38 protein-coding genes (2 of these 38 only partly in view) are annotated in these 57,671 nt (G+C 36.0%); 10 read left to right on the forward strand and 28 right to left on the reverse strand.

Annotated elements, in window-relative coordinates; all coding sequences use genetic code 11:
- A protein-coding gene (locus tag ABZP37_RS14625) for a DUF1080 domain-containing protein (protein WP_366183835.1) crosses the window boundary here: on the reverse strand, positions 1-125 show its 5' end (the start). 724 nt of this gene lie to the left of the window's left edge; the window shows 125 of its 849 coding nt (coding positions 1-125); it begins with the start codon at positions 123-125; the stop codon falls past the left edge of the window.
- 229 nt (positions 126-354) lie between these two features.
- A complete protein-coding gene (locus tag ABZP37_RS14630) occupies positions 355-1,380 on the reverse strand; it encodes an AraC family transcriptional regulator (protein WP_366183836.1) in 1,026 nt (341 codons plus the stop codon).
- 302 nt (positions 1,381-1,682) lie between these two features.
- Between ABZP37_RS14630 and ABZP37_RS14635 the strand changes: the two genes are divergently transcribed.
- A complete protein-coding gene (locus ABZP37_RS14635) occupies positions 1,683-2,918 on the forward strand; it encodes a family 16 glycoside hydrolase (protein WP_366183837.1) in 1,236 nt (411 codons plus the stop codon).
- 216 nt (positions 2,919-3,134) lie between these two features.
- Here the strand turns inward: ABZP37_RS14635 and ABZP37_RS14640 are convergent, their stop codons facing one another.
- From ABZP37_RS14640 to ABZP37_RS14675, 8 genes are all read right to left on the reverse strand, one after another.
- Positions 3,135-3,401 (reverse strand): helix-turn-helix transcriptional regulator, encoded by a 267-nt coding sequence (locus tag ABZP37_RS14640; protein WP_366183838.1) that lies wholly within the window; start codon positions 3,399-3,401, stop codon positions 3,135-3,137.
- 56 nt (positions 3,402-3,457) lie between these two features.
- Positions 3,458-4,105, reverse strand: coding sequence for an IS30 family transposase (locus tag ABZP37_RS14645; protein ID WP_366183839.1), 648 nt, complete (start codon positions 4,103-4,105; stop codon positions 3,458-3,460).
- Positions 4,065-4,745, reverse strand: a complete 681-nt coding sequence (locus tag ABZP37_RS14650) for a sulfatase-like hydrolase/transferase (protein ID WP_366183840.1) — start codon at positions 4,743-4,745, stop codon at positions 4,065-4,067. Before ABZP37_RS14650 ends, ABZP37_RS14645 begins: the two co-directional genes overlap by 41 nt.
- On the reverse strand, positions 4,706-5,275 hold the full coding sequence (locus ABZP37_RS14655; RefSeq protein WP_366183841.1) for a sulfatase-like hydrolase/transferase: 570 nt from the start codon (positions 5,273-5,275) through the stop codon (positions 4,706-4,708). Before ABZP37_RS14655 ends, ABZP37_RS14650 begins: the two co-directional genes overlap by 40 nt.
- 100 nt (positions 5,276-5,375) lie before the next feature.
- A complete protein-coding gene (locus ABZP37_RS14660; RefSeq protein WP_366183842.1) occupies positions 5,376-6,893 on the reverse strand; it encodes an alpha-L-fucosidase in 1,518 nt (505 codons plus the stop codon).
- A 183-nt stretch (positions 6,894-7,076) separates the two neighbouring features.
- The gene (locus ABZP37_RS14665; RefSeq protein ID WP_366183843.1) at positions 7,077-8,456 is read right to left on the reverse strand and encodes a sulfatase; all 1,380 of its coding nucleotides are present in this window, start codon (positions 8,454-8,456) and stop codon (positions 7,077-7,079) included.
- A gap of 165 nt (positions 8,457-8,621) precedes the next feature.
- The gene (locus ABZP37_RS14670; RefSeq protein WP_366183844.1) at positions 8,622-9,932 is read right to left on the reverse strand and encodes a trehalase family glycosidase; all 1,311 of its coding nucleotides are present in this window, start codon (positions 9,930-9,932) and stop codon (positions 8,622-8,624) included.
- Between the two features lie 127 nt (positions 9,933-10,059).
- Positions 10,060-14,157 (reverse strand): two-component regulator propeller domain-containing protein, encoded by a 4,098-nt coding sequence (locus tag ABZP37_RS14675; RefSeq protein WP_366183845.1) that lies wholly within the window; start codon positions 14,155-14,157, stop codon positions 10,060-10,062.
- Between the two features lie 578 nt (positions 14,158-14,735).
- On the opposite strand from ABZP37_RS14675, the gene ABZP37_RS14680 reads away from it, so the two are divergent.
- The 6 genes from ABZP37_RS14680 (at position 14,736) to bglX (ending at position 26,415) form a co-directional block, all read left to right on the forward strand.
- Entirely contained in the window at positions 14,736-17,345 is a 2,610-nt protein-coding gene (locus ABZP37_RS14680) for a hypothetical protein (RefSeq protein WP_366183846.1), read from the forward strand.
- A 336-nt stretch (positions 17,346-17,681) separates the two neighbouring features.
- A complete protein-coding gene (locus ABZP37_RS14685; protein WP_366183847.1) occupies positions 17,682-19,709 on the forward strand; it encodes a glycoside hydrolase family 2 TIM barrel-domain containing protein in 2,028 nt (675 codons plus the stop codon).
- Between the two features lie 315 nt (positions 19,710-20,024).
- Positions 20,025-21,428, forward strand: coding sequence for a hypothetical protein (locus ABZP37_RS14690; protein ID WP_366183848.1), 1,404 nt, complete (start codon positions 20,025-20,027; stop codon positions 21,426-21,428).
- Positions 21,429-21,658: 230 nt separating this feature from the next.
- Positions 21,659-22,501: an AbiJ-NTD4 domain-containing protein gene (locus ABZP37_RS14695; protein ID WP_366183849.1), complete on the forward strand. Its 843-nt coding sequence runs from the start codon at positions 21,659-21,661 to the stop codon at positions 22,499-22,501.
- Between the two features lie 755 nt (positions 22,502-23,256).
- Positions 23,257-23,616 carry a hypothetical protein gene (locus tag ABZP37_RS14700; RefSeq protein WP_366183850.1) on the forward strand — a complete coding sequence of 120 codons (360 nt, stop codon included), beginning with the start codon at positions 23,257-23,259 and terminating at the stop codon, positions 23,614-23,616.
- Positions 23,617-24,165: 549 nt separating this feature from the next.
- Positions 24,166-26,415 carry a beta-glucosidase BglX gene (gene bglX, locus ABZP37_RS14705; RefSeq protein WP_366183851.1) on the forward strand — a complete coding sequence of 750 codons (2,250 nt, stop codon included), beginning with the start codon at positions 24,166-24,168 and terminating at the stop codon, positions 26,413-26,415.
- 105 nt (positions 26,416-26,520) lie between these two features.
- Here bglX and ABZP37_RS14710 read toward each other — a convergent pair whose 3' ends face one another.
- From ABZP37_RS14710 to ABZP37_RS14765, 12 genes are all read right to left on the reverse strand, one after another.
- Entirely contained in the window at positions 26,521-26,844 is a 324-nt protein-coding gene (locus ABZP37_RS14710) for a type II toxin-antitoxin system PemK/MazF family toxin (protein WP_366183852.1), read from the reverse strand.
- Positions 26,835-27,080 (reverse strand): AbrB/MazE/SpoVT family DNA-binding domain-containing protein, encoded by a 246-nt coding sequence (locus ABZP37_RS14715; RefSeq protein ID WP_366183853.1) that lies wholly within the window; start codon positions 27,078-27,080, stop codon positions 26,835-26,837. Before ABZP37_RS14715 ends, ABZP37_RS14710 begins: the two co-directional genes overlap by 10 nt.
- A gap of 402 nt (positions 27,081-27,482) precedes the next feature.
- Positions 27,483-30,812 carry a DUF5107 domain-containing protein gene (locus ABZP37_RS14720; protein WP_366183854.1) on the reverse strand — a complete coding sequence of 1,110 codons (3,330 nt, stop codon included), beginning with the start codon at positions 30,810-30,812 and terminating at the stop codon, positions 27,483-27,485.
- A gap of 305 nt (positions 30,813-31,117) precedes the next feature.
- Positions 31,118-32,518, reverse strand: coding sequence for a sulfatase (locus tag ABZP37_RS14725; RefSeq protein ID WP_366183855.1), 1,401 nt, complete (start codon positions 32,516-32,518; stop codon positions 31,118-31,120).
- 37 nt (positions 32,519-32,555) lie between these two features.
- Entirely contained in the window at positions 32,556-35,078 is a 2,523-nt protein-coding gene (locus tag ABZP37_RS14730; protein WP_366183856.1) for a glycoside hydrolase family 2 TIM barrel-domain containing protein, read from the reverse strand.
- 95 nt (positions 35,079-35,173) lie between these two features.
- Positions 35,174-36,973: an arylsulfatase gene (locus ABZP37_RS14735; protein ID WP_366183857.1), complete on the reverse strand. Its 1,800-nt coding sequence runs from the start codon at positions 36,971-36,973 to the stop codon at positions 35,174-35,176.
- Positions 36,974-37,420: 447 nt separating this feature from the next.
- On the reverse strand, positions 37,421-38,425 hold the full coding sequence (locus ABZP37_RS14740; protein WP_366183858.1) for a ThuA domain-containing protein: 1,005 nt from the start codon (positions 38,423-38,425) through the stop codon (positions 37,421-37,423).
- A gap of 358 nt (positions 38,426-38,783) precedes the next feature.
- On the reverse strand, positions 38,784-39,590 hold the full coding sequence (locus tag ABZP37_RS14745) for an alpha/beta hydrolase-fold protein (protein WP_366183859.1): 807 nt from the start codon (positions 39,588-39,590) through the stop codon (positions 38,784-38,786).
- Between the two features lie 3 nt (positions 39,591-39,593).
- Entirely contained in the window at positions 39,594-42,086 is a 2,493-nt protein-coding gene (locus ABZP37_RS14750; RefSeq protein ID WP_366183860.1) for a glycoside hydrolase family 2 TIM barrel-domain containing protein, read from the reverse strand.
- A 36-nt stretch (positions 42,087-42,122) separates the two neighbouring features.
- The gene (locus ABZP37_RS14755; protein WP_366183861.1) at positions 42,123-43,241 is read right to left on the reverse strand and encodes a Zn-dependent alcohol dehydrogenase; all 1,119 of its coding nucleotides are present in this window, start codon (positions 43,239-43,241) and stop codon (positions 42,123-42,125) included.
- 876 nt (positions 43,242-44,117) lie between these two features.
- Positions 44,118-45,698: an NADP-dependent glyceraldehyde-3-phosphate dehydrogenase gene (locus tag ABZP37_RS14760; protein WP_366183862.1), complete on the reverse strand. Its 1,581-nt coding sequence runs from the start codon at positions 45,696-45,698 to the stop codon at positions 44,118-44,120.
- Between the two features lie 74 nt (positions 45,699-45,772).
- Positions 45,773-46,078, reverse strand: a complete 306-nt coding sequence (locus tag ABZP37_RS14765) for a rhodanese-like domain-containing protein (RefSeq protein WP_366183863.1) — start codon at positions 46,076-46,078, stop codon at positions 45,773-45,775.
- Between the two features lie 285 nt (positions 46,079-46,363).
- Between ABZP37_RS14765 and ABZP37_RS14770 the strand changes: the two genes are divergently transcribed.
- Both ABZP37_RS14770 and ABZP37_RS14775 read left to right on the forward strand, forming a co-directional pair.
- Entirely contained in the window at positions 46,364-46,990 is a 627-nt protein-coding gene (locus ABZP37_RS14770) for a Crp/Fnr family transcriptional regulator (RefSeq protein WP_366183864.1), read from the forward strand.
- Between the two features lie 80 nt (positions 46,991-47,070).
- A complete protein-coding gene (locus ABZP37_RS14775) occupies positions 47,071-47,856 on the forward strand; it encodes a sulfite exporter TauE/SafE family protein (RefSeq protein WP_366183865.1) in 786 nt (261 codons plus the stop codon).
- Positions 47,857-48,524: 668 nt separating this feature from the next.
- Here ABZP37_RS14775 and ABZP37_RS14780 read toward each other — a convergent pair.
- The 6 genes from ABZP37_RS14780 to ABZP37_RS14805 all read right to left on the reverse strand — a co-directional run bounded on the left by ABZP37_RS14780 (position 48,525) and on the right by ABZP37_RS14805 (position 57,475).
- Entirely contained in the window at positions 48,525-48,710 is a 186-nt protein-coding gene (locus ABZP37_RS14780; protein ID WP_366183866.1) for a DUF2892 domain-containing protein, read from the reverse strand.
- A 217-nt stretch (positions 48,711-48,927) separates the two neighbouring features.
- On the reverse strand, positions 48,928-52,125 hold the full coding sequence (locus tag ABZP37_RS14785) for an efflux RND transporter permease subunit (protein ID WP_366183867.1): 3,198 nt from the start codon (positions 52,123-52,125) through the stop codon (positions 48,928-48,930).
- Positions 52,126-52,205: 80 nt separating this feature from the next.
- On the reverse strand, positions 52,206-53,288 hold the full coding sequence (locus ABZP37_RS14790; RefSeq protein WP_366183868.1) for an efflux RND transporter periplasmic adaptor subunit: 1,083 nt from the start codon (positions 53,286-53,288) through the stop codon (positions 52,206-52,208).
- A gap of 21 nt (positions 53,289-53,309) precedes the next feature.
- Positions 53,310-54,626, reverse strand: a complete 1,317-nt coding sequence (locus tag ABZP37_RS14795; RefSeq protein ID WP_366187547.1) for a TolC family protein — start codon at positions 54,624-54,626, stop codon at positions 53,310-53,312.
- Between the two features lie 363 nt (positions 54,627-54,989).
- Entirely contained in the window at positions 54,990-56,081 is a 1,092-nt protein-coding gene (gene cydB / locus ABZP37_RS14800) for a cytochrome d ubiquinol oxidase subunit II (protein ID WP_366187548.1), read from the reverse strand.
- 62 nt (positions 56,082-56,143) lie between these two features.
- A complete protein-coding gene (locus ABZP37_RS14805) occupies positions 56,144-57,475 on the reverse strand; it encodes a cytochrome ubiquinol oxidase subunit I (protein ID WP_366183869.1) in 1,332 nt (443 codons plus the stop codon).
- A 179-nt stretch (positions 57,476-57,654) separates the two neighbouring features.
- Here ABZP37_RS14805 and ABZP37_RS14810 point away from each other — a divergent pair, with 179 nt between their 5' ends.
- Positions 57,655-57,671: the 5' end (the start) of an MBL fold metallo-hydrolase gene (locus ABZP37_RS14810; protein ID WP_366183870.1), read on the forward strand. 1,405 nt of this gene lie beyond the right edge of the window; only the first 17 of its 1,422 coding nucleotides appear in the window; it begins with the start codon at positions 57,655-57,657; the stop codon falls past the right edge of the window.

Here is a 57,671-nt window from a genome sequence, read left to right on the forward strand (position 1 = left end):
TCCAAAGCCTTTTGTATCTTTTTGTCTGTCACAAAATCTTTATCTGGACCGTTGTGTTTTTTATCTTGCGCTTGTACACAGTAAGAACCTAAAACAGCTAGTGCTATCACTGAAAATCTATTCATATTTGTATTGGTTTAACTTATTTATTTTTAAATGTTTTTGGTTTAAAAACGATATTCTAATCTTTCAAGAAAGACGCAACAGTTGACGGATTATTTTTTTCGAAAATACATTGGGACAAATTGTACCTATATATTGATTAGATTTAATTGCCAATTGTCTAGCTCGTAAAATTACATCAATAAATCACTTTAACTGTATGTTATGCTTCAGTGAAAGATAATGCACAAATTAATTGTGTTGACTAAAAAGATATTTTACTTGATACTCTTTGGGAGTACATTTTTCATATTTTTTAAATATGGTCGAAAAATACTGACTACTAGAAAAACCACATTTATAGGCAATTTCACTTATATTAAAATCGTGCTCCTCTTTCATCATTTTCTTGGCCATTTCTAAACGTCGAATAAATAAATATTTCATTGGTGTCAAATTGGTCAACTGTTTGCAGTGATGCGTTAAACGAGTTACGCCCACACCCGCAGACTTCGACATACTTTTAATAGTCCAATCGTTTACCAAATCTAGATCGAGTTCTTTCAAAAAATAGGCAACACTTCTAGAACTATCCGTTAAAGCTTCATTTAAAACAACGTCATCTGTATCTAATAATTCCAACATTAGAACCAACAAATAATTGATCAGAACTCTTAATTTAGAAGCATTGCTCCCATTTTCATAGCTGTCAATGGTGTTTTGGATATTTTTAAAGCAATCGCGAATCTTATTATCTGTCTTCCAAGTCGTTTTTGCATTTTGCCTCAAAATCGTCGTCAATCTAGACAAGTCTTTTTCAGTAAGCGAAATCCAGTCTGGCCACACCCACTCCTCATGAGGCCTTCTTACTCCCAAATCAATAATAATCCAGAAAAACTTCCCCATGCCAATGTTGGGGTTTCCAACCCTGTGTTCTTCCCACGGTCGTATTATTGCCAAATGGTTTGGAGTTAACACCATTTCTTTCTCTTCTTTCGAAAAAGGCATAGAGCCTGACGCTAAGAATTGAAATTCAATACCTTCATTTCTATGCCAATCTAAACCCCAGTCCTGAGGTGAGTCTGCATCCCAATATCCGATACTATTCAAACCTAAAGTATCCTCACATAATCTTTTCCCAGGATAGGTAAACCTTCCCAAAGAATTAGATTCTATTTTTTTTCTAATTATAGCATCAGTAAGTGACGAGCAGGTATCTGCATGGTAAATCAAATCCGCTTCCTTATAAGGCTGTATTTTTTCTAAACTAATTTCCATTGAAACAAATTAAACAAAAATGAACTGCAATTTAATTCTTTTTTAATTATAAAAAAAACAAATCAATAAGCCTAAACAGTGAGATTTACCTGTTAAAAAATGATTAGACAACTAATTCTATTCATTTTAAAAAATACTTTTAATTGATACGAAATATTTCAGCGAAACAAAACAAACAAATTTAAAAAATATCTTTATTACTTTTGTAGGTACCCCATTTGTTTCCCACAAACAAATAACGTTTAAACATTAAAATAGTCATCATCCCAAATTGTTGCATGACACAAAAAAATTAACTTCAAATGAAAAACAAACCATTAATCTATTTCATTTTATTTGTTGTACTGCTTAACACAAACGGTTATGCACAACAAAAAAACACAGAAATAATCGAGCTAAACCCCCTTTCAATAGAACTAAACGACCTAAGTTTATTTGAAAAAGGCAGTAAGGACTGGGGACTTGCTGAAAACATTTCTATAGACCGAAAAACCAATAAAATTGTTTTGTCAAAAAAAGGGAAAGGTATTTTAATACATACTAACGATTCCAAAAAGCATGAAAACTTAGTCACCAAACTGCAACACGGTAATATTGCAGTAGAATTTGATGTGATGCTAAGCAAAGGCACTGAGTCTAGCATTTATTTACAAGGAAAATATAAAGTCCTATTAACTGACAGCTGGACCAAAAACAGCTCCCCTATCACCAACATTGGGAGTATCGATTCTGGAAATAACGCTGCAGACAAAAAATATCTAGCAACTGAAAACGTGGCAAAAGCACCCGGTTTGTGGCAACATGTAAAAATTGTTTTCCAAGCTCCTGTGATCAATGCATCTGGCGAAAAAATAAAAAATGCTCGCTTTGAAGAAATCACTATAAATAATAGAACCGTAATTCAAAACGTAGAAGTTTTGGAACCGTCTGCTGGAGCAATTTCGAAAAAAGAAACTGCTTTGGGGCCAATAGTGCTACAAGGAACAGAAAAGGCAATTGCTTTTAAAAACATTAGCTATAAACTAAACACGTTTTTGAGTCTACAACCTGAAAACATTGTGATGGAAATTAAAAAATCTCCAAAGACTATAGAGAACAATAATTCGCTACTGAAAATAAAACCGATCAGTAAAAAAAAGGTAGAAACGATTTCGCCTTTAACTGATTTGAAGCAAAATGCTGCAAATTTAGTACAGTATAGTGGTACGCTTGATATACCTGAAACTGGAGAGTACTTATTTACTATGTTTGTAAGCGGAGGTGGATTTATGGCAATTGGAGATCAAGAAATCTTTAATTTCGCTTTAGGATTTAGCGGTCATGAAAATACGGTCCCTGCTCCAAAATTGGTAAAAGTGACTTTGAAAAAAGGAAAAACTCCTTTTACAATTGCTTACAATAAAAAATCGCCTAGAGACCGAGAATTTCAGCTATTTGCCGAGGGAGAACATATGCAACGCTATTCTATGGTCAGTCATAAAATGACTGAAAAAGAACAGGAAATATACGATATGAGATTCACCGTTTTATTGGTTTAACTTCTTTATTATTAATTATTTTTGGTTTAAGAACGATAATCTAATCTTTCACAAAAGACACAGCAATTGAAGGACTATTTTTTTTCGAAAATACATTGGGACAAATTGTACCTATATATATTGATTACATATAATTGCCAAATGTGTAGCTCGTAAAATTACATCAATAAATCACTTTAACGGTATGTTGTGCTTCAGTGAAAGATAATGCACAAATTAATTGTGTTGACTAAAAACATATTTAACTTGATACTCTTTGGGAGTACATTTTTCATATTTTTTAAATATGGTCGAAAAATACTGACTACTAGAAAAACCACATTTATAGGCAATTTCACTTATATTAAATTCGTGCACCTCTTCCATCATTTTCTTGGCCATTTCTAAACGTCGAATAAATAAATATTTCATAGGTGTCAAATTGGTCAACTGTTTGCAGTGATGCGTTAAACGAGTTACGCCTACACACGCAGACTTCGACATACTTTTAATGGTCCAATCATTTATCAAATGGTGGATTCAATTAATAAACGCTCTTCTCAAGCTACCTTTTTTAATTGTTCGTTATATACTTCTTTTGGCGTTTTAAAATCATGTCTTTTTCTTGGTCTATTATTTAATTTTTGAACAACATCGTCTACATCCTGTTGTGTAATCCAGTCAAAATCAGTTCCTTTTTTAAAATATTGTCTAACTAATCCATTTAAGTTTTCATTAGCACCTCGCTCCCAGCTATGGTATGGGGTTGCAAAATAATAATCTATTTCTAACTCAGATGAAATCTCCCGATGGTTAGCAAACTCTTTTCCATTATCTGTAGTAATTGTGTGTAAGATTGATTTAGAATCTTTAAGCAAATCAATTGCCTTGTTCTGAATTACTGAAGCTTCCTTAGATGGAATTATTGCCATCCAAAGCAAACCTGAGAATCTATCATTTATTGTTAGAAGAGCAAATTTATGCATTTTTCCTATAATTAAATCCATTTCTAAATCACCTATTCGTTGTTTCAAATCGACAATTTCTGGACGTTTCTTTATATCTACTCGACCTGGAATCCCTCCTCGTTTTCCATTAGTATTTCCTCTTTTGGCATATCGTTTTCCGCCTGTTCTAAGATGTTTATAAAGTGTTCCTCCTTTGAGCTTATTTGCCCAAATATATTGATAGATTCTCTCGTGAGACACACAAATAAAACATTTCGTTACGGGGTGACTTGGTTGTTTTTCCTTCTAGAAAATCCGAAACATTATAACCGTCATAAACTCTGTTTTTAGGCATTGCAATTCCTGCCCAATTGGCTATAGTAGGAAAAACATCTAAAGAAGAAAGTAGTTCACTCGATTCTGTTCCCGCTTTGATTTTACCCGGAGCCCAGATAACTGCGGGAACACGTTGCCCTCCTTCATACTCGTCAAATTTATGTCCACGCAATGGCTTAGCCGAACCAAAACTATTTGGTCCATTATCAGAGGTGAAAATTACTACTGTGTTTTTATCCAAACCATTCTCTTTTAAGGTTTTCAAAATCTCACCTACACTCCAATCAATTTCCTGAATGGCATCATAATACGGACTCGTTCCGCTAGAACCTTTAAATTTTGCGCCTACATATATAGGAACATGCGGAAAAGAATGCGCCATGTACAAAAAGAAAGGTTTCTTTTTATTTTTTTTGATAAAAGAAACTGCTTCATCAGTATAACGTTCTGTAAGTGTTTCTTGATTGGTAGGATATTCAATAATTTCATTTCCGCGTAGTAAAGGCGGTTTGTTCTGAATTGATTTTAGGTCGCTTGCCTTAGCTCCCTGCACTGCTTTCTGCATATCTGCATGCATTTTATCAAGGGTGTAGCCATTATTGAAACAATATCTTTGGATACTTTGATGTCCTTTGAAACCGACATATTGTTACTATACGGTATTCCGAAATAAGAATCAAAACCTTGATTGAGTGGTAATAAAGCGGTTTGATGTCCCAAATGCCATTTCCCAACAAGCGCCGTAGCGTAGTTTTTTTGTTTTAAAAGTTCGGCAATCGTAATTTCATCTGCTGCAAGTCCGTCTTCAGAATGCGGATGAAGTACCGCAGGAACCCCTACTCGTTTTGGCATTCGTCCTGTAACTAAAGCGGCACGAGATGGCGAACAAACAGAAGAAGCTACATAGAAACTCGTCAACTTAATCCCTTCCTTGGCCATATTGTCTATGTTCGGTGTCTTTACATTATTCGAACCAAAACAACTTAAATCCTCATACCCTTGATCATCTGTAAAAATGATAATAAAATTTTTGGGTTGACTTCTAACGGGAGCTAAAGCAACTATTAAAAAAAATACAATTGCTAACTTATTCATAATTCCTATTTTTTATTTATTAAGACTATAGATCCTAATTTCGTTTTAATTACTTTATCGCTTAAAGCCGGTTATTTTTATTATGGAAATTAGTTCTTACTTACTTCAAATTAATTTTGTACACGATGGCTGCATCTCCTTCTGCTGGTTTGTTTTTTGGTGATGTTACTACCAAACCTTGAGCTGTTTTTTTCCAATTAATTTTTTCTTTACTACCCAAAACGCTTACCGATTTAATATTAAAATCTTTCGCTTTTCCAGCAAACGTTTCCAATGTTATGGCATTAGACGCACCAGGCCAACCTAACTGAATTGCATAAACTGTGTTTCCTATTTTGGTGTAACGAATGTCTTTTGCGTTCAAGTTTTGTAAACCTTCTTTGATTGAGCCATAAGCATTCCAATCATCATTCGGGTTGCGTTTTAATTTTGTAGGCCCTTGTCCAAATTCAACAAACGGACGTGTTTTGTAAATTGCTTCTCCATACAATTTCAACCAAGCACCAATACCAGCCATCGCTTGTACTTGCTCCTCTGGCATGGTTCCGTCAGCCATTGGTGCAGCGGCCAAAATCATTACACCATTTTTACTCACTACTTCTGCCAAAATACGAATGGCTTTTTGTGGATTGATAGCTACACGCTTGCTTTTATCAAATCCCCAAGAACTTCCTATTTGAAAATCGGTTACCCAAACAAAAGGTGTGATATCTTCCATTGTGGCACGTTCTACGTTGACAACAGCAATATCAGTTGGAAAGAAATCTCCTTTTGTATTTACAACTACATCTTTTTTCAATTCGGCAGCTTTATTGAAATAATCTGCCAAAAACTGCTGTCGGTAATCTTCTTGCACAAAACCTTGTCCAAAATCCATCCAAATATAATCGGGACAATAGGTATCAATCACCTCATTTAGTTTTCCTAACCAAATATCGCATTCTGCTTTGTAAGGCATATTACCATAGAGAATATCAAATTTTCCTCCTTGCGGAAACTCTAATTTGTCATAGGCCGCGATGTGTTGCGACGCAGGACGTAAAACAGAATTCTCTTTTTTAGGGTAAAACATCATATGAAAACCATGGTGAAAAGTAGTCATGAATTTTAAATCACGCTTTTTGACCTCAATAGACATTTCTTTAACAACATCAATCTTTGGCCCCATGTCTTTTGCGTTCCATGGGTTTACTTTACTACCCCACATCGAAAAACCATCGTGGTGTTCTGCAATCGACCCTATGAATTTTGCACCCATATTTTCGAACATATCCACCCACATTTTGGCATTAAATTTTTCGCCTTTAAATTCAGGTATAAAGTCATGGTATTGTTTTTTTCGACCATACGTTTCAGTATGGTACTCATAAATTCCTTTTCCCCAACTTTTTTTACGATCGTATTCGTACATGAATCGGCCGTACCACTCATTTCCGTTTTCTGGAATAGTGTACACACCCCAGTGAAAATAAACTCCCAACTTTGCATCGGCAAACCATTCTGGTGCTACTTTGTGTTTTTTTAAACTCTCCCATTCTGGCTTGAATTTCTCTTGAGCGTTGGTCAGTGTTACCGTTGCAATAAATGCAACTATTGTACTTTTAAATTTTTGTTTCATTTTTATCTGATTGGTTTCATATAATTAGTTGTTATCTCTTTTGCCAATGGGCAATAAATGCTTATTTTCATATCCTTGAAAAAAATAAGGATAGTTATCCCAAGGCGATTTCCCTTCCATTCTAGGATCTTTGGTTTGTTTTAAATAGGCAAAAAGTTCCGATTTTAAAGCAGCACATTGTTTTTAATAGCCTTTATTATCTGCCAAATTATGCAGCTGAAAAGGATCTGTTTTTACATTATACAATTCTACTTTTGGGCGTTTGCCGAGCGATAAATCAGCGATAGGTTTTATCGAAGGATTGTCTTTGTTATCAATCAGGTAGGTACGACTAGGACCAGCATCTATATCTCCATATAAACCAGCATGTACCGAATTAAAATCGGGATCGCCACAAGGCCATCTGTCAGCTTCAAAGTTGACGATGTATAAATAGTCGTTTTTTCGAATGGTACGAATCGGGTAAGGCATTCCGTCAGGACGACAGTAGGTATGACGTTCTAATCCTGTGAAAACTCGGTTTCTTGCTGGATTAACTTGTCCGCTTTTATTCGATAATAAAACATCCAAAAAGCTTTTTCCTGTCATTTCTTTGGGAACAACAGCGCCAACTGCTTCCAATAAAGTTGGGGCAAAATCAATAAAACTGATAAAATCATCTACACGAGAAGCGCCTTTTATTTTATTTTCCCAACAAATCGCCAATGGCATATGGGTTCCATAATCATAACAGGTTCCTTTGGCTCGTGGAAACGGCATTCCGTTATCTGCCGTTACAATGATGATAGTGTTTTCTAGTTCGCCAGCAGCTTCCAAAGCTTTGATCATACGTCCCAAATGCGAATCAAACCATTCGATTTCATAGTAATAATCAGCGATATCACCACGGACAATAGCATTATCGGGTAAAAATCCTGGCACTTGTATTTTCGAAATGTCTTTTCCTGCCTTCGCTCCTATTCCGAGTTCATACTCACGGTGTGCTTCATGTGAACCATACCAAAAAAAGAAAGGTTGGTCTTTGTCTTTTTTCGAAAGAAAAGCATCAAAATTACCTGAATAGTTTTTATTCGAAATATACTTGGGAGCTACCATTTTGAGATCATTATATTCCTTTGCCAATGGAATTGTTTGATATGGTTCCTTGGTATTTGCAGGCATATATCCTTTACCAGTTGATCCTGTAGCGTATCCAACTTGTCTAAGTAAGCTAGTAAAAGTGGTGAACTTCTCTTTTAGAGCACCAAATAGCAAACCTCCTTCTTCCAATTCCCAAAGATTTCTTCCCGTTAAAATAGTTGCTCTTGAGGGAGCGCAAGAAGAAATATTGGTGTAAGCGTTATTGAATAATACTCCATTTTTTGCTACACGGTCAAAATTAGGTGTGTTTATTTGACTGGTTTCCTGTATAGAGGTGTGCAAAAAAGAAGCATCATCTGCAATACAAAAAAGAATATTGGGCTGTTTTACCTCCTTTTTTTGTGCGTGAACAATTGCTACTGAAAAAACCATTACTAGCAATAATCCTTTTTTAATAAGTATATAATTTTTAAAATTTATCATTTTATAATATTTGTAACTAGTCATTCCACTTATTTAAGTATCTAAGACAATGATATTCTGAGTTATATTTAATTGAAAGAGAAAATCATTTCATTTAATGATGATATTCTCTTTAAAATTGCCTGCATAAATCTAAGGAACTTAGAAACTTCTAAATCGATAGTACTATTTAAAACTTACCCCTATTTTTTCACTCAATTTTTGAATATTTTTCTCTTTTAAATCGGTTGGATTGTATTTTAAATCCAGTTCTAAAGGCAAGATATAAGCCAAAGATGACCATCCGAAGAATGGATTCATTCCTAAACCTTCGCCTGTTTCGGCATTAAAAAATTCACGGGTTGCAGAATTATTCAACACCATATTATACGTTCTATTGGCGATATCCTTTGCCAAATCTTTGTAACCATAATCCATTAATCCGTGGCAAATCATATAGTTCGTCGGAATCCAAGTAGAGCCTTTCCAATTGCAACCTTTTTGTCCTTGGTAATTTTGACGGTAATCTGGCTCCGTCAACGCATAACCCGGAATTGGGAATTTTGTCCAAAACTCTTTTGGATTTAACAAATGCTCTTCAACCATGCGTTTTACTTGCTTTTTGGAAGCTACACCTGCCCAAATAGGCGTAAAACAAGAAATCGATTTTACAAAAGTGGTTTTTCCATTTTCTTCATTTCGATCATAATAAAAACCTGATTTTTCATCCCAAAGAAATTCATTAATCAACTTTTTCAATTTTTTGGCATGCGCCAAGTATTCTTTCTTATCGTTTTTATATCCCAGTTCGTCAGCAATAATTGCCATGGCTTCTAACTCCCGAACCAAATAGCAATTCAAATCGACACCTTCACTCAAACCAACAGTACGTGTATTTTGATTGTCCATTCCGCTATGATCGGCAGCACCAGACCAAGTTCCTTTTTGTACACCAGACCAATAGGCCAATCCGTTTTTATCACTGTCATAGGTAAACCAATGATCAAGGTACAATTGTGTTTTTTTATAATACTTTCTTGCCCATTCCCAATTGCCTTCCTGACGCGAACCCAAAACAATTATTTGAGCAATAAAAGGTTTGAAATGATGGTCTCCACCAAACGGTTTTGGACCAAAAGAACGTTTGATAAAACCATTTGATTCTTGCACTCCAAAAAAGCCTTCTAGGTTATCAAAGTTGTATTTCGAAATTCCGTAATAGGACATATAAATATTTTCGAAATACAAATCCCAATCATAAAATTGTTCGTATCGATATCCCGTTAAAAGTTTCTTATTGGTTACAATGGTATCTAATAAAATTCCGTAATTATTAATATCACTATTCAGCTCCTTTAGCCTTGTTTTTAAAACTGTAGAATTGGCATCAAACTTTTTGTCAATTGTAATTTCAATTGGTTTTGGTTGTGCCAGTCCGTTTGCACAAAAACAGATAAAAACGATTCCTAATTTCTTTAATATTTTGTTATTCCACATTTGCATTTCATTAAATAGTATAAAGCTAAATTAAGACTTCAAGCGGTGAAAAAGCGGGGGTAAAAACCAACTAAAAGCGGGGGTTTTTTCTAAATAACAGTCCTTAACGCCTATTAATGCTAGTATTTTATGATTCCGGATCTTCGTCTGTATTGTTTCTCTTAAAATCTGAGGGTGAAACCAAAAACTCTTCTTTGAAGCTATTTCTAAAATATTTCAAGTCTGTAAACCCGACTTCATAAGTCACATCACTAACAGAATACCTTCCTGTTGAAAGTAATTTTGCAGCTCTTTTTAATCGAATAGACCGAATAAAAGCCGCAGTACTTTTGCCTGTCAAAGCCTTCAGTTTTTTATTCAAATTGGCTTGAGAAAGTCCACATTCTGATGCTATAAATTGCACATTTAATGCTTCGTCGGTTAATTTGCTTTCTACAATTTCGAGGATTTTGGTCAGTAAATTATCGTCCACCTTGGTAGTCGAAAATTCAGAAGGTTCTATGTCTATCGTATTTCTAAATTTTTCTTGAAGTAGTTTTCTGTTTTTAATAAGCGTATCCAACTGCGCTTTTAATACTTCCAAATTAAATGGTTTTTCGACATAGGCATTTGCACCCAAACTATACCCTTTTACTTTATTATCATCGGAAGTTTTGGCGGTCAACAGAACAACGGGAATATGACTCAAATCAACATCGGTTTTTATGGCTTTGCACAATTCAAATCCATCCATTTTTGGCATCATTACATCACTAATGACTAAATCAGGAACAAACTGTTTGCATTGCGCTAAACCTTCTTCGCCATTTTCAGCTTCATAAATAGTGTAGTATTCGGCAAAATTATTTACTACAAATTTCCTCAATTCAATATTGTCTTCGACAATTAACAAGGATAAAAGCTTTTGTTCTTCGGCTTCTTTTAATTGCACTACTGTTGGTTTTTTTTCGAAATCAGGAGTTTCCTCCACTTCATATTCCGAATAGTTCTGATTGACTGCTGCTTCATTTTCATCAAAATGATAGCGCCCTTTCAGTAAAGTAACTTTCAACTTTGTTCCTTTATTTGGCTTACTCAAAATCGAAATCCTACCGTGATGCAGTTCGACCAATTCTTTCGAAAAGGATAAACCGATTCCGCTGCCTTGTACTTCATCAGCAATTTTTTCTACCTGATAAAACGGATTAAAAATAAATTCGAGCTTGTCTTGTGAAATTCCAATGCCGTTATCCTTGACAATTACTGAAACAGAATCTTTTTCGTCTACAATTTCAATTGTTACTTTTCCGTTTCTAGGCGTGAATTTAAAAGCATTTGACAATAAATTCAAAAACACTTTTTCTAATTTATCTTCATCAAACCAAACAGACAGATTGGTTTCTTTGGACTTTAATTGCAATTCAATTTCTTTTTGATCGGCAATAAACTGGAACGAATGCATTATTTTTCGAACAAAGCCAACAAGATTACCTTCACTGGCTTTTAAACTTATTTTTCCTTGTTCTAATTTTCTAAAATCCATTAGCTGGTTAATTAAACGCAGCAATTGATTGGCATTTCGATTGATTATCTGATAGTTTTCTTGCACTTTCTCCAATGACATCGCCTCTTTATCTTTCAATAATTTTGAAATAGGACCAATTATCAAGGTTAAAGGCGTTCTAAATTCATGTGAAATATTGGTGAAAAACTGCAATTTCAACTGGGATAACTTTTGGATTTTCTCTTTTTCAAAACTCTCCATTTCCAATTTACTTTTGCGCTGTACGCCAATAATCGTAAAACGTCTAAAAAACCAAAGCGCTAGCAAGAATAGAAATGCATAACAAACGATGGCAAAACTAGAAAACCACCAAGGAGATTTGACGTAGATTACAATCGTTTTGGGTTGTTCGTACCAATAGCCATCACTGTTGGAGGCTTTTACTTTCAAAGTATAAGTTCCCGGACTCAAATTGGTGTATTTTGCAAACCGAGCTTCTGATGTTGCCGAAACCCAATTTTTATCAAAGCCCTCTAGTTTGTATTTGTATTGATTTTTGAGCGGTGAAGCAAAATGCAAACCCGAAAAATGTATGGTGAAACTATTTTCTTTATAGGCTAATACCAATTTTTCAGTAGTATTTATGGAGTTTTTCAAAATAACGTTACCGTCCAATTTTTCGCCAACATCAACTGCTTGGTTCAAGATTTCGAGGCTCGTAAAAACCACCTTATTCGCTGTTGTATCTATTTTTAATTTACTTGGAAAAAAGGAATTGAAACCATTAACACCTCCAAACAGCATTTCGCCATTTTTTCGTTTAAAACATGACAAATCTTTAAATTCAAAATCTTGCAATCCCTCGGAAACACTAAAATTCCGAATCGCTTTTGTCATCGGATTATAGCAGCTAATTCCCTTGTTGCTAGAAATCCATAAAGCACCTTTTTCGTCTTCTAATATTCCTTTAATCACGTCATTCGGCAAACCTTGAGCTGTTGAAATGGTTTCGAAATAAGCAGTACCATTCTTAGAAAAGCACAATTTATTCAGTCCACCGCCCAAAGTTCCCACCCAAATAGTTCCTTTTGATGATTCAAAAATGGGTAAAATATAATTGTTGCTGATACTTCGATTATCGGTTACACTATTTTTAAAACCAGTAAAAATTGGGTTATTCGTGTTTTTAGAAGCTGCGTCTATTTTATTTAATCCCTCGGGAGTACCAACCCACAAATTCCCTTTACTATCTTGAAATAAGCTTCTGATGATATTCGAAAACAACCCTTTATTATTTTCTTGTACAAGAAATTGAGTCCGGCTGAAGTTGCCGTTTTTTTCTAATTTTAAGCGCCATAAGCCGTAACCATAAGTCCCAACCCACACAAAACCTTCTCGATCAACTGCTATCGAAAAAACAGAAACGATTCCTGACAAACTACTTTTATATTTAGAAATCTCTTTTCCTGTTTTCGAGCTAAAAACCGTTAATCCACCGGGAGAACCTACCCAGACTTCGCTGTTTTTTTTATCGAAAGAAATGGCATTGACAATAGTATGACTTGGCAAAACAGAGCTAAAACCCGAATTATAGTTCCCCTTATTTTTAGCAGATAAAAAATTCAAACCTCCATTTTCTGTTCCAATCCATAAATTCTGATAATCGTCTTCTTGTATGGCACGCACCGTATTATGAGAAATACTGCCCTTAGTTGCCGTCGATTTATAGTGCTTAAAAAACGAACCTTTGGGATTGTAAACAAAAACGCCTCCTCCACTTGTTCCAATCCAAACTAAGCCCGAAGCATCTTTTAAGAAAGAAGAAACCATGTAATTATTAAAATCCTCAATTTTATGACTGCCGTTATTTGTATGAAATGAGTCAGTCTGCAGCCTACTTTTATTTAGAAATTCATACCAATAAATACCAGTGTCATATTTTGACATCCAAATATTGTTTTGTTGGTCGATTAGAAATTTTCTAGCATTTTTTATTGCTGTAATTGTGGTGATTTTACGTTCTTTTTCATTAAACATTTGAAGTCCTTGATTATTCAAAAAAAACAAATTACTGTTCCTTTCTGAAATAGCACCTACAGAACCAAATGAAGCATAGCGCTTTGTAACTTGGTAATTTTTAGGATTAACTTTCAAAATACCATTCGAGGTTCCAATCCAAATCGCTCCTTTCGAATCTTCAAAAATGGAAAGAAAACTAAAATCTGAATTGCCATTGGAAGTAATTCCCAATCGTTCTTTTGAAAGCTTAACAATGCTATTGTCCTTTTTTATAATAACAATACTTTGCTCAGACAATGCCCAAACAGAACCATTTCTATCAGAAATCAGCTTGTTTTTGCGGTTGGTGGAAATCACTTTGGGGTGTGCTTCGGTATTATTGAAGGAGGTAAAAGTGTTCTTAGTGATATTGTATTTGCTTATTCCGTTGTCATTAGTTCCTACCCAAATATTACCATCTCTATCCTCGGTGATGGAATAAATAATATTGCTCACTAAGCCATCTTGCTGTCGTGGTTTTTTCCTGAAAACTTTAAAATCGTAGCCGTCATATCGGTTCAAACCATCATTGGTGCCAATCCAAATAAAACCTCTACTATCTTGAAAAATACAATTAACATCGTTCTGAGAAAGTCCGTTTAGAGTTGTCAAATTTTGAAACTCCATCGAACTCATCTCGAAAGCAAATAAGAAAAAAATAACAAGTAAAAAACTCTTTTTCATTACTATTCTTTGTGTGAATTGTTGCTAATTTGGTTACTATTAAATCCTAAAAATGTTATAAAAAATACGCTAATTACATTTTAAAAAACGTACTAGTATTTGGCTTTGTGAACCTGTTTTCAAACAATGGCCTTTATTCAAAAATAAACTATTTTATGCGGGTACCATTTTACAAATGGTTTTCTAACTATCATAAATGTGTTATTACCTCTATTTAAAGAGAAATACCGCTCCTAAATCAGGGCAAACACACTATATATTTTTGGACACTAATTACACAAATTTGCACAAATTACTAAGAATATAAAAAAATAATTACACCAATTCTTTAGTAACTTGATGATCTGTATCATTATACAATATCAGCATTTGTCTTTTTTTTCGCGTAATTCGTGGCTATTTTTTACTTTTAAAACTCATTTGTTTACCCTACCTTTTAAATGCTGTTATTTGGTACCAATTAAACCAATCATTAAAAAACTATTCTTACTGCTGTTGCATATATAAAACCATATGAAGCACTACAACTTTAACAAAAAAGCTATTTTTGAACTATCATTTTCTATCAACGCTTAACTATGAAACCATTATTAATTAGCTTAACTGTAACTTTTGCGCTACTCCCTTTTTGGGCACAAAGCCAAGAGCATTATCCTTCGATAAAAGCAAAAAATCCAATCAACTTTAGCGATTTAAAAAAGAAAAATATCGTCTCAGATACCGATATCATTTGGCAACAATTTGGTCCCGGAATGAGCGGAAACAACAAATCGGCCATGTGGCATCCTACCGATCCAAACGTGCTTTATATTTCGCCAAATATGGGCAATACTTATAGAACAACCAACAAAGGTTTTACATATGAAACCATTTTGGACGAAGATGGTCCTGGAATAAAATCGGGAGAAAGAGGTCCACAGGAACTAGGAAGTATCGATTTTTCACGTCAGAATCCTAATTTTGGTTTTTGTACCGATTTAAAAAATAATGGTATCTTCTTTACCAATGACAAAGGAAAGTCTTGGCAAAAACAACAAACAACGGTTGATACCTTTGCAAAAGCGTTTTTGGCTTGTGTTGCCGTGGATCCAAAAAACGAAAATATTTGGTATCTGGGTGCCGGACAATTACGAAACACGGGGCGCATATTATTTAGCCAAGAAAATCCTCGAGGCAACTTAATTGACAAAAACAGTCTAGCTAAAATTTGGAAAAGTACCAACAAAGGAAAAAGTTGGGATTTAATCACCAATGGTCTCCAGCCAAATACAGAAGTAGAAACAGTGGCTGTAGACCCAAAAAACTCAAATATCCTCTATGCAACGACCAGCAGCGGCTTTTATAAAAGTAGCGATGCCGGTAAAAACTGGGAACTCAAATCAAAAGGAATCGATAATACTGTTTTGCGAAGTGTCAGCACACAATACGACCCAAAAACAGACAAACTCACGATGTATGTACTTAGCAACCGCGTTTGGAAAGCCGATGGAAATACCGTTACCGACCAATCTGGCGGAATTTTTAAGAGTACAGATCGTGGCGAAAGCTGGACCAACGTTGATGGTAACCTAGCATTGGACTTAAATCAATTCAAAAACAACAAATCGGTACTACAAACCTACTACAATGCGGTGGCGTATTTCTTTGGTATTTCTATAGAAAAAGCTAAAAAATCATACCCAGAAATGCCCTCAAAAATCACGCATAATTTCTGCCAAATTCAGGTTGACCCAAATGATGCCAACAATGTTTATTTGGTAAACATGTTTTCGAATATGGCTCGAAATAATTTTATGCCCGGCTGCATGTGGAGATCCAAAGATGGAGGAAAAAATTGGTATGTTACTTTTCGAAATGGAAAGAATTGGAGTTCAGGTCCAGACGTAAAATACTGGGCAGACCGTGGGAATCCTACTGGTAGCAATGTCAAATTGAAATATTTGCACCAATGGGAAAACCGAGATGACTATGACCGTAAATCGACCAATTTCGGAATATTCAATGCCGATGGAACGGTCTTGCATACACAAATGGCAAAAATTTCTTTGATGTCCTACGACAAAGGAGATACTTGGGTAGATATTGACGATGTGCAAACTTCTCCTGCTACCGAGAGTTATATTGGTGCAGGAAACAGCAATTTACCGGGACATGGCTTTTACCAAAGCTACTTAACGCCAAACAAAGTCTATTGTTCTGCGGGCGAAAACAGTTTGTGGATTACGAATAACGAAACTAGTCCAGAACGTCCAGGTGCTCAAGCAGCGACTTGCAAACGATTACTAGACGATGAAATATCGGTGAGTTGTTATGCCATTCACCCTAAAGATCCTAAAATTCACTTTGCTTTGTTTTTTAGACAAAAAGGCCGTGGCGAATTGTACCGATCTACTGATAGTGGCGAAACTTGGGTAAAACACGGAACACCAATTCCTGCTTGGGAAGTAAAAGCGCATTCTGGCGACCAATCGGTACATCAATTGAGTTTGATAATTGACCCAAACAATCCAGACACTATGTACTTTTGTGTACCCAAAGCGGCCAAAAACATGGAATATGTGGGCGATAGCGAAACAGGTTTTGGAATCCATAAATCTATTGATGGCGGAAAAACATGGACAGAACCAAACGCTGGTTTGCCTGCTTCACTAGACACGACAACGATTAAATTTGACCCAAGCAACCCGAATACTTTATTCACTTGCATTCAAAATGACAAAGGCGGACTTTATTTTTCGACCAATAACGGAGCCAATTGGTCTGTTGTTCCTTCCACTATCGAAATTGCGGGCAAATTTGGAATTAACGATATTCATTTTGCCAAAGACGGAAAAGTGTACATCACATCAGGATATAAAAATGCCAATGAAAACGATGGCGGTCTTTGGGTAAGCAATGACCAAATGAAATCTTGGAAAAAAATATTCGATTATCCTTGGGTTAATCGTGTCGAAGTAGCACCCTATAATCCAAATATTATATTGATTAATACCCTTGCTAATGTAAAGGTGGAATTGATTAACCCAGGAGCTTTTCTATCCAAAGATGGCGGAAAAACGTGGAGCAAAATCAACAAAGGCAACGGACAATCCGACCGTATCAATGATATTGCCATTGACTATTTCACCCCAAACAAATACTATCTTTCTACTTACGGAAGTGGTTTTTATGTAGCGAAGGAGAAATAATTTCACACCAAAACAATCATTCAAAAAGCACAGAAGATAAAATTGACTGTGCTTTTTATTTTTAATTAATAACACGAAAAAAGGGTTGACAGACATATTAATTTAAGGATTCGTCAGTTCGAGTGTTTTATAAAAAATGCGATAGCTTTTTTTATAAAATGTATCGAGAACGGCATACATTGTAGCTTCTCGATACATTTTTTGATAGTAAAGCTATCGCATTACTATCAAAAAAATACTCGAAGTGACGGATGAAAACCTAAATCTAAAAACAATTATGTAATTTGTAGCCGTTTTACATATAATATTAATTACATCAAAAAACAGAACCAAAAAATGAAACTAAAAATCGCAATAACAACAGGACTTATCAGCTTGGCAATGCAAGCACAAGTACCTTTTGTAAAAGAACGCAACCACATCAACCTAACCGATTGGATTTATACCAAAGGAATCAATTTCAATGCACAAAAAAACAGTTTTGACGTACAAAACTGGCAAGCCGTAAAAGTACCACACACCTACTCCATGGATGCCATCAATGCTATTGGGTATTACCGTGGCGAATCGTGGTACCGAACTCCTGTAACCATTCCACAATCAATGGATGGGCAGCGTATTTTCATTCGATTTGAAGGCGTAGGACAACAAGCCGAATTGTATTTTAACGAAAAGAAAATTGGCGAACACAAAGGTGGTTACAGCGCTTTTTGTTATGAAATTACAGATCTTGCTCAAGCAAACAAATCCAATTTACTGGCGGTAAAAGTAACCAACGAACCCGATTTTAAAGTCATTCCAACCGTAGATAAATTGTTCAATCTCTATGGCGGAATTTACCGTCCCGTACAAGTATTCTCTACACCAAAAACAAATATAAATCCTAATTATTACGCCTCTTCGGGAGTTTTTGTCGAACTCAAAGAACTTCAAAAAGATTTGGCTACTATTCAAATTCGTACCCATTTATCGACATCCAAACCAGGACAAAATAGTACCATCAACTACACTATTTTGGATGCCAAAAACAAGGTAGTCGCACAAGAAAAACGTACGATATCTAGTTTCAAAAAAGATACTATCCTTAGCGAAAACTTTCAAATCAAAAAGCCTATTTTATGGAATGGTAGACAAAATCCACATCGCTACCATGCCGAAATTAGTGTAACCTCCAATAATGAGACCGATAAAATAAATCAATCTTTCGGAATCAAAACCGTGTCCGCAAACGCCGATACTGGCTTTCACTTAAACAACGAACCGTATCGTTTATACGGCGTGGCAATGCACCAAGAATGGGAACAAAATGGCCCTGCACTTTCAGACCAACAACACCAGCAAGACATGGACTTGGTAGACGAAATTGGCGCAACGGGTATACGTTTATCGCACTACCAACACTCTGAACTTACCTACGAATTGGCCGATGAAAAAGGAATTTTGGTGTGGACCGAAATTCCGTTTGTACACGATTACAGCAGCCGTGAAGATGGAAACGCCAAGCAGCAGTTAACCGAATTGATTCTCCAAAACTACAACCATCCCAGCATTTTTACTTGGGGATTGTGGAACGAAGTTCGTGCTCACAAAAGCAAAAACGAGCCTTGCGTGTTACTTGTTGAAGATCTCAAAAAGTTGGCTCATAAATTGGACCCAAACCGCTTAACAGCTTCTGCCAGTGACCGAGGAATCACCGGAAACATGGAAAACATCACCGACCTACAGGCTTGGAACAAGTATTTTGGTTGGTACGGTGGCAAGTATGGCGATTTTGCAAAATGGCTCGACGAAGCGCATACCCAAAACCCAACCATTCCCCTAGGTATTAGTGAATATGGATCTGGCGCAAACATCAAAGATCAGGACGAAACCATAAACAACAAACCATTCGGAATCCATTTTCCTGAAATAGACCAAACCCACGGTCACGAAATCACTTGGAAAATCATCAAAGACCGCCCTTTTGTTTGGGGATCATTTGTCTGGAATATGTTCGACTTTTCGGTAGCGGGTTGGAACCGTGGCGGCGTTGCCAATCGCAACCACAAAGGCCTAATCACCTATGACCGCAGCACAAAAAAGGACGCCTTTTATTTCTACAAAACCAATTGGAACAGCGAACCACAGCTCTACATTGCCGAACGCAGAAATACCAACATCCATAGCAATCCTACCACTGTAAAAATCTATACCAATCAACCAGCAGCGACGCTTTACCTAAACGGTAAAAAAATCGCAACGCAAAAACTGACATCGGATATTCGAATCATCGAATTCAAAAATATAGAACTCCAAAAAGGAAACAACAAAATAGAAGTCAAAGCCGGAAAATTATCCGACGAAATCAATTGGATTTTACCTTAATTAGTAGGAGCAGAAATAGTTATTTTCATAATGACGTCTGCTCCCGCTATTCGTTGCAATCTCTTGTATTTGCTATCGCGATACAAGAGGATTTTCACTGCTATCGGGGCTAGTTATAGCGTTTTGGTTTTCATAATTTCGATTTGCAAAACTGACGAATAAATATAAAATCATTACAATTTTTTATAAGTTAAATTTTATATATTTGAAAATAAATATTGTCTGACGTTTGTCAGACATATACAACCTAATTTGGGTAATTAAGTCTGATTTTGTCAGCACTATATACTAGTTACCCAAAAATAAAACCAACCTATGTCAAAACCTGAAATTAACGAAGATTTTCTACTATTGTTAATTGACAACAATGGAACAATTGGCACTGATACAATTGATATAGTTAAACATTTCGAAAACGAAAACAAAAAACTTTCAGAATTATGCGGAACAAATGGAAATGATAATATCGACCAAATTGTGTCATTTATAAGAACAGAATTACAGCCCAAACTGCCTAATAAAACCTTTAAATATTGCAAAGATTTAGATAAAGCGTATCAAAGTGTACACGTCAATTTAGAAGGCGGAATTAAAACCTTTTTTGATAGAAGAGATTTAATTTACACCAATAAAAAACTTACATTAAATGAGAAAAAGGAGTTTGATTTAGATTCAGCTTTTAGAGATTTGAAAAGTGAAATTAAAGAAAGAATTGAGTTGTGGTTTAAAGTATTTGATATTGAATTTGCTTATGACAAAGCAAAAGCAATACCTAATGTATTGTCTTATTCACACAGAATAAGTGGTTGGTCAAGTCCAGAATATAAAATAACCGATAACTTAAAGCAGGAAATTAAAACAAATTTTGGGTATGGAAGTGTAAGCTATTTCTTTTTGCTATTTACATTTAAAAATATACAAATAACACCACTTTCAGAATGGATTGATTATCGCTACTCAAATTTTTCAGAGGTAATAAGATACACGAGAAGTTTTACCTCAAGAATTCCTGTAGTTGATGAAAGAGGTAGATTAAAGTATTATAAAACAATAATTGAAAACGAATATTGGAATTATGCAATCGCATTTACCCAAAATGCCGCAAATTTATCTTTGACCAATGAAGATGAATTTGTAGAAAAATATATAATATCTGAATGTGAAAAAATGGTAAATGGACTTCAGACCATTTATGCAGATAGCGAATTTGATTTAATTGACGAAAACCAATTTGACATTGAGGACAAAGACACAAATCGTTATCGATTAGATATTAAAGGTTTCGAACTTGTTAGCTTCAAAACCGAAAAAATTATAGGAGCATTAGATTTTATTGGGAAGATTATTGAATACAACAAAATAATTCCAACGGACAAATATGTTTCACGAATAAAGGAATTGAACAAACAATTTATTCCTAAAGTCCACAAAGCAGTAGCAGAAGAAAAAGTAGAGCTACATCAAGCGAAAAACGAATTAGCTAATTTTCTTATTGGACATAATAAATTGGTTGAAAAGGATAAATTTTATAATAATGAACGAATAAGGCTAAGAGAGAAATTCAAAGAAACTTATGAAAGTGAACATATCGAATTTATGGCGATTTTCATGAACTCCTTAGATCAATTAGCAAAACATAATCATAAAGTTAATTTACACACAGAAAACATTCAAATTTTGATTAACTATATTGAAAAATATAATAACTTTATGGAATAATAACTGTGGGTAACAACGTATATAAAAAAATAGCGCGAGTCGTTGCTAACACAATGGTTCGGGCATTTTTAGGAAGTCGCCAAATTTTTAAATTTGACAAATTCCCAAAAATAAAATAATTAGTAAAATTTAAAAATTCGGCTTGTGTTTCATCCGAAAATTACCGCCTTTTTACAGCGCTACTTTTATATACAAGACCGTTATCAGCCATTTAAGAACACGACAAATATATGAGATTTACGCAAAAACTTGGATTAAGTCCAATTAAGACAGAGTTAGAAAAAACAGGAATGAGTCCTGAACTTAGAAACTCTCTTTGGACAGTTGTTATAGAAACTATTCTCGAATTTAGGAGCAACGAAAGAGGCTATAATAATTATGGTCAAAGAGAAGCGTATTCAAAACTAGCAGAATATTTCAGAGACTTATGGATTGATTTTTTCAAAATGCCAATAGACAATTTATCAATTAGCTATGGTTGCATCTACGGAAACAGCCCTTTCGAATTTGTTAGAGCGTGGTTCTATAAAGCAACTTGGGGGGAAGTATTTGATTTTATTGAATTTTCATCTTCGTATCATGACTCATTTGCTGAAATTTGCAATAACTTTCTTAAAAGAGAGCTTTCCGCATTTAGATTTGTAGATGGACAACTTGTTGAAATTAATTCAAAAGAGGAAGTTGTTGAAATTCAAAATGCAATTAGAAACGCTGACAAATTTAAATCTGTTAAAACACATATTCAAACCGCACTTGAACTATTATCGGACAGAAAAAATCCAGACTATAGAAACTCAATCAAGGAATCTATTTCCGCAGTTGAATCCTTAGCGAAAATTATAATTAAAGATGACAAGACAACATTGGGACAGGCATTAAAGGAAATTGAAAAAAAACATCAAATTCCTAATAGCCTTAAGTCTGCATTTAGTGCTTTGTATGGGTATACTTCAGACGAAGGCGGAATTCGACATAGCTTACTTGAAAATAATGTGAATGTTGGTATGGAGGAAGCACGATTTATGTTAATTACTTGTTCTGCGTTTGTGAACTACTTAATGAACAAAATATAAACGTCTGCTAATCGAGTAGACGGGCCAGCTCTGCGAAGTGCTCTAGCAACAACAAAACTTTATGAGAACTGCAGTGCAAATTTCCCCCAGCTCTTCGAAGTGTACCCCGATCTGCGAAGAGTTCTAGCCACAACAAAAACGCTCTTAGAAACGCTGTGCAAATGTCTCCTGACTTTGCACACACAACAGTAGCAAGTCATCAACTGGAAATAAGAAATTGCCCAAACCGCTCCTTGAGATTCTTTCAGAAGGACAAGACTGTAGAAATACTTTGCGCGATTACTTTCCCGAAAAACGGGACAAGCTATTCGTTGCCATCATGCAGTTCGTTCAAATACTTTGCGAAGCTCCGGGCTTCCTTTGTGTATAGCTGTGAAATAACGCTTAGACGTACAAAAAAGGATACTTGCTGCGATCGGAGCTAATTATAGCGTTATTATTTTCATAATTATGATTTACAAAATTGACGCATAAATACAAAATCATTTTAATATTTTATAAGTTAAATTTTATATATTTGAGAATAAATAGTGTCTGATCTTTGTCAGGCATATACAACCTAATTTGGGTAGAAAAGTCTGATTTTGTCAGACCTATATACTAGTTGCCAGTAATTTGACAAAAATTGAGAAATGATTGAACTGATTTTTATTTTTATTGTATTTGAGATTCTTTTCTTGATACCTTCTTACTTTTTGTATAAGAAATTTTTGAAAAGAAAATCTGGAATAAAAAAATTAAAATTTTATTCATTTTTGGCAACACTATTAATGCCAATTATTTGGACAACATTATTTATCGGAATCTGTTACGGAATAATAAATCCAATTTTGAGGTCGAAAGAATTTAATTCAAAAGACTGGATTGAAAATATTGACTCACGATACAGAATGACTAATGACTTAAAAGAAAACGTACTAATTGGAAAAAACAAAATAGAAGTACTTAAAATTTTAGGAAAAAATGACGGCGAATGTGGATATAAAACAAGTCCAAATACAATATGTTATCTTATACCTGACCCAGAAAATATTGGAGCTCTAGACCATTATGAATTAGTTATTCTGTTTAATGAATTTGGAAAAGTTATTAAAGTAACTTCCGAAATGATTTAGGAGCCGATTAATATGGATAGGAATAAAAAACTACTGGTAACACCGTGTATAAATCATTGCTGGGGCTGTGCTCATCTGGTAAATCCTGCTCTTCGAAGTAGTACTCGCAATAACAAAACGCTCTTAGAACCGCTGTGCAAATGTCTCCTGACTTTGCACGCACAACAGTAGCAAGTCTTCAATTGGAAATAAGAAATTATTTAAACCGTTCCTTGAGATTCTTTCAGAAGGACAAGATTGTAGTAATACTTTGCGTGATTGCTTCGTTCCTCGCAATGACCATCTGCTAAAATACTTTGCGCAGCTCAGTGTTTCCTTTGAGTATCTCTGCGTAATAAACCGATCGCTCGAACTTTTACCGCTCTGAGTTTCCTTTGAGTATCTCTGTGTTATAGCTAAATAATGAATAACAATCCACGCGCTGCGCAGTATCATATTTAGCCGCTGAGGCGGACAAAAATTGTATTTAATAAACTATCTTTCAATTCCTAATTAGGTTCGAAAAATTAGCAATATGAGATAACTTGCAGATAAATTAAAACCAAGAAAATGCAACTAAGAAAACAACTAAAAACCTACGGATTAATTGCACTAACCCTTTTGATTGTTGGTTGTAAATCAACTAAAACAGATACTCCTACGTCATCCATAACTTTCTTAGACCCACAAATTGAAGCTATCCTTAAAAAGCTAACCATTGAAGAAAAAGCAGGACAACTTAATTTGATTCCGATGCCTGACGCTCCCTCCGAACAGCATCTTAAACAAATTCGAGAAGGAAAAATTGGAAGCATTTTAAAATCAAACGGAACCGCACAAAACTTACGTTTACAAAAAATAGCAGTCGAAGAATCCAAAAGTGGAATTCCGATTCTGTTTCAAGAAGATGTGATTCACGGTTACAAAACCATCGCTCCTATTCCATTGGCCGAAGCCGCAAGTTGGGACATGGAAGCCATCCGGAAATCGGCAGCGGTTGCGGCACGTGAAGCTTCGGCAGCTGGAATTCACCTCACCTATGCACCAATGGTAGATGTAGCCAGAGATCCACGCTGGGGACGCATACTCGAAACTGCGGGTGAAGACCCTTATTTGAGTAGCAAAGCCTCCTTTGCAAGAGTAAAAGGTTTTCAAGAATCAGGTCAGCATTCGTTTCAAAATGTACTGGGTTGCGTGAAGCATTTTGCCGGTTATGGTGCTTCGTTGGCAGGACGTGATTATAATATTCAAGATTTTTCGGAAAGAGAATTACGGGAGACCTATTTACCTTCTTTTCAAGCGGCGATTGATGCAGGTGTGGCGAGTTTGATGTGTGCCTATAGTGCCTATGATGGTGTTCCTTTAACTGCCAATACGTTCTTGATGCAAGATGTTTTGCGTGGCGAAATGGGTTACAAAGGTTTGGTCATGACCGATTGGGCGACCATAAAGAATTTAGTAAGCACAGGAATCGCTGAAAATGATTCGATAGCAACAATTATGGCATTTAATAGTGGTATTGATATGGACATGAGTTCGTATAAATATGTCGCTTTGATTCCGAAACTGGTCAAGGAAGGCAAAATCACTATAAATCAAGTAGATAATGCAGTACGTCAGGTTTTGATGCTCAAGAAAAAAGCAGGATTATTTGATAATCCTTATGCCTATTTTGATGCAGAAAGAGAGAAAAACGAACTATTATCGGCACAAAACAAAGCGGAAACCAAAGATATTGCTTTAAAAAGTATGGTTTTGTTGAAAAACGAAAATGTATTGCCAATTTCAAATGCTATCAAAAAAATAGCAATCATCGGCCCTTTAGCGAAAGCGAAAAGAGACCTACTAGGTTGGTGGGAATGCAAAGGGAATGCAGATGATGTAACTTCTATTTACGATGGTTTGAAAGCCGAATTTGGGGATAAAATCGAATTTACATACGCCCAAGGGTGTGAGATTGATAGTTTCAAGGTAGCGGGAGAAAAATTTATTCCCGAAGCCATAGAAACGGCTAAAAAAGCCGATATGGTAATTATGGTCTTAGGCGAAGAATTCTGGATGAGTGGCGAAGGTGGTGGAACCGCTTCGTTGCATTTGCCTAGTGCACAAGAAAAACTAATTGCAGAAATTGCCAAAACCAACAAACCAATTGTATCGGTAATCGTATCGGGACGTCCGTATGTACTGACGCAAATTGCGCAAAATTCGGATGCTGTATTACAAGCGTGGATGCCAGGAACGATGGGCGGTGAAGCTGTTGCCGAAATTTTATCGGGAAAATTTAATCCTTCGGGTAAATTGCCTGTGACTTTTCCGTTTCACGAAGGACAAGTGCCTATTTTTTATAATTATCGAAAAACAAGCCACTCCTTCGAATCAGGACCAAAAAATAACCGCTACTCTACTACACACCGTGATGTGCAAAACAAACCGCTGTACCTATTTGGTTTCGGACTCAGCTATACCACCTACCACTATTCGGATATTGAATTGAGCAGTGCAACAATGACTAAAAACGGCAGCCTGGAAGCGACTATCAAAGTGACTAACACTGGCAAAATTGCAGGTCGCGAGATTGTGCAGCTGTACCTACATGATGAAGTTTGTTCTGTAACCAGACCTTTAAAAGAACTAAAGGATTTCACGATTTTGAACTTAGAGCCTGGCCAAACCAAAACGGCTACTTTCAACATCACTCCCGATAAACTAGAATTCATAGGAATCGATTATAAAAAAACCATCGAACCCGGAAAGTTTACCCTTTTTATCGGTCGCAACTCTGATGATTTGAATAAAATTGGGTTTGAAGTAGTGAATTAATTTTCACTTTTAAATACTTAAAAAGGCTGATAAAATTTGATTTTATTAGCCTTTTTTGTATTTATAAATTAAAAGATACATTATGAACTTTGGTCGTACATTAAATCAATCCACAAAAGTTTCTTTAATAATTTCTTTCGTTTTTTTTATTTCAGTTTTATTCAACTTTCCTACTAACTTTATAATCCTTACTTTATCAACTGTTCTAATTTGGTCTATTGCAATCATTCCTTTTTGTTGGTTGTGCGTAACAGGGATTCTCGTGGGATACTCTTTCAAACTTGAAGTCATTGGAGCAATTACAATAGTATTTAAGTATTTGTTCATTTCATCTGGAGAAACGATTACACAGGGTCTAGTTTTTTGTATTTCACTTCCCACTGTGGGATCCAGATTCATTAAAACGATTGAATATTGTTTTAATTCCATTCTTCGAAGTTTTCATCATTAAAAACATCGTCTATTAACATTTTATCATCACCTTCTCTGCTCATTTTTTCAAATGCAGCTTCCCAGTTCTGTCGTGGTGTTTCGATTGGCTTTATGATAATACGTCCCATCTCAAGGATGATTTCTACTTTGTCTTTAATATTGTATTTTTCTAAAATGGTCTTACTTAAACGTAAACCTTTTGAATTTCCAATTTTGATTATTGCAGTTTCCATAGCTCTCAATTTAATGTTATTACAAAGTAAGCACATTATTGAATGATAATAAAATCTTTGGCCCATTATTTTTGAGTAAATTAGCTTCTAAACAACAATTATCTACTAATATATTTCTGAGATATAAACTTCCATTACATACCATCAATCAACTACGACTCCGCAAAGTTTGTCTCGCTGAAAGCGTCTCTGCAAAGTTTCTGATTATCTAAAAACGTTTCCAAATACCCAAACAATACTCATCTAATCATTATACCTAAAAATAGGCTGATGGAAAAAACCCATCAGCCTACTATTAATTATTTTCTATTCCAATAAACATCCATTCTTTTGATGGCGTCACTTTTGTTCTTATATCTTAAACTCTACAATAGACATTCGAATGATTTTAATTATTAAATACTACAGCTTTTCAAGTTCTATTTTTGCCCATAAATTACTAGCCAATAATTCAACCGCTTTTTGTAAATCCTCTTTCGCTAGAGTAGATTTGCCTAGTCCTCGATAACCTAGTCCTCTAATGGTGTAAGAAATAGATTTTTTTACGTTCTCTTTTTCGCGTTCTCCAAAAATCTGAAAGTAGTTGGAATCATCTACCGCGTTTGGATCTAGTTGTTTATTTCCAGTTTCAACCAAACTATTGAATATTTCAGTTGCTTTCTTTTTATCACCCAGTTTTAGAAAGCTGAGTCCTTGATAATAGTTCATAAACCCTCTTAAGGCACTTTTTTTCCTAACATCGGGTTTATCTAATAATGTGGCTAATTTAAAATATTTTTCAGTATTAGTTTTATCCTGCAATGCCTCATACGCTAATCCAATTTCGTAATTAATTTGCAAATTTCTATTGCCTGACCTAGCGCTACCTGCTTCTTCTTCAGGAACTTGTGCCAATAAAAAATGTTCTAATGCTTTTTTGTATTCCTTTTTATCGAAAAATTGCATTCCTAAAGTAAGTTGTGCATCAATAATCACTTCTCTAACCATTGAGTTACCCTCTCTAAAACTAAATTCTTTTCCCTTTAAATATTCTACCGAAAGTTCGGGTTTGCCTGCTAAAGTAAGTACTGTAATTTGGCTTATAAATGCATCATCACGTTGTCTAACAACGGCACTATTACCATCAAATATTTTTAACCTTTTGTCAATAGCTGAATTGTTTAATTCATATAATTTATCGAGTTCTGCATAAACAATTGCATCAGTTTTATCCAGTGCTATGGCTTTTTCATAATAAATAATAGCCTTGTCTAAGTTATTTAAATGGCGATAATAACCCCAGCCTAAATTACGGTATGCCATTGCCAATTTAGGCTCATATTTGATGGCTTTTTCCCAATTGGCAATAGCCAAATCCGGCTGTTTATTATATAAAATATTTCCTAAGTAATAGTAGGCTTTACCATCAGAGGGATTGTACTCCAAAGCTTTGTTTATTATTTTTATCGTTTCAAGTCGAAATGGAAATATACCAGATTCTGATAAAGATTGTGCGAGGCTAAAATATTTTTTAGCTTTCGCTTTTTCGCCAAGCGAATCTTCTATAAACCCTAAATAATAGTTTACAATTGGATTTTTGCCCTTAAATCGAACTAAAACATCTTGCGCTTCCACCAACATACCCTCATTAAGATAACCAATGGCTAACTCTAGATAATTTTCATTAAAGTCTCTCAACTTTGTTGTAAGTAATTTTAATTCCTTTGTTGCGGCATCAGATTGACCTGATTCTTTTGCAATTAGATAGGATTCATTTGCTAGTCTAAAATTAAGTGGGTCTGATTTTAAAATCAAATCTACAGTTGCCTGTGCTCCTTTGTAGTCTTTCAACTTCCTTTGAATGGATGCTTTTAGGGCAAATGCTTGGTTGTTCTTCGTATTTGTTGAAAGCGACTCCCCTATTTCGTACAAGGCTTTTTTGAAATCGCCTTTTAAACAAGATATTTGCGCCAACTCAAAATAACCCGCAGAATGATAGCCGTAGTCCCAAGTTGCACGATAAAGGGTATCAATGGCTTCTTCATAAAGTCCCAATCCTTTTAAAGTTACACCTTGTAGATAAAGCGCTTCGCCTGTGGAAGGCCTGGTATAATCATTTGTTAAACGTTTAATTGCTATCGAAAAATGTTTTCTTGCAGCATTGTAATCGCCATCTTTCAACAACTGATGACCAATTGCGGTATGTGTTCTAGTATCAGATGGATCCCGTTTTAGAACTTCATTATAATATTCGCTCGGCGATTTATAAAATTGCTCCATGCGGTTTCCTGCCAAAAAAAGTTCTTCTACCGAGGTCATATCTTCTGGAGAAGTGGGTCTATCCACTGGTGTTGGAAGTTTTTCGATAGGTTTTAACTCTTTTGGTTGATAGCTAATAATGGTTTGATTAGTTGCTAAATCAATCAATTCAGTTGAAAGATCTGTAAACTTATTTAAGTCTTTAATGGTGATAAATTCCTTGAATGATTTTGCTGGCGAAATTTGCACGTCTTTTTGAAGGATAATTTTATTCCCGTTTTTTAAAATAATTCGCGCTTTATCTAGTTTTTGGGTAGAATAATACCCTAATAAAAATTTATTTTCGCCTCTTTGCTCTAGGTTTACTGCAGCATCTATATTTGCATTTTTAAAACCCTCAATATCTCTCACGGGATACCAATATTGTTTCCAAGTTTTAGTTTCATATGGTCTTATCCAAGTATAATCTGGTTGATTATCAGAAAAAGCACCTACCATAATTTCTACATAAGGGCCACTGGTTTCTGTAAGTCTAGCTTCTGTAGCTTGCCCCACAGTACCAGAACCCCATTCCCAAAGTTTGGCTCCTTTAATAATATTATGATCGCCCACATGTATGGTTCCACTCTGTTTTCCATGGTCGTACCCCCCCATAAAATCTTCCTTTAAATCCCAAGAAAAAAAGGAAGCGTTTTCTTTTACGTTTTTCCACCAGCTCACATCTACTCCTTTGGTAAAATCTTGGTCTCTAAAGATTTCTGTAGAAATTGGCCATCGTGTAAATTGATTTTTGGCGTGAAAGGTAGCCAATTGTACACTTGTCGGAAAAATAGTCTGATAATTTTCATTGGTGCTAGTAGCTACATTTGCCCAGTTTAAAAAACTATTGGTATAAGGCGTCGGATTGTATATTGTTAGTTCCGCTTCAAAATAGGACTTTCCAGGTTTCAGAGTTACAGCAGCCGTCCATCTCATTCGGTGCCTCGGTTCTGTTTCTCCAATAAAAATGGTTTTGCTACCATCTTCATTTTCTGCCATAGAATAATCCATAGGGAGCATTGTTGAAGCACGATGATGATGCAATACACACCATTCTATTCCACCTGATACCCAAGCACCCGTCATTCCAATATTTGCGGGTTTGACTTCGTTATTTTTATATATAAAATTGTAATTATTAGTTTTATCGGTAGCATAATAGATTTTGCCTCCTATTTCTGGTGTAATACCCATTTCAATAAACTCATTTTCAAGCTTCAAAAGCTTCCATTTATGAAGCTCTTTAGTATGTGAAATAACATCATTTAGAGCATAAGGATAAATAACCCTGCGAGCACCCTGAAAGCTTTCATTTGCAAAGAAAATCGGGGCTTTTTCCCCGGGCGCTACCTTATATGTGGGGAGTTCCCATGCTTCTTCTGTCATTTTTACTTGTGCACTAATAGATCCTAAAGAAGCACAAAAACACAATGTGATAAGTTTACGTAACTGCATAATTTTTGATTTAGTTGACAATACAAACACTATTTAAATAAGAATACGATAATAAAACACTTCATAAGTATAAAAAAAAGTGAAATAAAATCATCTACTAATTTACAAGATTCCTATTGAAAAAACACACTTTTATTACATAAAATTTTACAGTTTTAATTAAATTTCCTATTCGGCCCATTACCCGAAACTAAATGCTACTACTTCTTTACAAAAAACACTATTTCTATTAATTTCAATTAAAAATAGATGAAAGTATTACAAAAAAAAAGGCTGATGGAAAAACCTCATCAGCCTATTACTAGTTACTTTCTATTCCAATAAACATCCATTCTTTTGATGGCGTCACCTTCGTACTTACGTCTCAACATCCAGAGCGGACGCTCTAAGGTTTGTTCCCAAGCAAATATTTTTTTGTACATCGCTTTAACTCGTTCTGGATTTTGATCGGCTAGGTTGTTTAATTCTCCTGCATCTTTATCTACATCAAACAACTCTGCTGGACGATCAGGAAAACGCAATAACTTCCAATTTCCGTCACGCATCGCTGAACCGACTTCGCCTTTCCAATACAATTCTTGATGGGGTAAATTGGTCTTTTTACCTAAAATATGAGGTAGTAAATCGACTCCATCAATATCTTTTAAAGCAGCTATATTTCCGCCACCCATTTTGTAGAAAGTAGGCAATAAATCAAAGGTACAAATTGGTTTTTTGTACACGGTGTTTGCAGGCAAAACTCCAGGCCAACGCATGATAAAAGGAACTCGAATTCCGCCTTCTAGCAAAGTGGCTTTCATACCGCTCAAAGGCAAGTTGTCTGCCGTAGTCGAATCTGTTGGTCCACCGTTGTCATTGGTAAAAATAACAATCGTGTTTTTATCCAAGCCTAATTTCTTAAGTGTTTCAAATACACGACCACAAGCACGATCTAACGAAAGTGTCATTGCAGCCAATTCTTTGCGTTTTCCAGTTAAATTAGGAAAATTAACCAAATCTTTTTTATCGGATTGCAAGGGTGCGTGAACGGCATTAAAAGCCAAATACACAAAGAAAGGATTGTTCTTGTTTTCTTTAATAAAATTAATAGAAGCATCAGCCAAAACATCGGTCATGTACTCATCCGATTCTTGAAAATTTCCAAAACCACGTTCCAATCGATTTTCTGTTTTTACTTCACTATCATCTGGATCGTATTTGTAATAACTACGAGCACCCCCTCTAAAACCAACAAAAGTATCAAAACCACGGTTCATAGGATGAAATTCATCTTTGCTTCCCATATGCCATTTTCCAAAAACAGCGGTTTTGTACCCCAATTCTTTCATGTAGTTTCCCATTGTTTTTTGGTCTAATGGCAAACCCATATCATCATCAGACAAACAAGATTTCACCATATATCCGGGAACGTTATTTTCTTCAAAGCCAAAACGTTCTTGGTATTTACCTGTCAACAATCCTGCACGTGATGGGCCACAAACTGCTGCCGTTACGTACGCTTGTTCAAATTTGACTCCTTGTTTGGCCAATTCATCCAAATAAGGCGTTTTCATTATTTTGCTCCCTTGAAAACCAAAATCAGAATAACCTGCATCATCAGATACGATCAAGACAATATTTGGTTTGGTTTGTGCAGTAACTACAGTAGCAAAAAGACCTAACGAAAGGGCCAATACGGTAGTTAACTTGTGTTTTTTTAAGTTCATATTGCTATTTTTAAATTTGGTATTAGACAAACTAAATTTATTTTATTTCAACTGTAATACTATTGCTTTTCAATGTTTTCGAACTGGCTTTTATTCGAACAATACCTCCTTTTTTCAAGGACTGAATCAATAACAAAGCACGTCCTTTGTCTGTTGTTAATTTATTCGATTGGTAGTCTTGAATGTTGCTATTCGAACCATTATCTACTCCCAAAACTTTGGCATTACCGTCTACCTCAAAAGTAAGATCAGCGTTTTCAGTTTTCACTTCTACTCCTTTTTCGTCAACCAACTGTGCAATAATGTGCGCCACATCATACCCATCTGCTGATAAAGAAGTAGCATCTGTTGTCAAACGAATGCTATACGGAGCAGCACTTGTTTCAAGATTTGCAACTACTTCTGCACCATCAAAACCACCTTTTACAGTCAATGTACCTTTTTCGAAAGGAACAACCCAACGCAGAATTCGATCTGGATTATCACTTAGACTTCTACTCCCAAGAGATTTTCCATTTAGAAACAATTCAGCCACATGTAAATTTGTTGGCACTTCGACCAAAACAAGTTCTCCTGGAGTATAATTCCAATGCATATTTGCTTTGCTATTGTCCCAATTCAATGCTTTTTTCGAATCTGAAATCGCTTTTTTACTCAATTCATCCATTTTGAAAGCAGAACCTTTCAATGGCATTGTTCCAATCGCTACACTTGGTTTATTTACCCAAATACTTTTGAAATAATTAAAACCTTGCTTTTTAAATCCAGCGAAATCCAAGATGTCTCCATCCCAACCTTTTTGTGGCCATTTGTCTGTCGATTCCCCCATGTAGTCAATTCCTGTCCACATGTACATACTAAACACCATTGGGTTTTCGATAATCGAATTCCAATCTTGCCAAGTACCCGAATTTTCAGAACCTGTCATCATTTTGTTTGGGTAATTCTTTTTGGTCCAATCGTATTGATTGGTTTGGTAACTAAAACCTACGACGTCTAAAGCATCACCATAACCCGAAGCCAAACTAGCAACCGGAATGATTAAATTGGCGGTTACAGGACGAGTTGTATCCAAATCTTTGACCCATTTGGACAATCTTTGCGCAGTTTCTGCCAATTTGTATTTTCTATTTGGCAAAGCATCATAACGTGCTTTCATCTCTTCTTTGGTTAATTTCGGAATCTGGTTCCAATAATTTCCTGCTCCTGGATCCCATAATCCACTCACCTCTTTATATCCTGGATAGGTCCATTCGATCTCGTTACCAATACTCCACTCAAAAATAGAAGGATGATTTCTATCTCTCAAAATAGTGCGCTTCAAATCGCTTTCTCCCCATTTTTGAAAATGTTCGGTATAGCCACGAGTCATGTACTGCACACTTTTTTCTTCCATATTGTGCTGTTTGTCTTTTGGATTGTCCATTTCGTCAAAAATCTCGTTCTGAACCAAGAATCCCATTTCGTCACACAAATCCAAAAATTCTTCCGAAAATGGATTGTGAGAAGTTCTGATTGCGTTTACTCCAGCTTCTTTCAAACCTAAAAATCGACGTCTCCAAACTCCTTTTGGCACCGCAGCACCAACCAAACCAGCATCATGATGCAAACAAACTCCTTTTACATCGGTTGCTTTTCCGTTTAAGAAAAAACCGTTGTCTTTGTCAAAAACGATAGATCGTATTCCAAATGGTGTAGTATATTCGTCAATTACTTTTCCTTTTACAAGGATGCTCGTTACTGCTTTGTATCTGTTTGGCGTCTCTGTAGACCATAATTTCGGATTAGTGATGGCTACATTTTGAGAAACCGTTATTTCTTTTCCAGATCCAACTTTCACCTCTTTTGTTTCTGTTTTCACTAATGTTCCATTGGCTTCATAAATTTTGGTAGACAAGGTCAAGTTTTGGCTTTGCTTGTAGTCGTTCTTCACCTTTGTTTCAATAGCTACTTTGGCGTTTTCTGCAGTTACGTCTGGAGTTGTTACAAACGTTCCCCAAATCGGAATATGCAATTTATCCGTTGTAATCAATTTTACATTTCTATAAATACCGCTTCCCGTGTACCAGCGACTGTCTGCGTAGCGCGAATGGTCTACGTGTACCGAGATCACATTCTTGGTTCCGTCCTTTTTTAAATACTTACTTAGATCGAAATAAACCGGAGAATAACCATATGGATTTTCGCCCAAATAGGTTCCGTTGATCCAAAAAGTCGCATTGTTGTACACTCCATCAAAAAGGATGTACACATTTCCGTTTTTGCTATTAGCCGGTGTGTCAAAATGTTTTTGATACCAAGCAATTCCACCTGGTAAATAACCCGTACAACCTTCTAGTTTTTTATCGAAAGAAGCTTCGACGCTGTAATCATGTGGAAGTCGAACATCACGCCAAGCGGCATCTTGTAACGGAATCGCTTTACTAATCTGATTGTTTTCTTGCAACTGAAATTTCCAATCAAAATTAAAGTCTTGCTCTCTTTGTTGCGATTGGACTGCCGTACAGACTAGTAGAAACGCTGCAATTAAGTGTAAGGATAAGGTAAATCGTTTTTTCATGGTTTTAATATTCTGTATGTAGTTTAATTTGTTTTAGTTTGAACTTGTATTGTTTTTTGTTTTATTCGAATAAGAAACTGCTTTTCGAAAAAAAATTATTTGACCAGCAATATGTAGGAATAGTACACGCCGTAGGTTTCTTTTTTATCAATAAAATCATTCGTCAAAAATGTTTTTCCTTTTTCTAAATGCACCTTGAACAGCACTTCAACATCTTCTTTACCAATATTTTTTTCGAACATTTGGTTGGCAATGCTTATTCGGACTTTTTGAGGAGCTATAGTTTTATACTCGAATAAATTTTTAGGATTGACTGCTGGAATTCCCAAAATAGTTCCGGGACATTCTTTTGGCCAGCGTCGGCACGAAATCAGATAATCTCCTTCTTTTTCGACAAAAATAGCATGAGTATTGTTCTTGTTTTTTAGTCCCTCTGCAATTTGTTCTGGTTTCCAAATACCCGAATCTTCCCCAATGGCATGCTGAATGGTTAATTTTATTTCTTCCTGAGCAGGATTCCCCACCGTACTAACAGGCAATTCATTGTACTCCGGATTTTTTTTGGACTCAACTAAGAAAGCTATATTTTGCGCCAAAAGAGTGGTTACAATTGCTGGATATTTTGCCGCAAGATTGGTCAATTGTTTCGGGTCTTTTTCGATATCATACAAATCAGTTCCATTGAGCAACCTCCAATTGTCTTTTATAATACAAGTTTGATCCACATCCATCGGCGGACGCCAATCTTGTCTGTGGTGAATAAAAGCGGTTTTACGTTCCATTGTCTTTTTGGATCCCAACAAAAGCGGTGAAAAATCCACTCCATCCAAAGGCATTTTTTTAGGAACAGTCAATTGACACAAACTAGCCAAAGTAGGAATCAAATCTACATGCGCCGCAAGGCTATTGATGTCTTTACCGCCTTCAATTTTCCCGTTTGGCCAACGTATAAAAAACGGAACCCGATGTCCTCCCTCTAGTTTATCTCCTTTTATGCCTCTGTATCCTTTATTATAACCCAATTTTCCGTCGGAACTGTACCCAAAACGGGTTCCGTTGTCGGTCATGTAAATCACGATGGTATTGTCTGCGAGTTTTTTATCTATCAAAAACTGATTCAATTTCCCGAAATTCTCGTCCAAATTGGCAATCATTCCGTACAAATTGGCACTTATAATTTCTTTGCCTTCTAGGTGTTTGTAGGGAGCTGCATATTTTTCGGCTACAATCAATGGGTCGTGAGGCGCATTGGTAGGAAGGTAGATAAAGAAAGGCTTATCTTCATTTTTATCAATGTATTTCATCGTTTCTTCAAACCACACATCCGTGCAATATCCGTTGAATTGTTTGGGTTGGTTGTTGACATAATACACATCATTAAAATAACTGTTTCCCCAATAATCAGAAAGTTCACCCACGCCACCAGCCAAATGATTTATTGCAACTTCAAAACCGCTATCTGTTGGACGAGTTGGATAATTATCCCCCAAATGCCATTTACCAAACATAGCAGTATGGTAGCCGTTTTGCTGAAAAACATCGGCCATAGTTTGTGCATCACCAGATAAGCCATCTCTACCTTTGAAGGTGGCCCAAGTACCATTGTTTATCGGGTATCTTCCGGTCATGATTGCTCCTCGCGTAGGGGTACACAAAGGCGTCACATGAAAATCGGTCATTCGAACAGATTCGTTATAAAAGGCATCAATATTGGGCGTTTTCAACCAAGGATTTCCATGGCAGCCCAAATCGCCAATGCCTTGATCGTCGGTGAGAATCAAAATAACATTGGGTCTTTTTGTTTTTTGTGCGAATGCAATTCCGCAACTCAAACTCAAAACGCTTACAATTAAAATTTTTCTTAAATGGGTCATATTGGTACTTCTACTAATCATTTTTTAGAATCAATTGGTAAAGGTGCTTCTTTAACAGCAGTTTTATGATTACATATGTTTTTAGTACTGAAACATATGTGTTATCGCAACTTTTGTCTAGATACAAAACTTGATAAAACTCACTTAAACAATTCACTAACAATCAATTATCTTAATTTTTATCAAAAAAAAAATCATTGACACTTTATTTTTCCAAACAAATCCTATACACGAGTACTGAGAACATACCACCTGCCTTCAATCCTACAGAACTATTACTTTTATAGACTAAAATTAGACTTAAATAATAAAAATAAAATAATGTGTTATTTTGTTGTCAATAGGTGAAAAAATCACAACAAACACCTCATAATTAGATAGATAAAAACAAAAGAAGTTTATATCTAAAATAGAACAATGGAAAGAAAAAGAATAATTATGGAAGTTTTCACTTAAATAAGGGTTTCGTTATTTAGTAATAGCGGTAAATTTTCTACTGGTAGCATTTTCTGCAGATGGAAAATCGGTAGGAATAGGAATCGTAACTTTAGCTGTAGCTGCCCACTCTACTCCTCTTAAAAATGAAGTTATAAATCCAACACCTTCAAATGAATAATCATCATGTCCAAGAGTGGTATGAAAAACACGTCCTTTACCATATTTCAACACCATCAATATAGGTTCATTACGATCCGTAGGTGCTTTATCTGATTGGTCTTTACCCGTTGCAAGAATAGTCATATTGGTTCCAGGACCTCTCAGTTTTGCATAACATTCGTCTTTGGCTGTTAGCCAACTGGTGGGCATTCCTTGAGTTATAGGATGATTAGGTACACGAAGAGTCACAGGAAAAACATGTTGTTTGCCATGCGCACCACAATTTCCTGCGGTAGTATCTCTGACCAACTTATTTTCTTTGTCATAATAAACATAGGGACCATCTTTTTCATTTCGATCTCCCCATCCACCAAGTCCAATCATTTCATTATAAGCTTTCCATTTCGGGAAACAATTATCAGCGGCGTGTACGGTTACAAATCCACCTCCTTTTTTAATAAATTTTTCAAAATCTTTTTGAGTACTTTCACTCCAATTTGCTGCATTCCACCCAAAATTTGAAATAACTACATCGTATTTTTTAAAACTGGGTGCAAAAGAGGGATCTTCCTTTGGTTCTTTAAGAGCAACCGAATTGAAAGTGCCTGCCATGGGCAAGTATGACTTTTCTCTTTCAGATTTCCATAGGTATTGTGTACGTTGAATATCCACAACAAATAATCCTGTTTCTTCCAAATACTGTTTCATCATAATTGTAGACTTTGGCCAAACATCATGGTTGTTTTGTCCATCAATTATAAGAACTTTTATTTTTGCTTGAACACATAAACTAGTTAGAAGCACTAGTACTAATAGTAGCGATTGTGGGAATCTTAAAGATTGAAACCTCATAAGTGAGTTATTTATTTTATTCATTTCTTATTATTTAATGTCTTTTTTTCATTATAGAATTTTAGTAATAACCCGCAATTATATGACTAGAACAATTTGGCATTAAGAATTATTAGATCCATAAGTACATTTGTAATAGAAAACAATTTGATGTTACTCTAATTACCAAACTATAACCATTTCATCAACTACAATAGTAACGAATTTGATATAAAAGGCAATTATCTACCCTGATCTAAGAATAGGACAAATGGTTAATTATGTATCAATTATTCGTTTTGTTTACATAATATCAAATGATGAACTAAAAACAAAAACCAAATGAGCCCTTAAAGTTAAGAGTCCCATTTGGTTTAAATAAAAAGTATTTTAAATTGTAACGTTAATTGGTCACAAATTGACTAAAAAACAATAAACTATCTTGTATGTGTTCTTGCCAATACGGCCATTCGTGAGCACCTTCAAATTCTTCATAGGTATGATTAATGTCTGCTTCGTCTAGTTGCTGGTGCAAAAGCCGATTGTGCTCAATCAATAAATCGTCTTTTCCACAATCAAATCGCAAATAAGGAAGTTCTGCTCTGTTTTTAAGAATGGTTTCCAAAACATCTTCGTCAGAACTATGGACTTGATTGTATTGATTTTCGTCTTCTTCCACAAACAAAGGCATTTGGTTTTTGTTGGTGATAGACGAATGTCCCGAAATGGCTTTGTACTTGTTTCCGTATTTTGCCCCTAGATGCAAAGCTCCAAAACCACCCATTGACAATCCTGTGATAAACAAATCAGAAGTCGAACTGGTACAATCAATATTTTCGATCACCGCATTTACAACATCTTCCACAATCCAAGATTCAAAATTCTTGTTGTTATGAGGCAAATAAGCAGAACCATCGCCCCATAATCCGTCTGATGGCATTGCTAAAACTATGGGTTTTATTTTGCCTTCTTGCATCATTTTTAAGGCGGTCAAATGAACTCCTGCTTTGTGCGCCCAAATCCAGGCACTTCCGTAAACGCCATGTAGTAAGGTTACGATAGGAACATTTGTCAAATCTTTCATCGGGGGAACAAAAACACATATATCACCACGTCCTTGCAAGTTGGGCGTTTTCACGGTGATAAAACGGAGGTTGTTGCTTTCAAACTCTGGGTTTGAAATTTCGGTAGTTCTAAATTTTGATTCCATAGTTTATTGTACGGCTAGTTCTGTACTTGTCGCTTGGATATTTTTTGTTTTTGTAGCAAGCGTGATTTTTCCTTTCGAATTCGACTGTACAAATATAACCGCTTGACCGTTAAAGAATTTACGTTTTGGTTTGGATAAATTTTGCATATTAACTGGGTCTCCATTTCCAGCCGCCAAAAAGCTTGCCGCACCAGAAACTTCTATGTCCATATCATCATTAAAATGCGGACATAAATTCCCGTCTTTGTCCACCATAGAAACCACATAAACTCCGACTTCTCCATTTTGGATTGTTGCAATTTCTGGTTCTATTTTTATCGAATGCGGTGCTCCAGCAGTTACTCTTTTTGTTTCGGCTACTTTTTTGTTGTTTTTGTCATAAGCTACAATTTTGGCTTCACCAGGTTCATACACCACATCGTCCCAAACAATCGCATAAGCTTTGAATAAATCCCAGTTACCACCACCAGAAGCTTCTTTTGCTAAATTATTGGTTTCGAAATCTAATTTGCTTAATGGTTTTTTTGTTCGAATACCATAACTTTTTCCGTTCACAAACAACTCTGCTTTCTCATAATTGGTATAGCAAACTACAGGAAAAGACTTTACTATCAGGTCAGGCCATGTCCAATGGGGGAAAAAGTGCAACACTTTTGCGTCTTTATTCCATTGCGCTTGGTATTGGTAAAATTTATCTTTTTCTAATCCTACAAAATCCACCGGTGCAAAGTACGAGCTGCGTGCTTCGGCATTGTGATATGGAGAAGGTTCTCCTAAATAATCATATCCCGTCCAAACAAACTCACCATAAACAGATGGATTTTTTTCTTGAGAAGCAAATTCTTTGTACGCAGGATATCCCCAAGGGACATTGGTCGTTTCATAATTATCTGGATGCCCATCAGGATACACAACGGTATGAGACGAATCGCCTCTCTTGCCATGAATAGTGTCAAATACTACGGGGAATTTATAACTATTTCGAACACTAACAGAACCGCCCGTTTCGCTAGCAAAAAATTTCAAATTTGGATATTGCTTGCGAATACCACCATAAATACCGGCCTTATAATTAAAAGCAGCCACATCTACAGTAGTCGCCATTCCGCTAACAATTGCGTTTTTGGCCGAGTTAAATCCTGCCGTTGTAGCACGTGTTGTATCTAGAGATTTCACTATTTTGTTTAAATAAGACGTAATTTTGTTAGGATCATGTTTATATTGCTCCATGATTTCGTTACCGATGCTCCACATGATAATACTGGGGTGATTTCGATCTCTTAAAATCATATCGGTCAAATCGGTTTTGGACCATTTATCAAAGTGAATTGAATAGCCGTTGGTTACTTTACCAATTTGCCATTCGTCAAAAGCTTCGTCGATTGCTAATAGTCCCAATTCATCACAAACATCCAAAGCTTCGGGAGCAGGTGGATTGTGTGAAAAACGAATCGCATTAACACCCATCGCTTTCATTTTTTTCATTTGTCGAACAAATAATTCTCTGTGAAAAGCCGCACCCACTGGCCCCAAATCATGGTGCATGTTCACGCCATTGAAACGTATTTTTTTGTCATTCAAATAAAAACCATCAACTTCATAACGAACCTTTCTGATTCCGAAAGTAGTCGAATAAGTATCTACAACTTCATTTCCGGCAAGAATCGTCGTTTTCAATTGATACAAATTAGGATTTTCTAAACTCCATAATTCAGGTTTCGAAATCTCAAATTGTTCGTTTACCAATTGGTTGTCGTTGATTTGTACGGAAGAAGTTTTCGAACTAACTACTTTTCCAGAAGGATTAAGGACTTCATTTTTTATCGTGTATTTTCCGTTTCCTACTAGCTCTAAATTTAAATTCGCAACAGCTTTCTTTTTCGAAATAGAAGGTGTGGTTACAAAAGTCCCCCAAGTTTTTACATGCGTTTTATTTGTTTTGATAACCGAAACTTTGCGGTACAAACCAGCTCCAGGATACCAACGCGATTGACTGTTGAAATTTTCTAGTCGTACCGCAATGGTATTTTTTCCTTCTTTCAAAAATTTAGTTATATCAAAATAAAACGAAATATACCCAAAAGGTCTTTCGCCCACATATTGTCCGTTGATATACACTTTGGAATTACTCATGGCGCCATCAAACAGAATTTGTACTTTTCCTTTTAAATCGGCAGCAGATACAGAATATTGGGTTCTATACCAACCGATGCCAACGTATGGCAAAGCGCCACTACGACCTGTACGGTAAAAGGGTTTGTTATCTCCGTCTTGAACCACCATGGTTAGTTGGACGTCATTGGCAAAATCAAATTCCCCTTTGGCTGCCCAATCATGCGGTACGGTTACCGATTCCCAATCGGTATCATTAAAATTTTCTTGAAATGCAGCTCCAAAATCGTAGTTGGTAAATTTCCAATTCTTTAGTAAATCGGTTTGTTGTGCGCTAGTATTGAATGCTATTAAAAAAGCAATAAAATAAAAAATACGTATCATATGTTTAGTATGTTCTTGATTTATAAATGGAAAATATTATTTGAAAACGATGACTCCTTTGGCATTTTTTCCCGATAACATATCGTCTAAGGCTTGTTGTAAATTTTCTAAAGGATACGTATTGGTAATCATTTCGTCTAGTTTGATTTCTCCTTTTCTATAGTGCTCCACGATTTTTGGAAAATCTTTTTGAGGATTGCACTTTCCGTACAAAGGGTTGATGTATTTTTTGTCCCATTCGAATAATGACATATCAATCAAAACTTCTTCTTCGATACCGCTCACTTGAACTGCTGTTCCTGCGTTTCTAATCATAGCCAAAGGTGCTGCTCCCAAGGCCGGAATTGCAGTACATTCAAAAGCATAATCAGCACCACGGCCATCAGTCATTTCTTTTACTTTTTTGGCTGCATTTAGTAAACCTTTATCATTTTTATCAGCTAGAATGGTGTGTGTTGCACCAAAGGCAACCGCCATGTCCAGACGCTGTTGGTTAATATCAATTGCAATAATTTTCGAAGCTTTAGAAACTTTGATTCCCTGAATCACATTCAGCCCAACGCCACCAGTTCCCAAAACCACTGCCGACGAACCAGCTTCTACTTTTGCAGTATTTACAGCCGAACCAAATCCGGTCATCACTCCACAGCTTACAATACTTGCGGCAGGATAACTCATGTCTTGTATAGGGTTTTTGACTACCGCAGATTCTTTCACCAACGTATATTCCGATAAAGTACCAATATTAAAAGAACGGATGATTGGAGCTCCATTCCATTTGGTTCCTTCTAAGTGTGCGTGTCCGGGAGTGTATCCGTTACCACCTGCCACCACGGGCGAATTGTTTTCGCAAATATGTTCGTTTTCGTGTTCACATTGAAAGCATTTTCCACAAGGAGTAGCCCAGTTCAAAATCACAGCATCACCTACTTTTACAGAAGAGACATTCGATCCAATAGCAGTAACGATTCCGGCACCTTCGTGTCCCATTACGATTGGTTTTCCCCAGTTTAGAGAATCGTGATCTGTGTGGCATAGACCAGCCGCTTTTACTTGTACCAAAACCTCGTCTGCTTGTGGGTTTGCTACTGTTATGGTTTCTATTGAAAATGTTCCGTCTCCTTTTGCGATTGCTGCTTTACAAGTGATACTCATTATAGTACTATAATTTAAGTTGAAATTAATTGATAAAATTAATCAGATCACAAGATGTTTCTAGTATGTATTCTATCAAAGAAATAAACTATTTTGTTGATTTAATTGTAATAACCATCATTAATACGACAATATTGAATACTTTCGAACTAAACCACTATGAGTTTAAAGTCCATAGATTTGGTTAGAAGACTGAAGGTTTACACTATTAATAATCCTCAATTATGAAGTTATCATTATTGTATTCATTTGGTTTTCTATCATGTTCAAAAAATTGATTTACCATTTCATCTGTAATATTACGAGAACTCCAACACCAAAAACCTATTCTACAAAATTAGACTTTGTAGCCCAAACTATGTGTACTATAAATCATGATACTGTAGGTCTATTTGTTCTTTGAAAATCCATATTTTAAATGTACATTTTTAGAACCTAAAAGAGAAATGTACTAAAGTGTATAGTTTTAACTATTTTAGGAACCAATAAACTATTGTATCTCTTTTCATTTTTACAATTAAAATAGGAAACAGAGTAAATTTTTATAATTTAACTTTGTAATCCTCTCACGTCACCTTATACCTTTCCGCTGTTTTGATACCATACGAGATCTCCGTAGCGAAAAGGTCTACAATAAATATTCTTCCTGTCTTATAGGACTCATCTTATTCTTCAATTGTTCTTTTCCATTGGCTTTTAGTATTCTAAAGAAAAAACTCCTCCGCTTTAAGTATTCAACCCCTACTATTAACTAACGATTCCTATTGGCAGGCTCGTTCAGGGTTTACACCCTTTAGTTATATGGTATGCATAGCCCACAAAAAAAAGCCTCCCTGAATCTAATCAGGGAGGCTTCATCAAAATTAAAAAAATGTCTTACAAAATATAATCTGTATTTATAAAATTAGATTCTTTACTGTTCAATAATTCTTGTAAAATAGCATTGTTGTAATCATTGTCTTTTGAAGCAACGAAAGTTCTAATCGAGAACGAACGCAAAGCATCATGAATACTTAATGTTCCTACAGCAGAATCTTTACGACCTGTAAACGGGAAAACATCTGGGCCTCTTTGACAAGAACTATTCAAATTTACTCTACTTACTAAGTTTACTAACGAGTCAATAAGTGGCGCAATAGTTTTTACATTTTTACCAAACAAACTTACTTGTTGTCCATAATTTGATTCCGCCATGTCTTTTAAAGGCTCTTGAATGTCTTTGAAAGTCAAAATTGGCACCACTGGACCAAATTGCTCTTCCTTATACACTCTCATTTCTTTGTTGATAGGAAACAAAACTGCAGGGAAGATATAGTTGTCTGAATGTTGTCCTCCTTTGGCATTGATGATTTTTGCTCCTTTAGCCGTAGCGTCATCAATCAATTCTTGTATATAGGCTGGTTTCTCTTTTTCTGGAAGTGGTGTCAATGAAACTCCTTTTTCCCATGGATTACCAAAAACTAAATTATCTACTTTTTCAGAAAAGCGTTTGTTGAACTCTTCAGCAATAGATTCGTGAACATACAATACTTTCAAGGCAGTACAACGTTGTCCATTAAATGACAATGTCCCTGCAATACATTCATTGATAGCTAAATCCAAATCTGCTTCTGGAAGTATGATAGCTGGATTTTTAGCCTCTAATCCTAATACTAAACGCAAACGGTTTTTGTTAGGGTGCTGGTCTTGTAAAGCAATAGCCGATTTACTATTTCCAATTAAAGCCAAAATATCAACTTTACCTGATTGCATCACTGGAGCAGCTACTTCTCTACCTCTACCATATAATATATTGATTGCACCTTTTGGAAAACTATTTCTAAACGCTTCTAATAAAGGAGAGATTAGCAACACTCCATGCTTAGCAGGTTTAAAAATTACTGGATTACCCATAATCAAAGCAGGAATCAATAAGGAGAACGTTTCGTTCAATGGGTAGTTGTAAGGTCCAAGACACAATACAACTCCAAGCGGACTTCTACGTACCATAGCATTAACACCTTGTACTTTAGAAAAGTGAGCGCTACGGCTGTTCAATTCTTTGTAACTATCAATCGTATCATTAATGTATTCTACCGTTCTGTCAAACTCTTTTTCAGAATCTCCTAGTGATTTTCCAATTTCCCACATAAGAAATTTAACCACTTCGGCACGGGTTTCTTTCATTTGTTTCACAAAATTCTGCATGCACTTGATACGGTCTACTACTTTCATAGTTGGCCATAAACCTTGTCCATGATCAAAAGCAGCCGATGCAGCTTCTACAGCTTCAAGCGCTTCTTTCTCTCCCATAAACGGAATAGAACCTAATAAGGTAGGTGCATAATCTTCTGTTGATGAAATAGTCGAATAAACTGGTGTGGTTTCTCCTGTCCATTTTTTTAATTCTCCATTGACTAAATAAGTGTCTTGGTTTAAGACCTCTTTAATTTGGAATTCTAGTGGAATTGCATTCATTTTTTTTTTGTATTGGTTTTTTGTAGTGTTTATATAAAATTAAAAAAAGAGGAGTTACCCTCTTTCTCTAATGCTTATTCAATTTCCCCATCCCACTCTAGCATTCCGCCTAGCAGATTGTATGCATATTCAAATCCTAATTCATTCATTATTTCGCAAGCTTTTCCACTTCTGGCACCAGAACGACAATACACATAATATTTTTTGCTTTTGTCCAATGCCTCTATTTCCGTAATAAAATCTTGTCCTTTATGTATGTCAATATTAATGGCATTTGGAATCATACCTTCATTAACCTCATCTTCAGTTCTTACATCTAGAATTACAACATTCTCGTCTGATTCTAACTGAGCAACCCAATCTTCTTGTGATAAATTCATAATTCGTTGTTTTTTATCAAAAATACAACGTTTTTCTAAAACAAAAAACATTATTTTTATGATATTCGTGATTACGAAAACGTATTAGTAAACACAAGGCGCTGTTTCATAGCTTATTACATATTAAAAAATCACAACTAATCTATACCTTACTTATCCTACTTTTCATCTTAAAAACAGATAACATAGACTAATATCAAGATAATCTATTACTATTTGATTATAAAAAATATTAGTTAGGCAGGATCCCATAAAAGATATTATATTTGAATAAATTTCTTTCACATGTCAACTTCAGTTCAAAATCTATTCCCTTCCTTTTCAAGTGACCTCATCCACGCTATAGAACAAAATGCGATCATAAAGAATGTTCCAGCTGGCGAAGTAATCATGAGAACAGGACAATACATCAAAACTACAGTTTTGGTTACCAAAGGACAAGTCAAAGTATATCGAGAAGGTGAAAATGGTGAAGAATTTTTCATGTACTATCTTCAACCCGGCCAAGCTTGTGCCATATCAATGATTTGCGCCACCAGAAACAAGACTAGTCAAATCATGGCCAAAGTAGTCGAGGATGCCGAATTGATTATGATTCCGCTTTCGCTAATGGACCAATGGATGATGCAATACCGTTCATGGTACGAATTTGTGATCGAAACCTACCGCAACCGTTTCGAAGAAATCCTAGAAGTTGTGGACAGCATCGCCTTTAGAGCCATGGACGAACGCCTAGATTTTTACCTCAAAAGACATAGTGAAGCTTGTGGCTGCAAAGATTTAAAATTGTCCCATCAAGAAATAGGCACAGAACTCAACAGTTCCCGAGTTGTAATTTCGCGATTACTCAAAAAAATGGAACAACGAGGTTTAGTCAAACTACACCGCAACCATATTGAACTATTAACATAAACATTTATGAAATGACTGAATGTAATAAATGTTACCGTTCTCCAACAAAATCCGCCTCAATTTTGTAAAAAACAATAGTAATGGAATATTTGGGATATTTTGCATCAATCATTATCGGACTTTCATTAGGATTAATTGGTGGCGGAGGCTCTATTTTGACGATTCCTATTTTGGTTTATTTATTCAAAGTCGACCCCGAATTGGCGACTAGCTATTCTCTGTTTATTGTTGGTGCAACCTCTTTATTTGGAGGCTACAACCACTACAAATTGGGTAACCTTAACATCAAAACAGCCATTTACTTTGCTGTTCCCTCAGTAATTTCGATACTCATAATTCGTGAAGTCATTTTTCCGCAAATCGCAGCCACCTTATTTACCGTTGCATCCTACGCTGTCTCCAAAAATTTATTGATTATGATCGTGTTCTCCATCTTGATGATTGGAGCGTCAATTTCGATGATCAAAGACAAAAACACAGTCGTCAAAAATCCCAAAACCAACTTCGTACAACTCGGCATCATTGGTTTTTTGGTCGGAATCGTAACGGGTTTTCTTGGTGCTGGTGGCGGATTTTTAATTATTCCAGCTTTATTGTTTTTCGCCAATCTCCCAATGAAGCAAGCCGTTGGAACCTCATTATTGATTATTTTCATTAACTCCGCTATCGGTTTTGCAGGTGATTTATACATTGGCACTCCTGTAGATTACACTTTTCTACTCGAAATCTCCGGAATCGCTTTTATTGGTCTCCTAATCGGAGTTCAACTTTCCAAAAAAATTGATGGTAACAAACTAAAACCCCTCTTTGGTTGGTTTGTACTCGTAATGGGAATTTATATTATTACCAAAGAAATTTTCTTTTAAACAATACACTTTATTTTTTAACCCTTCGAGGGTTTTAAACCCTCGAAGGGTTGTTGGTCGCACAACATTAACAAACTAAAATTTCGGCTAAAGCCTAATAAAACCTGTTCCTTAGCAATCGGGCTAAAGCCAGATTCTATTGATATGAAAGCTTAAATGAATCCGCTTCTTTCTCTTCTACTGAACTTTAATTTAAATTGTAAAAAACATAAATTAATGAAACTCTGACAGCTTCCAAAATCAATTGCTTCCAGCTTTAGCTGGATGTTCAAAATATAGCATAACACAAAAGGCTTTAGCCCCAACATTTTGGTACTAAAGCCTTTCTTGTAATTAACCCTTCGAGGGTTTAAAACCCTCGAAGGGTTGGTTATTAATTCTTAACACCAAATTTTGACAATATAACTTCGAGCAAACACCATTTTGTAAAAGCATTTTGTAATAAATTGACTCCTACAAAAGCAATCGGGCTAAAGCCCGATTCTATTGATGCTTAAACTATAACAACAGTTAAATAACTGCTAAAAGACCAAGAATCAATTGCTTCCAGCTTTAGCTGGATGTTAAAAAATGCAACATAAAAAAGGCTTTAGCCAAATATACATTTCAGCTAAAGCCCTTTCTTGTAATTAACCCTTCGAGGGTTTAAAACCCTCGAAGGGTGGTTATTAATTCTTTACGTTAAATTTTGACAAGATATCTTCGAGTAAACACCATTTGGTAAACGCATTTTGCAATAAATTGACTCCGACGAAAGCAGCTAACCAAAGCCAATTTTCGTTTACAAAATGAGCCAGTAACAAACTTGTTATTATAAATGTACCCGCAATTCCTCTAACCATTCTATTTTTCATATTATTTTGTTTTTAAAATAGTTAGCCAAAGGAAAGTTTTCCTTTAGCTAACTATTTGATGTTTTTTCCTTTTAAATTAATGTCCTTCTCATCACAATCTTGCGTGAAGGATAGTAGTGAAAATCCTTTTTTGGGGCCTTTTCTGCCCCAAAAAAGATTGTAACGGATAGCCTGACCCGCGTTTTTCAGCGGGGCACGCCCAAAATATTTTTATTTTCTAACTATTTTGCTCCCATTTTTTTCTTTCGGTAACGTAGTAAATCAAAGGCACTACCAACAAGGTTAGGACTGTGGAAACGATGGCTCCAAAGACTAACGAAATCGCCAATCCTTGAAAAATTGGGTCAAACAAAATGATAGATGCTCCGATAACTACGGCTCCTGTGGTCAATAAAATTGGGGTTGTTCGCACAGCACCTGCTTCGATAATGGCTTCTTTTATCGGAATTCCTTCGTTCAAACGGATTTCGATAAAGTCAATTAGCAAGACGGAGTTTCGCACCATGACGCCGGCGAGGGCAATCATTCCGATGAACGAAGTTGCGGTGAAAAATGCGCCTAGCAACCAGTGTCCAAGTACGATTCCGATTAACGATAACGGAATTGCCATCATCATGACCATTGGCGTTTTGAAATTTTGGAACCAACCTACAATTAGCATGTAAATAATCACGATTACGACCATAAATGCAACTCCCAAATCACGGAAAACCTCCAAGGTAATTTGCCATTCTCCATCCCATTTTACGGTAAAATCGCTTTCGTCGCTGGGTTGTTCCATGTACAATTCGTTGATTTTGTAGCCTTGTGGCAACTTCATTTTTTGCAATTTCTCTTCCATTCCCAAAATCGCATACACCGGACTTTCCAAAGCTCCCGCCATGTCGGCAGTGACATAAACCACTCGTTTTTGGTCTTTTCTATAAATCGTTTTTTGCAACGTATTTTTCTGCACTTTTACCAAATCGCTTACGGCAACGACATTGCCTTGACTCCCCTTGATTTTTAGGTTCTGAATGTCTTGCAAAGATGTTTTGTCTTTGTCATCTAACGAAAGTACGATTCCAACACCATCACTAGACGTTTCGTCGTATAGGTTTGAAATTGGATATTCTTTCAACAAATACGTCAAATTCCCTACGACTTGCTGTGGTGCAATTCCGTTGAGCATGGCTTTTTCTTTATCCACTACCAATTGGTACTCGATTTGGTTGTCTTCGGTCATCCAATCGACATCTACGATTCCGTCAGTATCATTCAGGATTTTTTTGACTTGATTGGCAACTTCGATTTGTTGTTTGTAATCTGGCCCGTAAATCTCGGCAACCAAAGTAGACAATACTGGAGGTCCAGGTGGTACTTCGATAATCTTCACATTGGCACCATATTTTTTAGCAATTTTCTGAATCTCAGGACGAACGATTTTGGCAATATCATGACTTTGTAAATCACGTTCTTCCTTGTGCAACAAGTTCACCTGAATATCGGCCATATTGCTACCACCACGCAAATCATAATGACGCACCAATCCGTTGAAAGTAATTGGCGCCGACGTACCCACATAATTTTGATAGTTTACCACTTCTGGAACCGTAGTAAGATACTGAGCAATTTCTTTGGTTACGGCTGCGGTACGCTCCAAGGTTGTTCCTTCGGGCATATCGACTACGACTTGAAATTCGTTTTTATTATCGAAAGGCAACATTTTGACCAAAACCGATTTGGTGAAAAATGCTAATACCGAAATCAACAACAATACACTCGTTACGGCAATAAGAACGTTTCTTTTTTTGCTGCTATCCAACAAAGGACGTTCTAGTTTATTGTATATTTTATAAATCCAATTGGTCTCTAGACCTTGCTCGGATTTGTGTTCTTGGTCTTCTTTTTCTTGAAGTAAATGATAGCCCAAATAAGGCGTTACGGTCAAAGCAACAAACAAAGACAATAACATCGCAATTGAAGCCCCAATAGGCATTGGACTCATATAAGGCCCCATCATTCCAGATACAAACGCCATTGGCAAAATTGCCGCAATAACGGTAAAGGTGGCTAGAATGGTTGGATTTCCAACTTCGTTGATCGCATAAATCGCCGATTCCATAAAGGACAATTTCTTCATTTTGAAGTGCCTGTGCATGTTTTCGGCAATGATAATACTGTCATCAACTACAATTCCAACCACGAATACTAGGGCAAAAAGGGTAATTCTATTTAACGTATAACCTAACAAATAATAGGCAAATAAAGTCAAGGCAAAGGTCAATGGTACCGAAAAGAATACCACCAAACCACCGCGCCATCCCATAGCTAAAATCACTAAAAAAGTAACGGCTATAATCGCAATACCAAGGTGCAGCAATAACTCTCCTACTTTGTCTGAAGCTGTTTCTCCATAGTTACGAGTCACTTCGACATGAATATCATTGGTGATAATGGTTTTCTTTAAAGTCTCAATTTTATCAAGGATTTTTTGCGAAATTTTCATCGCATCGGCTCCTTTTACTTTTCCAATCGAAATGGTCACTGCAGGATATTCCGACTTGTCTTTAGCGTAATTTTCGTTTGCTTTTCCGTATCCAAAAGAAACATAACTGCTGGCCGTTGCTGGCCCGTCTTGAATGGTAGCTACTTGCTTTAAATAGACTGGCATGTTGGAATGTACGCCAACTACGAGACCTTCGATATCTTCGGGAGTTTTCAAAAATTCTCCTGTGGTTAACAAATATTCTTTGTCATTATTTACAAAACTTCCTGATTGTGAGCTACCATTATTCGCCTGAATCATTTGCATAATGCTCAACGGGTCGATACCACTTTCGGCCATTTTGTCTTTGTCCAAAACTACTTTTACAACACGGTTTCTACCACCAATTTCTTTGGTAATCGCTACGTCTTTTACTTTCTCAACCTCCGAAGTTACTTCTTCGGCGATTTGTCGAATTTCGTAATCGCTTTTGGTTTCGCTCCAAAGCGTTAATCCTAACATCGGAACATCATCAATAGACCTTGTTTTGACCATGGGTTTGTACACCCCTTGCGGAAACATTCCTTCGTGTTTTGACAATTCATCGTACAATTTAACATACGAACGCTCCACATCTTGACCAACATAAAACTGAACAATTAGCATGGCTTGACCGTTCATGGCCATACTGTGCACATGCTCTACTCCTTTGATATTCGTTAGAATTTTCTCCAAAGGTTTGATGACTCTACTTTCTACCTCAGATGGACTTGCCCCTGGATAACCCACCATGACATCTGCCATTGGGACGTTGATTTGTGGTTCTTCTTCTCGCGGAATTAAAAATGAACTGTAAACACCTATAATCATCAATCCCACCATTAATAAAATCGTTAACTTGGAGTTGATAAAAAAGTGGGCTATTTTACCTGATATACCTTCTTGCATAATTTTTTATTTAAAAGTTTTTATTATCATCAGTTTTCAATTTTTTGCGACTGAAAACTGCGACTTAAAACTATTTATTTTTACTTAATACTAACCTTAGCTCCGTTGTATAATTTCCCTTCGGCATCTGTAATGTATTGCTCATTGGAGGTTAATCCCGATAATACTTCTACATCACCTCCAAATGTTTTACCTATTCGCAACCATCTTAGAATTGCTGTGTTATTGGCAATGGTATAAATTCCTGTCAATTGTCCTTTGTGGACCAAAGCAGTCAACGGAACCAAAACGCGGTCGGTGCTTGCATTTAAGCTTTTATTACTAGAAGTTGTTTCGAATTGAACATTGACAAACATTCCTGATAAAATAGATTTATCCATTTTGTCTAAATTGATTTTTACCAAATATTGAGCCCCTGTATTTTTGGAAGATAAACTCACTGCAGATACTTTTCCCGAAACTTCTTTGTTCAAAGACTTGATGTTTACAGTCACCTGCATATTATTTTTAATAGCAGTAATGTCACTTTCGGAAACCATGACTACCACTTGTAATTTTGAAACTCCTTCAATACTTACCAACGGCATTCCTGGGCTAGCCATGTCTCCTTCTTTTACAAAAGTATTGGTTACAACACCTGAAAAAGGAGCTGTGATATTGGCATAATTAAACTGTGCCATCACTTCGTTTCGCATTTGTTTCGCTCCTTCAAGACCTGCTTTTGCCATTTCGTAACGTGCCGTCATATCGTCTAACTCTTTTGGAGAAGCACTTTGTTGCTTGAACAAAGCCGAAAAACGGTCGTAATCTTTTTTGGCATTTTTATAAGCCGCTGTTGCTTGTAAAATAGAAGCATCCACTTGTGCTTTTTTGGCAGATAAATCGGCACTGTTAATAGTAACCACTACTTGTCCAGCCTGCACATTTTGCCCTACTTTGACATTCAATTTAGTAACATTCCCCATCATTCTAGTGCTTAGATCGGCACTGTTCATGGCTTCTACTTTTCCGCTGGCTGTGATAAACTCATTATTTCCATCAGCCACGACAGCTGCTGTTTGTACAGTAATAGCGGGTTCACTTTTTATTTCTTCTTTTTTTTCCTTACCACATGAAACTAAAAATAATGAGGTGATGGAAAGTATTGCGATTGCTTTTTTCATGTTCTTGTCTTTAAAGTATTTTTAGTTTGTTAAAAATTGTAGGTAGTGTTGTGTGAAGTTGTACTCAAAAATAGCTTGTAAATACTCCAATTCTTTTTGAATAGTTTGCGTTTCTGATTGTAACATATCTGTCGTTTTTTCTAATCCTTGTTGGAAACGATTTTGTCGAATTCTATAACTTTCTTCTGATTGCTCCAATGCCAATTTTGACAGATTCACTTTGTTGAAAGCATCACTTAATTGTCGGTTGGTTTTGTTTAATTCTAACTGACTTTGCGCTTTGTATTGTGTTGATTCGATAATTGATTTTTGAGCATCGGCTTTGGCTTTTTCTTCTTTTCCGATTGATTTGAAACCGTCAAAAACCGTCCATGATAATTGCGCACCTACTAAATATCCTTTGGCAGATGTACCAAAAATATTCTTATCGTACATTTGATAACTTCCAAAAGCATTGAAACGTGGTAAGAAACTCATTTTTGTCGATTTCCACATATTATCATAAGCTTGAACCGACATATCCATCGCCATCAAATCTTTACGACTGCTAGGAACCATTGCATTTGTTGCAGTTACTTGAATGGTGTTTTCTAATTCTTCGCTAGGTTTATAGATTTTGCCTTGGTTGTTTTCGTTTAATAAATAAGCCAAATAATCGGAAGCGTTTTGCACATTGCTTTTGGCATATTGCAATTGATTGGCGATTTCGTTAACTCTAATTTCGACACTCAAAACATCTGTTTTCTGCAACAAACCTTGATTAAAATAATTTTGAATCAGTTGTAAATTGGCTTTGGCCGTAGTATTGGCTTTGGTCAAAACAGTTACTGCTTTGTATGCCAATTGCAATTGCATATAGGATTTATTGACTTCCAACGAAACGTATTCTTTGGTGCGTTGTGTTTGCAAATCCATGGCATCCATTTTGTATTTGGCTGCTTTTCTTTCGTAAAATCCATCCATGTTGATGATGGGTTGTTGGATTTCGATTTGGGTAGCAAAATTTTGTGTACTTGACGGATTATTGAGCAAAGTTGGATTGAAATCATTAGCCGTCAATATCGCTTGATTCAGTTTGGAACCAAAAGCCATCAAAGGATTTGTAGTTAAGATTCCGGTGTGACTAGCGGTAATATTTGGCAAATATAAAGCTCTCGATTGCTTGTAATCGGCTTGTGCAGATTGGTGCGCTTTCTCGGCAAGTTGTACTTGTAGATTTGCTGTAGAAAGCTTTGCTATCAGTTCGTTTTTTGAAATGGACAAGGTGTCTTGCTGAGCAAATCCAAAAAACGAACTCAGTACTATTCCGGTTATAAATGTGTATTTTTTGCTGTTCATCATTTTTTTGTTGAATTATAAGGCAAAAATAGAGCGGATAAAAAGCCTGTACAGTTACAAATGTTACACTTGGTAAAAAAACTTATCGAAATGTGTGATAAACTGACTTAGAATAGTACGCGGATGAAACGGATTCGCTATCGCGAAGACGCAGATAAAAACGGATTTTTTTCTATTTTGTAAGCATCAAAAAAGCCTTAACTTTTAACAAGTTAAGGCTTTTGATTTTTTTTAATTCCTAGTTATCTCTTGTGTAGCTTGCGTGAAGGATTGAAGCGGCATCCTTTTTTGGGGCTTTTTCTGCCCCAAAAAAGATACAGCGTAAAGCCTGACCCGTAGTTTTTACGGAGGGGCACGCCCAAATTAATGTTCGCCGTACCCAACGTCATCCATTTTGCCGCTGAATACTTTGTATTGAATGACAAAATAGCCAATAACTAAAACGAAGGCGATGGCAAACCAATACACCCCAACGGATAGCGCATAAGGCTCGTTGGCTACATTATATATCGTTAAGGATGGGTTGACACTATTGGTTGAAGGCAAGACTTCTGGAAAAATAGAAGCAGTGGTAGATGTGAATCCGCCTACTAAGAAAAGGGTCGAAAATATAAATCCTGTGATGTCTTTTTTGAAGGTTTTGATTTTGAATAACCCAAACAATCCCACAAAAGTGATGAGTGGAAAAATGAACAGAATTGGGTTTTCGATAAAATTATGAAAGGGTTCTTTCTCGATAATGTGCCAAACGGAAAGCGATACAATCACTAGTCCGAGGAGTACAAAATTGAGTTTGTAGATAACGTCTTTTAGTTTTGGATTCAGGTCCGAATTGGTTTTGTAGATAATCCAATTGGCGCCGTGAATCATCAAAGCAACCACGCTCACAACACCCAAAAAGAGGGTGAACCAGTCGATAATTCCGAGTTCTGGACTCTGCGGACTCAAACTGTCATTCCATAACGGGAGAAAGAAATAATGTGGTTCTTGGGTCGAAACACCATTTACAACCATGCCCAAATTTACGCCACGAACAACGTTTCCTAATGCCATTCCGAAGAACAATGCCAATAATAAACTTGCGATCCCAAAGGCTTTGTCCCAAACGGCTTCCCACATGTGGTGGTGAAATTGTCCGCGTAATTCTAAGCCGATCGCTCTAAAAATAAGCAACCACAAAATCATAATCAGCGGTAAATAAAACCCACTGAATGAGGCAGCATAAAGGGTCGGGAAAGCGTAAAATAGAATTCCGCCACCAGCGATTAACCAAACTTCGTTGGCATCCCAAAAAGGACCAATGGCGTTGGTGATTGCTTTTTTCTGTTTTTCTGTTTTGGCAAAAAATAAATGAATAATTCCTGCTCCAAAATCATAGCCATCGAGCACTACATAAGTCCCCAAAATAACGATTAATACGATATACCAAAAGAATTCCATAGCGAGATAGTTAATTTATTAACAATTTTTGATTAACGATTTTTGATTTCCTTGAATTTGCAATCCAAAATCATTTTTTACTTTTCTGTAGGTTCGGGTCCTGAGTAAATTATTTTACCAACCAGAATAGCATACAACATTCCGAGTAAGGCGTACAAGCCTACAAATCCCATCAAGGTAAACAAGGTATTTCCTGAGGAAACCGTTGGTGAAGCTCCATCTGCAGTGCGCAACATATTGTACACCAACCAAGGCTGACGTCCCAATTCGGCTGTGTACCAACCGGTGATATTGGCAATGTACGGAAACGGCATCATGAACATAAACGACCACAGTAACCATTTGGTCTGAAATAATTTACCCCTACTTAACTGAACGATAGCCAATAATGTCATTCCGATAAACAAAGTTCCCAAACCAACCATGATGTGATAGGCGTAGTACAAACCTGAAATATTGGTTGGATGCGTATCTTCCGGAAATTGATCAAGTCCTTTGACTTCTGTATCCCAGTTTCCGTAGGTTAGGAAACTCAAAACATTGGGTACAGCTATTTTATTATCTAGTTTTTTATCTTTTACATCGGGTTGCCCTATTAGTACAATCTCTGCCCCTTTTTTCTCAGTATGAAAAATTCCTTCCATGGCCGCAAAGGTTACGGGCTGGTATTTCACAACGTTCTTCGCCAGTAAATCTCCTGTTGGCATGGCTACGATTATACTCGAAATAAGTCCAAAAACTACTCCTGTTTTCAAGAACAATTTCCCGTAGGACACGTTGCGATTGTTCAAAATATAAAAAGCTCCAATTCCGGCCACGACAAACGAACTCGTCACCATAGAAGCGGCTTGATTATGTAAATATGATGGCCAAACCCACACATTGGTAAACAAAGCGCTAAAATTGGTGAGGACAAATTTTCCGTTTTCTAGGACTTCATACCCCACTGGGTGTTGCATCCAGGAATGGGTTGCGATGATTAAATACCCACTTGCCCACGAACCCAAACAGATTAGTAATCCGGTTACAAAGTGCCATCGGTGTCCAATAATCTTTTCAGCAAAAAGAAACATCCCTAAAAAAGAGGATTCTAAGAAAAAAGAAAACATCCCTTCCATGGCCAGTGTCTGCCCGATAATTCCGCCCGTAAGTTCTGAGAATTTTGCCCAATTGGTTCCAAATTGAAACTCCATCGGAATCCCAGTAACCACTCCCATCGCAAAATTAAGTGCAAAAACACGCATCCAAAAATGGGTTGCTTTGTTGTAATGTGGGTCGTTTGTTTTGAGAAACTTATATTTAAAATAGACTACAATTAACGAAAGTCCCATTGTCAATTGTGGAAACAAATAATGAAAGGTTATGGTAAACGCAAACTGCATTCGGTCATAAAAGAGCATTTCTTCCATAGGAAAAGATTTTATTTTTGGCACAAATTTAACCCAAAGAGTTAAAAAACCCTATTTAAACAACTCCTAAATTTTATTTATTTTTTCATTCAAAACAATTTACTCTTATGTAACTTTAGTCACTGTAATCCTAAAAAGCATACCGTATCTTTGTATTAATAATTCTAAAAAACAGTACAATGCAAATTGAACAAAT

The organism is Flavobacterium ovatum (assembly GCF_040703125.1).
Lineage (GTDB): Bacteria > Bacteroidota > Bacteroidia > Flavobacteriales > Flavobacteriaceae > Flavobacterium > Flavobacterium ovatum.

What these genes read in the sequence shown, in the direction of transcription:
- ABZP37_RS14670 (WP_366183844.1), bottom strand. Translation starts at nt 9,932, where the DNA reads ATGTGGAATAACAAAATATTAAAGAAATTAGGAATCGTTTTTATCTGT.
- ABZP37_RS14795 (WP_366187547.1), bottom strand. Translation starts at nt 54,626, where the DNA reads ATGAACAGCAAAAAATACACATTTATAACCGGAATAGTACTGAGTTCG.
- ABZP37_RS14695 (WP_366183849.1), top strand. Translation starts at nt 21,659, where the DNA reads ATGAGATTTACGCAAAAACTTGGATTAAGTCCAATTAAGACAGAGTTA.
- ABZP37_RS14805 (WP_366183869.1), bottom strand. Translation starts at nt 57,475, where the DNA reads ATGGAAGAAATGCTCTTTTATGACCGAATGCAGTTTGCGTTTACCATA.
- ABZP37_RS14710 (WP_366183852.1), bottom strand. Translation starts at nt 26,844, where the DNA reads ATGGAATTAAAACAATATTCAATCGTTTTAATGAATCTGGATCCCACA.
- bglX (WP_366183851.1), top strand. Translation starts at nt 24,166, where the DNA reads ATGCAACTAAGAAAACAACTAAAAACCTACGGATTAATTGCACTAACC.
- ABZP37_RS14685 (WP_366183847.1), top strand. Translation starts at nt 17,682, where the DNA reads ATGAAACTAAAAATCGCAATAACAACAGGACTTATCAGCTTGGCAATG.
- ABZP37_RS14650 (WP_366183840.1), bottom strand. Translation starts at nt 4,745, where the DNA reads ATGCAGAAAGCAGTGCAGGGAGCTAAGGCAAGCGACCTAAAATCAATT.
- ABZP37_RS14765 (WP_366183863.1), bottom strand. Translation starts at nt 46,078, where the DNA reads ATGAATTTATCACAAGAAGATTGGGTTGCTCAGTTAGAATCAGACGAG.
- ABZP37_RS14725 (WP_366183855.1), bottom strand. Translation starts at nt 32,518, where the DNA reads ATGAACTTAAAAAAACACAAGTTAACTACCGTATTGGCCCTTTCGTTA.
- ABZP37_RS14785 (WP_366183867.1), bottom strand. Translation starts at nt 52,125, where the DNA reads ATGCAAGAAGGTATATCAGGTAAAATAGCCCACTTTTTTATCAACTCC.
- ABZP37_RS14720 (WP_366183854.1), bottom strand. Translation starts at nt 30,812, where the DNA reads ATGCAGTTACGTAAACTTATCACATTGTGTTTTTGTGCTTCTTTAGGA.
- ABZP37_RS14745 (WP_366183859.1), bottom strand. Translation starts at nt 39,590, where the DNA reads ATGGAATCAAAATTTAGAACTACCGAAATTTCAAACCCAGAGTTTGAA.
- ABZP37_RS14730 (WP_366183856.1), bottom strand. Translation starts at nt 35,078, where the DNA reads ATGAAAAAACGATTTACCTTATCCTTACACTTAATTGCAGCGTTTCTA.
- ABZP37_RS14680 (WP_366183846.1), top strand. Translation starts at nt 14,736, where the DNA reads ATGAAACCATTATTAATTAGCTTAACTGTAACTTTTGCGCTACTCCCT.
- ABZP37_RS14775 (WP_366183865.1), top strand. Translation starts at nt 47,071, where the DNA reads ATGGAATATTTGGGATATTTTGCATCAATCATTATCGGACTTTCATTA.
- ABZP37_RS14655 (WP_366183841.1), bottom strand. Translation starts at nt 5,275, where the DNA reads ATGAATAAGTTAGCAATTGTATTTTTTTTAATAGTTGCTTTAGCTCCC.
- ABZP37_RS14715 (WP_366183853.1), bottom strand. Translation starts at nt 27,080, where the DNA reads ATGGAAACTGCAATAATCAAAATTGGAAATTCAAAAGGTTTACGTTTA.
- ABZP37_RS14740 (WP_366183858.1), bottom strand. Translation starts at nt 38,425, where the DNA reads ATGAATAAAATAAATAACTCACTTATGAGGTTTCAATCTTTAAGATTC.
- ABZP37_RS14750 (WP_366183860.1), bottom strand. Translation starts at nt 42,086, where the DNA reads ATGATACGTATTTTTTATTTTATTGCTTTTTTAATAGCATTCAATACT.
- ABZP37_RS14770 (WP_366183864.1), top strand. Translation starts at nt 46,364, where the DNA reads ATGTCAACTTCAGTTCAAAATCTATTCCCTTCCTTTTCAAGTGACCTC.
- ABZP37_RS14760 (WP_366183862.1), bottom strand. Translation starts at nt 45,698, where the DNA reads ATGAATGCAATTCCACTAGAATTCCAAATTAAAGAGGTCTTAAACCAA.
- ABZP37_RS14690 (WP_366183848.1), top strand. Translation starts at nt 20,025, where the DNA reads ATGTCAAAACCTGAAATTAACGAAGATTTTCTACTATTGTTAATTGAC.
- ABZP37_RS14755 (WP_366183861.1), bottom strand. Translation starts at nt 43,241, where the DNA reads ATGAGTATCACTTGTAAAGCAGCAATCGCAAAAGGAGACGGAACATTT.
- ABZP37_RS14660 (WP_366183842.1), bottom strand. Translation starts at nt 6,893, where the DNA reads ATGAAACAAAAATTTAAAAGTACAATAGTTGCATTTATTGCAACGGTA.
- ABZP37_RS14675 (WP_366183845.1), bottom strand. Translation starts at nt 14,157, where the DNA reads ATGAAAAAGAGTTTTTTACTTGTTATTTTTTTCTTATTTGCTTTCGAG.
- ABZP37_RS14640 (WP_366183838.1), bottom strand. Translation starts at nt 3,401, where the DNA reads ATGTCGAAGTCTGCGTGTGTAGGCGTAACTCGTTTAACGCATCACTGC.
- ABZP37_RS14665 (WP_366183843.1), bottom strand. Translation starts at nt 8,456, where the DNA reads ATGATAAATTTTAAAAATTATATACTTATTAAAAAAGGATTATTGCTA.
- ABZP37_RS14630 (WP_366183836.1), bottom strand. Translation starts at nt 1,380, where the DNA reads ATGGAAATTAGTTTAGAAAAAATACAGCCTTATAAGGAAGCGGATTTG.
- ABZP37_RS14780 (WP_366183866.1), bottom strand. Translation starts at nt 48,710, where the DNA reads ATGAAAAATAGAATGGTTAGAGGAATTGCGGGTACATTTATAATAACA.
- ABZP37_RS14790 (WP_366183868.1), bottom strand. Translation starts at nt 53,288, where the DNA reads ATGAAAAAAGCAATCGCAATACTTTCCATCACCTCATTATTTTTAGTT.
- ABZP37_RS14735 (WP_366183857.1), bottom strand. Translation starts at nt 36,973, where the DNA reads ATGATTAGTAGAAGTACCAATATGACCCATTTAAGAAAAATTTTAATT.
- ABZP37_RS14635 (WP_366183837.1), top strand. Translation starts at nt 1,683, where the DNA reads ATGAAAAACAAACCATTAATCTATTTCATTTTATTTGTTGTACTGCTT.